The 46,897-nt window shown below is 41.9% G+C and carries 46 protein-coding genes (1 of these 46 running past the window's edge); 17 read left to right on the forward strand and 29 right to left on the reverse strand.

The window, feature by feature from the left end; all coding sequences use genetic code 11:
- On the forward strand, positions 1-1,260 hold the 3' portion of the coding sequence (locus FTV13_RS08140; protein WP_159123232.1) for an aspartate kinase. It extends 21 nt beyond the left edge of the window; the window shows 1,260 of its 1,281 coding nt (coding positions 22-1,281); its start codon lies off the left edge, out of view; it ends in the stop codon at positions 1,258-1,260.
- Positions 1,261-1,508: 248 nt separating this feature from the next.
- Positions 1,509-1,766 carry a carbon storage regulator CsrA gene (gene csrA / locus FTV13_RS08145; RefSeq protein WP_004784202.1) on the forward strand — a complete coding sequence of 86 codons (258 nt, stop codon included), beginning with the start codon at positions 1,509-1,511 and terminating at the stop codon, positions 1,764-1,766.
- Between the two features lie 79 nt (positions 1,767-1,845).
- On the opposite strand, the gene rnhB is transcribed toward csrA, so the two are convergent.
- From rnhB to yaaA, 7 genes are all read right to left on the reverse strand, one after another.
- Complete coding sequence (rnhB, locus tag FTV13_RS08150; protein WP_004784204.1) at positions 1,846-2,436, reverse strand: ribonuclease HII; 591 nt, start codon at positions 2,434-2,436, stop codon at positions 1,846-1,848.
- Positions 2,437-2,493: 57 nt separating this feature from the next.
- Complete coding sequence (locus FTV13_RS08155) at positions 2,494-2,874, reverse strand: hypothetical protein (protein ID WP_159123230.1); 381 nt, start codon at positions 2,872-2,874, stop codon at positions 2,494-2,496.
- Between the two features lie 183 nt (positions 2,875-3,057).
- The gene (locus tag FTV13_RS08160; RefSeq protein WP_180011669.1) at positions 3,058-3,402 is read right to left on the reverse strand and encodes a hypothetical protein; all 345 of its coding nucleotides are present in this window, start codon (positions 3,400-3,402) and stop codon (positions 3,058-3,060) included.
- Between the two features lie 82 nt (positions 3,403-3,484).
- Entirely contained in the window at positions 3,485-4,486 is a 1,002-nt protein-coding gene (locus FTV13_RS08165; RefSeq protein ID WP_180011671.1) for an adenosine deaminase, read from the reverse strand.
- A 77-nt stretch (positions 4,487-4,563) separates the two neighbouring features.
- Positions 4,564-5,886: an NCS2 family permease gene (locus FTV13_RS08170; protein ID WP_004815389.1), complete on the reverse strand. Its 1,323-nt coding sequence runs from the start codon at positions 5,884-5,886 to the stop codon at positions 4,564-4,566.
- A 441-nt stretch (positions 5,887-6,327) separates the two neighbouring features.
- On the reverse strand, positions 6,328-6,516 hold the full coding sequence (locus FTV13_RS08175) for a hypothetical protein (RefSeq protein WP_004784216.1): 189 nt from the start codon (positions 6,514-6,516) through the stop codon (positions 6,328-6,330).
- A 471-nt stretch (positions 6,517-6,987) separates the two neighbouring features.
- On the reverse strand, positions 6,988-7,770 hold the full coding sequence (gene yaaA, locus FTV13_RS08180; RefSeq protein ID WP_180011673.1) for a peroxide stress protein YaaA: 783 nt from the start codon (positions 7,768-7,770) through the stop codon (positions 6,988-6,990).
- A gap of 122 nt (positions 7,771-7,892) precedes the next feature.
- Here yaaA and FTV13_RS08185 point away from each other — a divergent pair, with 122 nt between their 5' ends.
- Positions 7,893-8,525: an alpha/beta hydrolase gene (locus tag FTV13_RS08185; protein WP_159123226.1), complete on the forward strand. Its 633-nt coding sequence runs from the start codon at positions 7,893-7,895 to the stop codon at positions 8,523-8,525.
- 33 nt (positions 8,526-8,558) lie between these two features.
- Here the strand turns inward: FTV13_RS08185 and FTV13_RS08190 are convergent, their stop codons facing one another.
- The 5 genes from FTV13_RS08190 to pheA form a co-directional block, all read right to left on the reverse strand.
- Positions 8,559-9,104, reverse strand: coding sequence for a GNAT family N-acetyltransferase (locus tag FTV13_RS08190; RefSeq protein WP_180004051.1), 546 nt, complete (start codon positions 9,102-9,104; stop codon positions 8,559-8,561).
- Positions 9,092-9,457, reverse strand: a complete 366-nt coding sequence (locus FTV13_RS08195; protein ID WP_166136040.1) for a hypothetical protein — start codon at positions 9,455-9,457, stop codon at positions 9,092-9,094. The genes FTV13_RS08190 and FTV13_RS08195 overlap by 13 nt, the downstream gene beginning before the upstream one ends.
- Before the next feature lie 100 nt (positions 9,458-9,557).
- Positions 9,558-11,804 carry a bifunctional prephenate dehydrogenase/3-phosphoshikimate 1-carboxyvinyltransferase gene (locus FTV13_RS08200; RefSeq protein ID WP_180011675.1) on the reverse strand — a complete coding sequence of 749 codons (2,247 nt, stop codon included), beginning with the start codon at positions 11,802-11,804 and terminating at the stop codon, positions 9,558-9,560.
- A gap of 3 nt (positions 11,805-11,807) precedes the next feature.
- Positions 11,808-12,899 (reverse strand): histidinol-phosphate transaminase, encoded by a 1,092-nt coding sequence (gene hisC / locus FTV13_RS08205; RefSeq protein ID WP_179993203.1) that lies wholly within the window; start codon positions 12,897-12,899, stop codon positions 11,808-11,810.
- Between the two features lie 66 nt (positions 12,900-12,965).
- Positions 12,966-14,075: a prephenate dehydratase gene (gene pheA / locus FTV13_RS08210; protein ID WP_125279073.1), complete on the reverse strand. Its 1,110-nt coding sequence runs from the start codon at positions 14,073-14,075 to the stop codon at positions 12,966-12,968.
- A gap of 487 nt (positions 14,076-14,562) precedes the next feature.
- On the opposite strand from pheA, the gene FTV13_RS08215 reads away from it, so the two are divergent.
- Entirely contained in the window at positions 14,563-15,081 is a 519-nt protein-coding gene (locus tag FTV13_RS08215) for a DJ-1/PfpI family protein (RefSeq protein ID WP_180004045.1), read from the forward strand.
- Between the two features lie 82 nt (positions 15,082-15,163).
- Here FTV13_RS08215 and FTV13_RS08220 read toward each other — a convergent pair whose 3' ends face one another.
- Together FTV13_RS08220 and FTV13_RS08225 are read right to left on the reverse strand one after the other, a co-directional pair.
- Positions 15,164-16,306, reverse strand: a complete 1,143-nt coding sequence (locus FTV13_RS08220; protein ID WP_180011677.1) for an acyl-CoA dehydrogenase family protein — start codon at positions 16,304-16,306, stop codon at positions 15,164-15,166.
- A gap of 167 nt (positions 16,307-16,473) precedes the next feature.
- Entirely contained in the window at positions 16,474-17,817 is a 1,344-nt protein-coding gene (locus FTV13_RS08225; RefSeq protein WP_005236469.1) for a dicarboxylate/amino acid:cation symporter, read from the reverse strand.
- A gap of 414 nt (positions 17,818-18,231) precedes the next feature.
- On the opposite strand from FTV13_RS08225, the gene FTV13_RS08230 reads away from it, so the two are divergent.
- Positions 18,232-19,233 (forward strand): glycosyl transferase family protein, encoded by a 1,002-nt coding sequence (locus tag FTV13_RS08230; protein WP_180011679.1) that lies wholly within the window; start codon positions 18,232-18,234, stop codon positions 19,231-19,233.
- A gap of 59 nt (positions 19,234-19,292) precedes the next feature.
- Here FTV13_RS08230 and FTV13_RS08235 read toward each other — a convergent pair whose 3' ends face one another.
- Both FTV13_RS08235 and FTV13_RS08240 read right to left on the reverse strand, forming a co-directional pair.
- Positions 19,293-19,565: a YeaC family protein gene (locus FTV13_RS08235; protein WP_180011681.1), complete on the reverse strand. Its 273-nt coding sequence runs from the start codon at positions 19,563-19,565 to the stop codon at positions 19,293-19,295.
- A 2-nt stretch (positions 19,566-19,567) separates the two neighbouring features.
- Positions 19,568-20,506, reverse strand: a complete 939-nt coding sequence (locus tag FTV13_RS08240; RefSeq protein ID WP_125279078.1) for an NAD(+) kinase — start codon at positions 20,504-20,506, stop codon at positions 19,568-19,570.
- A gap of 191 nt (positions 20,507-20,697) precedes the next feature.
- On the opposite strand from FTV13_RS08240, the gene mrcB reads away from it, so the two are divergent.
- Together mrcB and FTV13_RS08250 are read left to right on the forward strand one after the other, a co-directional pair.
- Entirely contained in the window at positions 20,698-23,088 is a 2,391-nt protein-coding gene (gene mrcB, locus FTV13_RS08245) for a penicillin-binding protein 1B (RefSeq protein ID WP_180011682.1), read from the forward strand.
- 14 nt (positions 23,089-23,102) lie between these two features.
- Entirely contained in the window at positions 23,103-23,651 is a 549-nt protein-coding gene (locus tag FTV13_RS08250; RefSeq protein ID WP_125279080.1) for a tetratricopeptide repeat protein, read from the forward strand.
- Positions 23,652-23,692: 41 nt separating this feature from the next.
- On the opposite strand, the gene FTV13_RS08255 is transcribed toward FTV13_RS08250, so the two are convergent.
- Complete coding sequence (locus FTV13_RS08255) at positions 23,693-24,592, reverse strand: NUDIX domain-containing protein (protein ID WP_125279081.1); 900 nt, start codon at positions 24,590-24,592, stop codon at positions 23,693-23,695.
- Positions 24,593-24,730: 138 nt separating this feature from the next.
- Between FTV13_RS08255 and hemP the strand changes: the two genes are divergently transcribed.
- Positions 24,731-24,901, forward strand: a complete 171-nt coding sequence (hemP, locus tag FTV13_RS08260) for a hemin uptake protein HemP (RefSeq protein ID WP_004784247.1) — start codon at positions 24,731-24,733, stop codon at positions 24,899-24,901.
- Positions 24,902-24,987: 86 nt separating this feature from the next.
- Here the strand turns inward: hemP and FTV13_RS08265 are convergent, their stop codons facing one another.
- The 4 genes from FTV13_RS08265 to FTV13_RS08280 all read right to left on the reverse strand — a co-directional run bounded on the left by FTV13_RS08265 (position 24,988) and on the right by FTV13_RS08280 (position 29,338).
- Complete coding sequence (locus tag FTV13_RS08265; RefSeq protein ID WP_180011684.1) at positions 24,988-26,313, reverse strand: HAMP domain-containing sensor histidine kinase; 1,326 nt, start codon at positions 26,311-26,313, stop codon at positions 24,988-24,990.
- Positions 26,310-26,981 carry a response regulator transcription factor gene (locus FTV13_RS08270; protein WP_180011686.1) on the reverse strand — a complete coding sequence of 224 codons (672 nt, stop codon included), beginning with the start codon at positions 26,979-26,981 and terminating at the stop codon, positions 26,310-26,312. Before FTV13_RS08270 ends, FTV13_RS08265 begins: the two co-directional genes overlap by 4 nt.
- A gap of 138 nt (positions 26,982-27,119) precedes the next feature.
- Positions 27,120-27,485, reverse strand: coding sequence for a NirD/YgiW/YdeI family stress tolerance protein (locus FTV13_RS08275; protein ID WP_034170733.1), 366 nt, complete (start codon positions 27,483-27,485; stop codon positions 27,120-27,122).
- A 95-nt stretch (positions 27,486-27,580) separates the two neighbouring features.
- Complete coding sequence (locus FTV13_RS08280) at positions 27,581-29,338, reverse strand: GspE/PulE family protein (RefSeq protein ID WP_180011689.1); 1,758 nt, start codon at positions 29,336-29,338, stop codon at positions 27,581-27,583.
- Positions 29,339-29,550: 212 nt separating this feature from the next.
- On the opposite strand from FTV13_RS08280, the gene FTV13_RS08285 reads away from it, so the two are divergent.
- A complete protein-coding gene (locus FTV13_RS08285) occupies positions 29,551-30,816 on the forward strand; it encodes an MgtC/SapB family protein (RefSeq protein ID WP_179993303.1) in 1,266 nt (421 codons plus the stop codon).
- 130 nt (positions 30,817-30,946) lie between these two features.
- Positions 30,947-31,939 carry a hypothetical protein gene (locus FTV13_RS08290; RefSeq protein ID WP_179993302.1) on the forward strand — a complete coding sequence of 331 codons (993 nt, stop codon included), beginning with the start codon at positions 30,947-30,949 and terminating at the stop codon, positions 31,937-31,939.
- Between the two features lie 102 nt (positions 31,940-32,041).
- Here the strand turns inward: FTV13_RS08290 and tsaA are convergent, their stop codons facing one another.
- Positions 32,042-32,752, reverse strand: coding sequence for a tRNA (N6-threonylcarbamoyladenosine(37)-N6)-methyltransferase TrmO (tsaA, locus tag FTV13_RS08295; RefSeq protein ID WP_179993301.1), 711 nt, complete (start codon positions 32,750-32,752; stop codon positions 32,042-32,044).
- 105 nt (positions 32,753-32,857) lie between these two features.
- Between tsaA and FTV13_RS08300 the strand changes: the two genes are divergently transcribed.
- The 3 genes from FTV13_RS08300 to FTV13_RS08310 all read left to right on the forward strand — a co-directional run bounded on the left by FTV13_RS08300 (position 32,858) and on the right by FTV13_RS08310 (position 37,283).
- A complete protein-coding gene (locus FTV13_RS08300; protein WP_005236496.1) occupies positions 32,858-33,637 on the forward strand; it encodes a ferredoxin--NADP reductase in 780 nt (259 codons plus the stop codon).
- Between the two features lie 265 nt (positions 33,638-33,902).
- Positions 33,903-34,649 (forward strand): IS5 family transposase, encoded by a 747-nt coding sequence (locus FTV13_RS08305; protein ID WP_180011691.1) that lies wholly within the window; start codon positions 33,903-33,905, stop codon positions 34,647-34,649.
- A 219-nt stretch (positions 34,650-34,868) separates the two neighbouring features.
- Positions 34,869-37,283, forward strand: coding sequence for a membrane-bound PQQ-dependent dehydrogenase, glucose/quinate/shikimate family (locus FTV13_RS08310; RefSeq protein WP_180011693.1), 2,415 nt, complete (start codon positions 34,869-34,871; stop codon positions 37,281-37,283).
- A gap of 68 nt (positions 37,284-37,351) precedes the next feature.
- On the opposite strand, the gene FTV13_RS08315 is transcribed toward FTV13_RS08310, so the two are convergent.
- From FTV13_RS08315 to FTV13_RS08325, 3 genes are all read right to left on the reverse strand, one after another.
- Positions 37,352-37,534 (reverse strand): hypothetical protein, encoded by a 183-nt coding sequence (locus tag FTV13_RS08315; protein ID WP_166136002.1) that lies wholly within the window; start codon positions 37,532-37,534, stop codon positions 37,352-37,354.
- 18 nt (positions 37,535-37,552) lie between these two features.
- The gene (locus FTV13_RS08320; RefSeq protein ID WP_227607384.1) at positions 37,553-37,744 is read right to left on the reverse strand and encodes a hypothetical protein; all 192 of its coding nucleotides are present in this window, start codon (positions 37,742-37,744) and stop codon (positions 37,553-37,555) included.
- 249 nt (positions 37,745-37,993) lie between these two features.
- Entirely contained in the window at positions 37,994-38,617 is a 624-nt protein-coding gene (locus tag FTV13_RS08325; RefSeq protein WP_166135996.1) for a cation transporter, read from the reverse strand.
- 85 nt (positions 38,618-38,702) lie between these two features.
- Here FTV13_RS08325 and FTV13_RS08330 point away from each other — a divergent pair, with 85 nt between their 5' ends.
- The 3 genes from FTV13_RS08330 (at position 38,703) to FTV13_RS08340 (ending at position 40,914) form a co-directional block, all read left to right on the forward strand.
- The gene (locus FTV13_RS08330) at positions 38,703-39,113 is read left to right on the forward strand and encodes a Cd(II)/Pb(II)-responsive transcriptional regulator (protein WP_180011695.1); all 411 of its coding nucleotides are present in this window, start codon (positions 38,703-38,705) and stop codon (positions 39,111-39,113) included.
- A gap of 133 nt (positions 39,114-39,246) precedes the next feature.
- On the forward strand, positions 39,247-40,656 hold the full coding sequence (gene yegQ, locus FTV13_RS08335) for a tRNA 5-hydroxyuridine modification protein YegQ (protein ID WP_180011697.1): 1,410 nt from the start codon (positions 39,247-39,249) through the stop codon (positions 40,654-40,656).
- A gap of 3 nt (positions 40,657-40,659) precedes the next feature.
- Positions 40,660-40,914, forward strand: coding sequence for a YfhL family 4Fe-4S dicluster ferredoxin (locus FTV13_RS08340; RefSeq protein ID WP_159123203.1), 255 nt, complete (start codon positions 40,660-40,662; stop codon positions 40,912-40,914).
- 248 nt (positions 40,915-41,162) lie between these two features.
- Here the strand turns inward: FTV13_RS08340 and ahpF are convergent, their stop codons facing one another.
- The 4 genes from ahpF to FTV13_RS08360 all read right to left on the reverse strand — a co-directional run bounded on the left by ahpF (position 41,163) and on the right by FTV13_RS08360 (position 45,851).
- Entirely contained in the window at positions 41,163-42,728 is a 1,566-nt protein-coding gene (gene ahpF / locus FTV13_RS08345) for an alkyl hydroperoxide reductase subunit F (protein WP_180011699.1), read from the reverse strand.
- Between the two features lie 226 nt (positions 42,729-42,954).
- Positions 42,955-43,872 (reverse strand): hypothetical protein, encoded by a 918-nt coding sequence (locus tag FTV13_RS08350; RefSeq protein ID WP_166135984.1) that lies wholly within the window; start codon positions 43,870-43,872, stop codon positions 42,955-42,957.
- A 37-nt stretch (positions 43,873-43,909) separates the two neighbouring features.
- Positions 43,910-45,043: a toxic anion resistance protein gene (locus FTV13_RS08355; RefSeq protein ID WP_179993421.1), complete on the reverse strand. Its 1,134-nt coding sequence runs from the start codon at positions 45,041-45,043 to the stop codon at positions 43,910-43,912.
- A gap of 16 nt (positions 45,044-45,059) precedes the next feature.
- Positions 45,060-45,851, reverse strand: a complete 792-nt coding sequence (locus tag FTV13_RS08360; RefSeq protein ID WP_159124512.1) for a tellurium resistance protein — start codon at positions 45,849-45,851, stop codon at positions 45,060-45,062.
- Positions 45,852-46,250: 399 nt separating this feature from the next.
- On the opposite strand from FTV13_RS08360, the gene FTV13_RS08365 reads away from it, so the two are divergent.
- Positions 46,251-46,739: a TIGR00645 family protein gene (locus tag FTV13_RS08365; RefSeq protein WP_005236522.1), complete on the forward strand. Its 489-nt coding sequence runs from the start codon at positions 46,251-46,253 to the stop codon at positions 46,737-46,739.
- The last annotated feature ends 158 nt before the right edge of the window (positions 46,740-46,897 follow it).

Here is a 46,897-nt window from a genome sequence, read left to right on the forward strand (position 1 = left end):
TATGGCGGTACCTCAATGGGTACTCCCGAGCGCATTCTCAATGTTGCTCGTCGTGTGAAGCGCTGGCATGACCATGGCCACAAGATGGTTGTAGTCGTATCTGCTATGAGTGGTGAAACCAACCGCTTGCTTGCTCTCGCGAAAGCCATTACCGAAACCCCTGACCCACGTGAACTTGACCAAATGGTTTCTACGGGTGAACAGGTAACGATTTCCATGTTAGCTATGGCGCTGAATTCAATTGGCGTTGAAGCTAAATCTTTAACTGGTCGCCAGGTTGGTATTAAAACTGACAGTGCATTCACCAAAGCACGTATCGAATCTATTGATACCGATGTATTGACTGAAAACCTGGATGCAGGCCGCGTGATCGTGGTGGCTGGTTTCCAGGGCTTTGATGCTGATGGCAATACCACAACTTTAGGCCGTGGTGGTTCTGATACTTCAGGTGTCGCACTTGCTGCAGCGCTTAAAGCGGATGAATGTCAGATTTACACAGACGTTGATGGCGTATATACGACTGACCCTCGTGTTGCGCCTAAAGCGAAAAAAGTAGACCGTATCTCTTTCGAAGAAATGCTGGAAATGGCATCTTTAGGTTCTAAAGTTCTTCAAATTCGCTCTGTAGAATTTGCAGGCAAGTACCAAGTGCCTTTACGCGTACTCTCAAGCTTCGATAATGACAATGATGGCGCATTTGACGAAGACTTCAAAAACAACGTCGGAACTCTTATTACTACTGAACTGGAAGACAACATGGAACAGCCAATTATCTCTGGTATCGCGTTCAACCGCGACGAAGCTAAACTGACTATTCTGGGTGTTCCAGATGAGCCAGGTATTGCATCTAAAATTCTTAAACCAATTGGTGATGCCAATATCGAAGTGGATATGATTATCCAGAACGTTGAAGAAGATGGTACAACTGATTTCACGTTTACTGTAAACCGCGGTGAACTTGCTAAAGCCAAAAAAATCCTTGAAGAAACTGCTCAAGCGATTGGCGCACGTGAAGTTGCAACTCGTGATGACATCGTAAAAGTGTCTATCGTAGGTGTAGGTATGCGTTCTCACGCTGGTGTAGCGAGCAAAATGTTCACTGCCCTTGCTGATGAAGGCATCAATATCCTGATGATCTCTACTTCTGAAATCAAGATTTCAGTAATTATCGAAGAGAATTATCTTGAGCTTGCAGTTCGCTCACTTCACACTGCGTTCGGTTTAGACCGTGAACATGGTGAATCTAGCGCACGCGCTTAAGAGAACTACAAAATACCGTCATTGTCTGACAGTATTTCATTAAATCTCTACAAAAATGCAGGGCCACTATAGTTTTTTTTATAGTGGCTCTGTTATATTAAGCCTAAGGATTTTCAACAGCCTGGATAGTTAACCTCTTCATTTCATGGACAGGACTTTCTATTCAAACTTTAATTATATAATTTTAGGTTGTGTTTTTTTATTACATTCAATAGATTGCAGGTTTTGCATTTTGCAAGGAGAGAAACATGCTGATTTTGACTCGACGCGTCGGGGAAACTTTAATGATCGGAGACCAAGTCAGCGTGACTGTACTTGGTGTAAAAGGCAACCAGGTTCGTATTGGGGTAAATGCTCCGAAAGAAGTCTCTGTACACCGTGAAGAGATTTACCAGCGTATCCAGCATGAACGTGCAATGCATGAACATCTTCAGCATATTGACCAGGATTATCAGCCTTCTTCTTATGAAGATGATAACCAGACACAAAATAACTTTAACCGTTAATTTTGTATGAATATAAAAGCGGCGTTTAAGCCGCTTTTAATTTGCCTAATTTTCAACTGCATAGCAAAATAATCAGACTTTATCCCGCCTGCTGCTGATCAAGTAACGCTGCCAGCACTTTTTTCACCGGTCCAAAACTACGACGGTGCTCATCAATTACCCCATGTAACGCTATCGCTTCAAAATGTGCTTTGGTCGGATAACCCTTATGCTTGGCAAAGCCAAATTGCGGATACTTCTGATCCATCTCCACCATCTGGCGATCCCGGGTCACTTTTGCCAGAATACTGGCTGCCGAGATTTCAGGATGCAAGGCATCCCCACCTACGACGGCATCACAGCTCATCGCAAGGCCTTGAGGAATCTTGTTGCCATCGACCAGTACATGTTCCGGCTGAATGCTTAATGCTTCCACAGCGCGGCGCATTGCCAGCAAAGAGGCCTGCAAAATATTATGCTCGTCGATTTCTGCCGCAGAGGCTTCAGCGATGGCCCAAGCCAGTGCTTTTTCCTGAATCTCAATAAAAAGTTTTTCGCGCTTCTTCTCGCTTAGCTTCTTGGAATCATTTAAGCCCTCAATCGGGTTATTCGGATCCAATATCACAGCCGCAGCGACCACCGATCCTACTAATGGCCCACGCCCTGCTTCATCTACACCAGCAATATTCATTTTATTTCCCATAAAAAATAGGCTGAACCAGTCAGCCTATTCAAATTTGATTTTGACTTAGTTTACCGCTTCAGCCACGCAAGCGTTAATAGTATTTGCAACGACATTGCCTACAATAGTTGCACGTGCTGCTGGGTCAATTGCTGCAGTCGCCAAATCTACCGCAGTCACGTTTTGTGGTGCCTTTTCACTCACGCAACCACAAATTTCAGACTGGATATTCTGTTTTTGTGTTTCTGTCATTAAACGTGTTGCAGTTTGCCAAGCCGGAATATTATTTAGTTCAGTAACACATTTTGCATTGATGGCAATTTTAATGGCTGCAGAACCGAGTTGCTGACCTGTACTTGCTTGAGTTGGGGTGCCTGTACCTTGGGGTGCTACGCAGGCAGAAAGAACAAGTGCTAATGGAGCAACAACAGCCAATAATTTTTTCACGGATTTTATCCTTTTTTCAACTTTTAAAATATGCAGCTATTGTGCCGAAGTTTATCGCAATAAGAAATCTAAAAATGCGCCATGATGTCTAATCTGCGCACAGCCAGATTCACAGCCATCACAGAAAGAAGACTCACTATTAATTTAAGGGTAAGGCCTGAATAAGCCAGCACCCAAAAATCCTTAATTGATAAACTCGCCCATACAGCCTTTTAAGCTATTGGCAATTGCTTTACGGGTCAGCTCTTTTTTAGTTTCTTCATCAACGGTTGCTTTTAACAGGGTTTTAGCCGGAACACCTTCCAAGGCATGCTCACCTACACAGCCACATACTTTTTGCTGTAAATGCTGTTTATTGGCTTCAGCCATGAAATAAGTACCCATTTTCCAGACTTTGGAATCTTTCAGCTCTTGGCCACACTGATATTCAATCACAGGTTTCAGGGCTTTCTGAGTCATTGAGGTATCTGCACAAGCAGGATTGATTAAGCTAACAGCCAGAACAGGCCACAGGAATTTTAATTTCATCTTTGGTTCACAGATCAGATTAAATAAAAAGGCAGAGCGAACTCCACCCTCTTTGGGCTAACAAATTTACTGGAATGATATTTTAAACGAGTGCCTGAATCAGGCTGATCCATTTCTGTTTTTCAGCATCAGAAATAAATGAAGCTTCAAAAGAATTGATCGCCAGCTGTTTTAGCTCATCATTGCTTAGGTCCAAAGCTTCAGCAATGGCAATGAAATTGTCATTCATATAACCACCGAAATACGATGGATCATCTGAATTCACCGTGACATGCACGCCCTGCTGCAACAGGCGACGGATATTATGCTGCTGCATATCATCTACCACACACAGTTTCAGGTTTGAAAGTGGACATACTGTAAGCGGCATCTTCTCTGCAATCAAACGCTGCATCAATTCTGGATCTTCCTCAGAACGTACCCCATGATCAATACGGTTTACTTTTAATAAATCCAAAGCTTCCCAGACATATTCTGCCGGACCTTCTTCACCCGCATGTGCAACCACCAGAAAACCGGCTTCACGCGCTTTGGCAAAGACACGTTCAAACTTAGATGGTGGATGCCCGACTTCACTTGAATCCAGCCCTACTCCAATGATTTGATCTTTATAAGGCAGTGCTTGCTCTAATGTCTCAAATGCCGCTTCTTCACTAAGATGACGCAGGAAACACATGATCAGATGTGAAGTAATGCCTAATTTAGCTTTCGCATCATCGCAGGCTTTCTGCAAGCCATTAATCACGGTTTCAAAGGCAATGCCACGATCAGTATGCGTTTGCGGATCAAAGAACATTTCAGTATGCACGACATTGTCATCTGCGCATTTTTCAAAATACGCCCAGGCCAGATCATAAAAGTCCTGTTCATGAATCAGAACATTGGCGCCCGCGTAGTAGATATCTAGGAAAGATTGCAGATTATGGAAATTATAAGCCTGCTTTACTTCCTCAACCGATTTATAAGGAATGCTAATTTCATTACGCTGTGCAATTGCAAACATTAACTCAGGTTCAAAGGTACCTTCGATATGCACATGCAGCTCAGCCTTTGGCAAGGCCTGAATCAATTCAAGACGGTTCATCGCTACTCCTGATTAAACCTGAGAAAAATAAAAAAGGGTGCAAACTGAGTTTACACCCTTTTGATATTCGACAAAAATTAGCCGCCAAACATCCAGAACTTCAATGCCCACAGTACTGCGATGATCCATACCATGTATGGAACAGTTTTCGCTTTACCTGTCAACAGTTTAATCAGCGCATAGCTGATAAAACCCATTGCGATACCATCTGCAATTGAATACGTAAATGGCATGAATACAATGGTCAGGAATGCCGGAACCGCTTCAGTAATATCATCCCATTCAATATGGACAATACCCTGAATCATCAATACACCGACAAATAGCAATGCTGGTGCAGTTGCAAAGCCTGGTACAGATTGAGCCAATGGAGCCAGGAACAGGCAGGCAATGAACAGCAAGCCAACCACAACTGCAGTCAGACCGGTACGACCACCTGCTGCAACACCCGCTGATGACTCAATATAAGGTGTAGTTGAAGAAGTACCCAAAGCAGCACCTGCAACAATCGCAGAAGAATCGGCAAATAATGCTTTTTTCAGACGCGGCAATTTACCATCTTTTAACAAACCTGCACGATGTGAAACACCTACTAGCGTACCAGTAGAGTCAAACAGATCGACCAAGAAGAATACGAAGATCACACCGATCAGGCTGGCTGTAAACAGACCTTGAAAGTCCATTTGCAGGAAGGTTGGTGCCAGTGAAGGAATTTGACCCACTACACCTTGGAACTGGTTATAACCTAAAGCAGTAGAAATCGCAGTGATTACCAAAATACTGATAATGATCGCACCACGTACTTTGAAGTGATGCATTACCACCACTAACAGGAAGCCAAGTAGCGCAAGCATAACAGTTGGCTGTTTCAAATCACCCAGACCCACCAAGGTCGCTTGATTATCAACAATGATGCCAGCATTTTTCAGTGCAACCAGGGCCAGGAACAGGCCAATACCACCGCCAATCGCCAGTTTGAGTGACATTGGAATGGCATTGACAATCGCCTCACGTATTTTGAACATACTGATGGCAATGAAGACCAGACCAGATACAAATACTGCACCTAATGCAGTTTGCCAAGGCACACCCATTCCCAGACAGACTGAGTAGGTAAAGAAGGCATTCAGGCCCATACCCGGTGCAAGTGCGATTGGATAATTGGCAATTAGCCCCATCACCAGACAGCCAATTGCGGCTGCAAGACAGGTGGCTACAAAGACAGCCCCATGATCCATCCCGGTTTCGGATAAAATCATCGGATTAACAATAATGATGTAACACATTGTCAGGAACGTGGTTACACCTGCCAGAACTTCTGTACGGAAACTGGTTTTGTTTTCACTCAGTTTGAACAGACGTTCCAGCATATTTTCTGAAGATGGATTAGGAGTCGTCATGACCTAGCCCCTATTGAGTAAACTTTATGCTTTAAGCATGCCGCCGAATCCAGGAAATTTTATAGAAAACTTCATGAATTTTAAGGATCTGTTAGCAACGAATATGCCAGCTTCGCCATTTAGCGGGTCAAAATGTTTCAATAGCGAACAGTAAGAAAACTGCGCTAGAAAAACTCAAAAAACAATCTAAACAAAAAAGCTGCATAACCCCTATGCAGCTTTTTTCATCATTAGAATCAAATACTTAATTTAAGTAAATTTGATCTAACTTTATCTTTTGCAAATTATAACACATTGATTTCTGATTGCTTCTTAGAATTTATATTTTATTAAAAATTAATATAATCTAGTTCTACTATTATTAAATTTTCTTTTATTTATTATAATTTTATTTTTATCTTTTTACCTGTTTCCCTAATCAAAGAGCTTAGTACAAATCTATTAAGGTCGGGGCCGATTTGCATTCAGCAATTTAGTTGAATGTTGTACTTCTTTCAGAATCTGATGAAGCTCTTCATGTTTTCTTGTTTCGGCCTGTTGGTGAACACAATAACCGAGTAAACCCACCATCAGCACAAAAATAGGAATTGTATAAATTTTCATTTTTGTAGTTGAGTTATGTAACAGCATTGAAATTATGCTAACAAAATAACAATAAAATTGTGACATAGTTTACAAATAACCCGATAAAATGCAGTTTTTTCAAATATTTAGGGTCTTTTCATTCTTCGTTTTTTTATACTTCTTATTCAATTAATCATAATTTTCTGAGCCATATTTTTTTATTTTTTAGTCATTTTTTGAATATTAAAAGAAATTAATTGATTGATTCTATTTTTTATTTTTTTAGAAATTTGTCTTTACTATATAAATTTATCGAGTGAAAAATATCTTTTAAAGCTCCCTATAGCTTTCATTATTTTATTTAGCTTTTCTTCTAAAAAATTTATCCATTTCCTGTTAAAAATTCTTCTAAATAAATGATATTTTGGAAGTTCCTTCCTTTTTTTTAATTTTTATTCAATTCAATATTGCTAAACTTAAATTCACCCAAGACTTTTAAGAAAATTTCTTCATTCAGCCTTGGGTAAATCTTTTACCTTAAGCAGCTAGCTGCTCATCACGTCTAAATACCAACTCACCTTTTAATGAACTTTCAGCATCAAAATAATACCCATCGGTATTAAAGGCTTTTAAGTCTTCAGTTCGTTTGATCTTGTTTTCAATGATAAAGCGCGCCATTAATCCACGAGCTTTCTTGGCATAGAAGCTGATGACTTTATATTTGCCATTTTTCTGATCTAAAAATACCGGCTTGATGATTTCAGCCTGAATTTTGCTTTCTTTCACTGCCTTGTAATATTCATCAGAGGCAATATTGACCAGAATTTCAGACTCTGCTGCTGCCAGATCATGATTGATCAGGTCAGTAATGGTTTGTCCCCAGAACTCATAGAGATGAGCACCACGTGGGTTAGTCAATTTGGTTCCCATCTCCAGACGGTAAGGCATCATCAGATCCAGCGGACGCAATAAGCCATATAGGCCGGATAACATACGCAGATGGTTCTGTGCGTAATGAATCTGATCCTGCTTTAACTGGTAAGCATCCAGACCGGTATAAACGTCCCCTTTAAAGGCAAAGATTGCCTGACGAGCATTGGAAAAATCAAAATCTGGCTGCCAGTCTCTAAAGCGTTCCGCATTCAGATTGGCAATTTTTTCACTGACGCTCATTAAGCTGGCAATTTCAGTTGCGGATAACTGGCGGGCAACTTCTATCAATTCCTGGGAATGTTCCAGCAATCTTGCCTGAGTAAATTGATCGGTAGGTAAAGGTGTTTCGTAATCTAAAGTCTTGGCTGGTGAAATTAAAGCAAGCATAGCAACCTGGTTAAAAAATGATTAATCAAACTATATCAGTAGACTTATTTTAATTCCAATTCATGTTTTTATTTATCATAATCGTTAAAATAGAAAATTCTCCTGCAATTTATCGGTTTTCTATGTCCGAACCAATCTTCCTCCAAGGCCCTGCTGGCCAACTTGAGGTTTTTGTGGATTATCCTCAGGGTGAAGTGAAAGGATTCGCGATTGTTTGTCATCCCCATCCATTACAAGGTGGCACACCACAACATAAGGTTCCGGTGTTACTGGCACAAATGTTTTTAGAGCGTGGTTGTGTTGTCTATCGTCCAAGTTTCCGTGGTTCTGGTCAAAGTGCCGGTCTGCATGATGAAGGCTTTGGTGAAACGGATGATATACTTGAAGTCATTAAATATGCGCGTCGCCAACATATTGGCCTGCCTTTCTTTGCAGGCGGTTTCAGTTTTGGCGCACATGTCATGGCCAAGTGTTACGCTGCCCTGCCCGTTGAACTGCAACCTTCAAAAGTGATTTTGTGTGGCCTACCGACTGCGACCGTAGCTGGCCTACGTCACTATGTTACTCCACAGATCAAAGGTGATATTTTATTTATCCATGGTGAAGCGGATGATGTCACGCTTTTATCCGACATGATTGAATGGGCCAAGCCTCAACGTCATCTGGTCACGATCTTGCCTGGCGCAAATCATTTCTTTACCGGTTATTTAAAACAGCTTCGGATTGCGATGAGCCGTTTCCTCGCATTAAGCTGATCAAAAAAAACCTCATCGAATGATGAGGTTTTTTTATTCAGAAATAAAATCTTTAGCATGAATTTCATAAATTACAGCCCGATATTTAGGTTTATCTAGGTGGTTGGTAATTTTTCCACCTACACGTTCTGCAATTTTTCGGCTAGCCCAGTTTTCTTCGGCTACCGGATAGCTCAAAGCTTTGATCCCTAATGTATTGAAAGCATAGGCCACAATGCAACGTACTGCCTCATGTCCATAATGATGACCATGCGCCTTTTCACGAATCCAGATACCCACTTCAGGTATTTCATCATGCAGTCGATGTAAACCACATAGTCCGATAAATTCATGTCTTTCAATATGACGGATCACAAAGATATATTCTTTATGATCAGCCATATTGTTTAGCCAGTTTTGCCAGACTGTTGCAAATACCTGTTCAGATTCCGGTGCATCCCATGCCATAAAACGGGTCAGACTCGGGGTAATCGAGGCATAGGCTTCCGCAGCATCAGATGGCTTAAAATAATCTAAAACAAGACGTTCACTTTGTAGTATGGGCAAAACCCTTTGCATTTGTTGAACTAGTTCTTCCACTCAAACTCACTAAAACTTTCTTGTTCTTTCAATGATGCTTCAACGGCTTGTGCCAACTGATTTAATAAACTTTGTTCTGTAATCCGGTCCAGCCAGTCCTGTTCTTCATCCGGATAAGAAGCAATTTCACAAATCAGGTGCCCTTCCTGGTCTCGTGTCTCACAGCTCACTGATAATGGCAACTCATGTTCATCGACACTTACGGCCACTTGTGCACCACTTTGCGCCAAAGTCTTAAAGCCATATTTACCGAGCTCTTCCGTCAGCAGATGTGCCACATATTCCTGAGTCTGCTGACTGCCCTGTAATTGTTGCTGGCTCTGAGGATTGGCCATAAATTTTAATTTTCGCATTGCTACATCCAAATGGCTTTTTTGTTGTATGGTTTTAGCATAAGCCAATATAAACAAAACAGCCAAGCAAAAGCTTGGCTGTTTCATGTAAATTTTAGAATTATTCTGTCACTTCAATCGCCAGACCAGCTTGAGAAGTCAGTTCAGTGAAGGTTGGGAAACTGGTTGCGACAGTTTCAGTCCCAACAATCTTAATTTCACCTGAGTTACGCAGACCTGCGATTGAGAAGCTCATGGCAATACGATGATCATGATGCGATTCAATTTCACCACCGGTAAAGATTGGTGACCAGTCACCTGCCTTGCCCTTACCTTCAATGATAATGCCATCATCAGTTGGCGTACAATCAATGCCCATGGTTTTCAGACCATCTGCCATCACCTGAATACGATCCGATTCTTTGACACGCAGCTCAGCAGCACCAGTTAGAATCGTTTGGCCTTCAGCACAAGCTGCCGCGATAAACAATGCCGGGAATTCATCAATTGCTAGTGGCACTTGGTCTTCCGGCATATGAATGCCTTTTAAGGTACGTGTACCGCGAATACGAATATCTGCAATCGGTTCACCGCCCGCAATACGTTCATTTTCAACAGCGATGTCGGCTCCCATCTGTTTTAGGATTTCGACGACACCAGTACGAGTTGGGTTAATCCCCACAGCTTCCAAAGTCACATCTGAATTTTCAGTAATCGCTGCACCGACCATAAAGAAAGCAGCAGATGAAATATCCGATGGTACTTGGATATTGGTTCCGACCAGCTTACCACCACCTTGCAGGGAAATACGGTTAGCTTCAGTTTTTACGTCATAACCAAAAGCACGCAACATACGTTCAGTATGGTCACGGGTTGGTTCAGGTTCAGTCACTGAAGTTTCACCTTCTGCCCACAAACCTGCCAACAAAATCCCAGATTTCACCTGAGCAGATGCCATTGGCAAGTCGTATTGAATACCTTTCAGGTTTTGATTACCGGTAATTGATACTGGTGGTGTACCACGTTCACCCGTAGTTTGAATCTGTGCACCCATCAAACGTAACGGCTTAGCAATACGCTCCATTGGACGTTTAGACAGTGAAGCATCACCCGTCATGACAGAATCAAATTTTTGTGCTGACAGCATGCCAGACAGCAGACGCATCGAAGTACCCGAGTTGCCCATATACAGTGCAGACTTCGGTGCTTTCAGGCCGTGCATACCCACGCCATGAATGGTCACTTCACCATTTTTAGGACCTTCAATGCTTACACCCATATCACGGAACGCCTGTAAAGTTGCAAGGGCATCTTCCCCCTCAAGGAACCCGGTCACATGCGTTGTGCCTTCAGCGATGGCACCAAACATGATGGAACGGTGTGACACAGATTTGTCACCTGGCACGGTAAATTTACCCTGGAACGTCTTGGCACCTGGTTGAATGGTAAATTGTTGTGTCACTTTATTTTTCTCCATGAGAGGTTTCTTGGCGAGCATATGATTGAAGTGCTGACGCGCAGCCTGCGCATGCCCCAATAAGCCCATTAAGGCTTGTGAATCTTCATCTTCAATCAGCTTGCGGATAATCGCGAGTTGAGCTTCAAAGCCGTCCACGGCATTGAGAATCGCCTTTTTATTGGCAAAAAAGATGTCATGCCACATTTGTGGATCACTGGCAGCAATACGCGAGAAGTCGCGGAAGCCACCGGCAGCATAACGAAAAATATCCAGATTGTCTTCGCGCTTGGCCAGTTGTTCGACCAAGTTGAAGGCCATCAGGTGCGGAAGATGACTAGTATGTGCCAGCACTTCATCGTGCTTTTCCACATCCATACAAATCACTTCCGCCTTTGCCGCCTGCCACAGTTGAATCAGTTTCTCGACCGCCCATTGTCCGCTGCTTGGCAACGGTGTCAAAATCACCTTGTGATTAGCGAACAGATCCACCTTACCCGCATGTACACCAGTATGTTCTGCACCCGCAATTGGATGCCCCGGCACAAAACCGGCTGGTAGATTTTCACCAAATACGGCTTTGGCTGCTTCTACCACATTACCTTTGGTACTACCCACATCGGTGATAATGGCGCCCTCAGCCAGATATGGCTTGACGGTTTCCAATACCTTTTGCGTTGCACGAACAGGTAAAGCCAGCACCACCAGGTCTGCACCTTGAACAGCTTCTACAGGATCTGCATAGCCGTCTGAAATCAGACCAAGTGCCTTGGCATCTTCCAAGGTTTTTTGTGAGCGGGTCGATGCCACGATGTCATTGGCTAAATGCTCGGCCTTAATGACACGCGCCAGGCTTGAACCAATCAGTCCAAGTCCGATAAAGGCAACTTTTTCAAACAGTGGCTGCGACATAACTTAAGCTTTCGCCTCTAAGCCAAGTACTTTACCTAATGCAGCAAGAAATTTGGCATTTTCAGCTTCAGTACCAATCGATACACGCAGGTGATTTGGAATACCCACTGGACGTACGATCACACCTTCTTTCAATAACTTGTTAAATGTTTCAGCTGGATCAGCCTGTACATCAACCAAGATGAAGTTTGCGCGTGAAGGTACATAGTTCAGGCCTAAAGCTTTGAAGCCGGCTTCTAGCTGTGCCATACCTGCTTTATTTACTTCACGAGATTTCTCGATGAATGCTTCGTCTTTCAGTGCAGCCACTGCAGCAACCATCGCCAAGTGGTTCACGTTAAATGGCTGACGGATACGGTTCAGGTAATCAGTCACTTCAACAGAAGCCAGGGCAAAACCAACACGCAGTGCAGCCAAACCATAGCACTTAGACAGCGTACGGCTGACAATCAGGTTTGGATACTGTTTCAGGAATTTTAGGCTATTGAAGTTCTCTGGGAAATATTCCACATAGGCTTCATCTAGCACCACGATCACGTTCGCAGGAACTTTCTGCATGAATGCTTCAAATTCAGCTTCTTCAAACCAGGTCCCTGTCGGGTTATTCGGGTTTGCAATAAAGATCAGCTTGGTGTTGTCTTTTACCGCAGCCGCCATCGCTTCAAGGTCATGTGAGAAACCTTTAGCAGGTACTTCGATCGCTTCAGCGTTAATCGCTTGAGTCACCAGTGCATATACCGCAAACGCATGCTGGCTATAAATCACTGAATCTTTTTCAGAAACAAATGCACGGGCGAATATTTCCAGTAAGTCGTTTGAACCATTACCTAAAGTAATCTGGTTATGATCAAAACCGAATTGTGTCTTGATCTGATCTTTCAGGATAAAGCCACCGCCATCAGGATAACGACCAATTTCCGCCAGTTCCGCAGCCACTGCTTCTTTGACTTTATCTGAACAGCCCAGCGGGTTTTCATTTGAAGCCAGTTTTACGATATCAGTGATGCCCAACTCACGCTCAAGTTCACTGATCGGTTTACCTGGTTGATATGGCTTTAATTTAGAGATGCCTTCATTGGCTGGGACAAACGACATTTTATACTTCCGATTTACAGATGAAACAGTGGTTAGCACCCTCGCACTAACCACGAAAGGCTGCTTTTATAAAACAGCTGCAGGATATGAACCAAGCACGCGGACTTCTTTCACAAACGGACGAATTTCTTCGATCGCAGCTTTAACATTTTCCTGCTCAATATGACCTTCAAGATCGATAAAGAATACATAAGCCCATTTTTCAGGAAGTGCAGGTCGAGTTTCAATACTGGTTAGACTAATGTTGTGTTTGGCAAATGGAGCTAAAATTTCCAGCAATGCACCGGCACGGTCATGCGCAGACACCAATAATGAAGTTTTATCATTACCGCTTTGTGGCACTTTCTCGCGACCAATCACCAGGAAGCGTGTTGTGTTCTCTGGATTGTCCTCAATATTGCTGTGCATAATCTCAAGATTATAAATATTCGCAGCAATTTCAGAAGCGATCGCAGCAGAATGCCATTCATTCTGAATACGGCGCGCAGCTTCAGCATTTGAACTGAGTGCCACACGTTCTACACCTGGATAATGGGCATCCAGCCATTTACGGCACTGAGCCAGAGTTTGCTGATGTGCATAGATCTGCTTAATACTGTCTTTACGGGTATTTTCAGAGATCAGGAACTGGTGATGAATGGGTAATTCTACTTCGCCAATCACATTCAGATGCGAAGTCTTGAAACAGTCTAAAGTGTGGTTCACTACCCCTTCAGAGGAGTTTTCAACAGGCACCAGACCATAATGTGCACTGCCCGCTTCTACTTCACGGAATACTTCATCAATGGTGGGTAATGGACGAACCACAGCATCATGACCAAAATGTTTCAATACTGCTGAGTGTGTGTAGGTACCAACAGGTCCCAAGAACGCAATACTTTGCGGTGCTTCAAGCGCCAAACAAGCCGACATGATCTCGCGGAACAGACGTGCCATCGTCGTATCTGACAATGGTCCTTCATTGCGCTCCATAACATTGCGCAAAACCTGTGCTTCACGTTCCGGACGGTAAAACAGCGGATTTTCTTCAGATGCGAATTTCGCTTTTGCTACAGCCTCAGCCAAACGTGCACGACGGTTAATCAATTGCTGGATTTGTTGATCAACTGAATCGATATCTTCACGAATTTTAGCCAAATCTAAAGAAGCCGTTGTGTTTTGATCGTCGTTGATCATCGTGATGTCGCCCTTCATAAACCTTATCTGTGCAGTATAACAATTAGTGCGCTGCAAATGTTACACAATATAACTTTAGTAGATTAATTCTTAAAAACAGGGATTTGATTTTAACCGTTCATCGCTTTAGTCATATCTGGTAACATTTCTTTCAGCATTTTCGCATCTTTTACATTATCAAATTGTAAACTTTGCCCGCCCATCTTAACTGATTTTTATCAAGATGAAATATCACTATTTCTTAATCTACATAACGATTTTAAGCATAAGAAAATAAAAATAAAGCCATCTCGATTCCTCTAGTTTAACTACTTAAAATCTGAGTGACAGTTCACAATAAAATGCACATAGAAAACTGTTTTTTTGATCATTTTCCTTTGATTTAATTGGATTTTTTACACTAAATCACTATTTGGTTACAAAGCAGAGACGTTTTTTAAACCTTAAATCGCTAGTCTAATTTAAAACTATATTGGGGGTGCCTATAATGCCAAAAAGAATAGCGGTACTTGTAACGAATAATTTTGAAGATCTTGAATATACTGAACCTGTTGCAGCCTTACTTGCTGCAGAGCACAGTGTCTGTAATATTGAACTGCATGCCGGAAAAGTCGTACATGGACTACATGGCCAGTCGAGTGTGACCATTGATCGGGGAATTGATCATATCAGTATTGATGATTTTGATGCCCTGCTCATTCCGGGCGGTGAATCACCAGTGTCCCTCGCCAACGATACGCGAGTCTTACATTTCATTCAGGCTTTTAATGAGGCCAAAAAGACCATTTTTAGTCTTTGTGATGCCTCCTTACTCCTGAGTGAAGCCGATGTTTTAAAGAACCGCATCATTACCAGTATCCGTGCGCATGCACCTAGGGTACAACATGCGGGTGCGACGTATTATGATGTTGAACTGGTCAATGACAATAATCAGCTGATTTCATCTCGAGTGCCAAATGATTTGCCAATTTTTATTCATGAATGTCTGGATGTACTAAAATCTTAAAATACTAAAATATCTAGATTTCAAGAATATTCTTTCTATAAAAAAAGAGTCCATTTCGGACTCTTTTTTTATCTGTTGATTTTTAACGTCCAAGCAGACCACGTGCAACAATTTCTTTCATGATTTCATTGGTACCGCCATAGATCCGTTGAATGCGGGCATCAACAAAGAAACGCGAAATCGGATATTCCGTCATATAGCCATAACCACCAAAGAGCTGAAGCAGATTGTCAGCAACTTTCATCTGCATATCAGTAGAGAAACTCTTTAGCGCTGCTGCAGTTTCAACATCCAGCTTGCCTTGCATATACAACTCAACATTCTGGTTATAGAAAGCTGCTGTTGCCAGCTCGTCAATCTTGGCCTGTGCCAGTACAAAACGGGTATTCTGGAACTGGCCAATCGCCTGACCAAAGGCCTGACGCTCTTTGACATATTGAGTCGTTACATCAATCGAGCCACGAATGGCGCCCAGTGCAGTAGCAGCAATAGCGGTACGTTCACGTGGGAGTTCCTGCATCAGATAGACGAAGCCCTGACCTGGCTGACCCAGCAATTGATCTTTCGGTACTTTGACATTATCGAAGAACAGCTCTGAAGTATCCTGTGAATGCAGACCAATTTTGTCCAAGTTCTTGCCTTTTTTAAAGCCTTCCAGATGCGTATCCACCAGCATCAAAGACACACCTTTGGCGCGTGCTTGTGGATCTGTTTTCACGGCTAATACGACTAAGTCAGCATGCTGACCATTGGAGATAAAAGTTTTAGAACCATTCAACAGATAATGGTCACCCTGCAAGATGGCATTGGTTCGCATGGCTTGCAGATCAGAACCTGCACCCGGCTCAGTCATGCCAATCGCACCGACCACTTCACCAGACACCATTTTCGGTAACCAGTATTTTTTCTGCTCTTCTGTACCGATATGCAAGATATACGGCGCTGCGATATCCGAGTGACAAGACAGGCCGGTTGAGATGGCACTATAGCCTGCTCGAGCTGACTCTTCAATCAACATCAGGGAATAGTGAGTCGGAACACCGTAGCCACCATATTCTTCCGGGACATCGACACACAAGAAGCCATTTTCACCCATCGCATTCCAGACTGAACGCGGCATCATGCCTTCATGCTCCCACTGTTCATAGTAAGGCGCTACATGTTCATTCATAAAGCGTTTGAAATTGTCGCGGAAAAGTTCCAGGTCAGCATCGTAAGCCAGCATTCTTTTATCCTTATCGTGTTTATCGTTTTATTTCCTGTGCACAGGCTAACTATTTTTAGAAAGGCTGTCATGTACCTGACTTATTTTTTTGCTAACTTCACAGTCAGATAAAAATAAAAAAGGAAGCCGAAGCTTCCTTTTTTATGACCTATAAGACAAACTCAAACTTAATGAGCATTGTTGCCTTCTTGCGCCATTTTTTCATCAATTTCAGCCGGATTTGCTAATGCATAGTTCAGCTTGTCCATATCTAACTGACCGACCCATTTTGCTACAACCAGAGTTGCCAAAGAGTTACCGACCAGATTGGTCAAGGCACGGGCTTCAGACATAAAGCGATCAATACCGAGAATCAAAGCCAGACCTGCAACCGGAATATTACCTACAGCCGCTAAGGTTGCTGCCATCACGATAAAGCCTGAACCAGTTACACCCGCTGCACCTTTAGAAGAAATGAGCAATACGAGAAGCAAGGTAATCTGGTGAGACAAATCAAGTTGCGTATTGGTCGCCTGTGCAATGAAGATTGCCGCCATTGTCAGGTAAATCGAAGTACCATCCAGGTTAAACGAATAACCTGTTGGAATGACCAGACCCACCACTGACTTTTCAGCACCTGCCAGCTCCAGTTTTTTCAGCATACGTGGCAATACAGATTCAGACGATGAAGTACCGAGTACAATCAACAGCTCTTCACGAATCAGGCGAATCATCTTGACAATGCTAAAGCCGGTAAAGCGTGCAATTGAACCCAGCACAATAAAGATAAACAGCAAACAGGTGATATAGAAACAGATGATCAACTGGGCCAATTGCGCCAGAGAACCGATCCCATATTTACCGATCGTGAAAGCCATCGCACCGAACGCACCAATAGGTGCAAGTTTCATGATCATGTTCACGATGTTAAAGAACACATGTGAAATCTGATCTACCAGTTTAAGAACTGGCTTACCTTGTGCACCCAGTTTGTGTAATGCAAAACCGAACAGGATCGCAAATAAAAGGACTTGCAGGATTTCACCTTCAGCAAATGCACCAACCACCGTATTTGGAATGATATTCATAAAGAAATCAACGGTAGACTGAGAAGCACCCGACTCTACATATTTAGAAATCCCGGCCGTGTCCAGCGATGCCGGATCAACATTCATCCCAACGCCTGGCTTGGCAATATTAATCACCAGAAGACCAATGATCAGCGCCATTGTTGATACGATTTCGAAGTAAAGTAGCGCGACACCACCAGTTTTACCGACTGATTTCATGCTCTCCATACCTGCGATACCGCTAACCACGGTACAGAAAATCACAGGTGCGATGATCATTTTAATTAAACGGATAAATGCATCACCCAGCGGCTTTAGTTGTTCGCCCAGACCTGGAACATATTGTTCTGCACCATTAATGATTTGTGTACCACTTGGCGAGAAATGTCCGACGAGGATACCCGCAATAATGGCTACAATCACTTGAAAATAAAGCGACTTATAAATTGGTTTTTTAGCCATAACCTTACTTCACGATATACTTCTAACCAGAAGCAATATTCAGTTTTCACTTATTTTTAAAAAACAAGCGTCCAATACTTCATTGTCTGAAACAAAAAAGTGCCTATGTATCAAAAAATTAATCTGATACTGAAATTAGAATGTGTATGTACATTTAACAATCACAGGAACACCGATCTTTAAGAAAAGTCAGTGCATTGATCAGGAGATAAAGCAAACACAAGAATTGCGTGAAATTTTAACCGCTTTTTAGACTTTTGTTTAACCCGAAATGTTAAATTTGCCTAAATACTAAACAATACCTCTTAGACTATAGTCTTATAAAACTATAATAATTCTGCAAAATAAGAAGGTGAAATACCAATATCAGCGTAAAATATGCCAATACTTGATGAACATGATTGATCTATGCCCATGACCACAAAGCGAAATATTTATAAAGATGCCGAACATCCTTTTGCCCAGTTTATTCGTATTATTGGCAAGGGAAAAAATGGTGCACGTTCTTTAAGCTATGAAGAAGCCTATCAGGCTTTTAGCATGATCCTGAAAAATCAAGTACTGGACGTACAACTGGGCGCTTTTCTGATGCTATTACGTGTCAAGGAAGAATCTGTTGATGAACTCGCAGGCTTTGTGCAGGCGACCCGTGACCAACTGAATTTTAAGGCTCTTGATGTTGATCTGGACTGGTCATCTTATGCAGGTAAACGCAAACATTATCCCTGGTTCATTCTGGCTGCGCTTACCCTTGCTAAGCATGGCTATAATATCGTGATGCATGGTGCTTCAGGTCATACCTTGAATCGGGTCTATACCGAACAGGTACTTAACTACTTAGGCTATCCGATCTGCCAAAATGATGTTGAGGTGGAACAGCAGCTTAAAGACAAACATTTTGCTTACCTGCCATTGGAGGTGATCTCTCCAATTCTGGCTGAGTTGATCGGGCTACGTAATGTCATGGGCTTACGCTCTCCGATTCATACGCTGGCACGCCTAATTAATCCATTTAATGCCAAAGCGACTTTACAAGCCATTTTCCACCCTGCTTATCGTAGTTCACATCAGCAGTCCGCTTATAAGTTAGGCTATCAAAATAGTGCAGTCATTAAAGGTGAAGGTGGTGAGTTCGAACGTAACCCGGATGCCAAAACTTTAATCTGTGGAATTAAGAATGGCGAACTTTATGAGCACGAATTACCAAAACTGACTGACAACCGTAGTCCGATTGAAGAAGAGCTGGATCTAGCTGTGTTTAAGCAAGTATGGGAAGGTCAACGCTCACATGAATATGGGGAAATCGCAGTGGTTGAAACTATGGGCATTGCACTGTATACCATGGGCGAATATGACAGCTATGAAGCGGCGATGCAAAAAGCCAGAGAACTCTGGAATAGCCGTCTTTCAGTTTGATCAAACCAAAAAACAGACATTAAAAAAGACCACATTTGTGGTCTTTTTTTCGGTTTCAATTAAACAAAACGGATCGGCTTGAATTCCGGCTCATTTTTGTGATGATCATCATCACATTGTTCGCCTTCTTCTTTAGTGCCACGATCGATATAACCGCTACGTTCGGTTTCTGGCAGATTTTTCATTTCCCAGGCATAGACAGCCTGCATACAGGTATGACGCTGCTCCTGAGTCAGCACTACACCATTTGGCCACTTGCCAATTTCAATGGCTGTTCTTAAGCGTTCTACAATCTCAGGATTGAGTACGGCAAGCATTTGTTCAATATTCATATTTAATCCTGCTTAAGATAGTCGAAGTCCTGATTCCAGCCCAGTTTGGTTCGACATGCATTATAGAAGTCATAACCCGGCGGATGCAGAAGATTCAGTTTAAAGGGATGCTTACGAATATGGACGCTATCGCCAACATTCAAAGACACACTGTGTTGTCCATCCGCACTCACCATCGGCAGTACGCGATTTTCACGAATCATCAGTTTAATTTCACTATGCCCTCCGACCACAATCGGACGTGAAGACAAGGTATGCGGATGCATCGGCACCAGCACAATTGCATCCATACTTGGATGCACAATCGGCCCACCACCGGACAGTGCATAGGCTGTTGAACCGGTCGGTGTAGATACAATCAGACCATCACTATGCTGGCGATAGACATATTGTCCATCAATATTCAGTTCGAAATCAATCATGTGTACCGATTTGCCCGAGTGCAAGACCACATCATTCAGGGCAATCGCATCATAGATGATTTCACCTTTGGAGCGAACTTCCATTTCCAGCAGGAAACGGCGTTCTGCCTGAAAATCACCTTTTAATACCTGATCCAGTTTAAAGATGACTTCAGTTGGCTTGATATCGGTCAGGAAGCCCAAACGACCACGGTTCACCCCGATCACTGGCGTATTGTATTTTACCAATGCCCGCGCTGCATGTAACAGTGAACCATCCCCACCTACCACAATCACCAGATCAACCACTTCGCCCAACAAGGCGCGGCTAACTGTTTGGGTATTCTGATAAGGAACCAGTTCAGCTGTATCTGCATCAAAAACAGGATGTAGACCTAAATTGAGCAGATGATCGTGGATCAGGCATAAGGTTTCAACCACTGAAGATTTATCCGGGCGTCCAATCAACCCGATATTTCGAAATGTCTTGTGGGAAATTTGCACCAGTGTCGTCGCTCCGCTTCGAATCCTGCTTATCATAACATTAAGCTTGAATAGGATGACAATTTATAACATGACAAAGCTGTGCAGGATTGAATTGAAATAGATTGAAATTAAGGAGAAAATGTGAAGTTTAATTTTAATTTTAATCTCAATAATTGATTAAATATTGCAAAATAATGAAAAGCTTCGCATGATTAGCACAATTTCACAGGGTCTTATCGTCATTTATGAAATCTGAACGAGGTATGGGGTTCATTGCCTTAATCTTCTCCATTCTAGTCATTTCTGCATTTGTAGCATTTAGTATCTATTTGATTAAATTAGATAATATTGTGCGTGAAAAATTTGAAGGTCAACGCTGGGATATTCCGGCCAAGGTTTTCGCACGCCCGATGGAAGTGTATGTAAATGCCCCGGTCAGCCAGCAGGATTTCCAACAAGAATTAAAATTACTGGGTTATAAAGGTTCAGACAGCTATACCAAATCGGGCAGCTTTGTCAGCACTGGCAATACCATGTATGTGCATACCCGTGGCTTTGATTTTGGCGATCGCGTTGAACCTGAACAGGTATTGAAAGTCAGCTTTAATGGCGATCAGATTGCTGAAGTAAGTGCGACCAAGCCCTCTTCTAGCGGGATCGCCCGTCTGGAACCTTTATTGATTGGCGGTATTTACCCGCAGCATAATGAAGACCGTGTGCTGATTAAGCTCAATAAAGTGCCTAAACCGTTAATTGACGCTTTAATTGCTACCGAAGACCGTAATTTCTACAATCACCATGGTGTATCTCCACGCGGGATTGCACGTGCAGTGGTAAGTAATATTACTGGTGGTAAACGTCAAGGTGGTTCAACCCTCACCCAGCAGCTGGTCAAGAATTTCTACTTAACACCAGAACGCACCTTAAAACGTAAGGTGAATGAAGCCTTTATGGCAATGCTGATTGAATTGCATTATGGCAAAGATGAGATTCTGGAAGCCTATTTAAATGAAGTGAATCTGGGCCAAAATGGCAACTATTCCGTAAATGGTTATGGTCTGGCTTCACAATTTTATTTTGGCTTGCCGTTACGTGAACTGAATATTTCTCAACAGGCCTTTTTAGTCGGTCTGGTACAAGGTCCAAGCCTGTATAACCCATGGCGTAATCCTGAACTTGCGAAAAAACGTCGTGATGTGGTTCTAAATAATATGCTGGTAATGGGTAATCTGACCCAAGATCAGTATGAAACAGAAACTGCCCGTCCGCTGAACGTCATTTCCAAACCAACTTTAGGCCCTGCTCGCTTCCCGGATTTTCTGGATATCGTTCGCCGTCAGTTGCGTACCGAATATCAGGAAACTGATTTAACCAACCAGGGTCTGCGTATTTTCACAACCTTAGATCCATTGGCACAAACCCGAATTCAAGACAGCTTTAAGGAAAGTGTAGCCCGTTTAAGCAAAGCCAATCCAGGCCGTCTAAAAGATTTGCAGGGCGCTGTTCTGGTCGCACACCCTGAAAATGGCGAACTGGTTGCAGCGGTAGGTTCTACCCAGGACTTTACCGGTTTTAACCGTGCTTTAGATGCCAAGCGTCAGGTGGGTTCATTACTCAAACCGGTGATTTATCTGACAGCGCTAGAATCGAATCGTTATCACTGGGCCAGTCCAATTGAAGACAGTCAGATCACCATTCAAAGTGATGGCAAACCCTGGACACCGAAAAACTATAGTGGTAGCGCACATGGTGTAGTACCGATGTCTCTTGCCCTGTCACAATCCTATAACCTGTCTGCGGTACGTTTGGCACAGGAATTTGGCCTGTCGACCTTTATTAACCATCTGCAAAAATTCGGTGTGACTTCTGACATTCCTTCTTATCCATCTATTTATTTAGGTGCAGTAGACATGTCACCGATGGAAGTGATGAATATTTACGGTAACTTCGCAACAGGTGGCTTTAAATATCCGGTGAAATCGATTCGTTCTGTAGTCGATGCGAATGGCCGCTCGCTTGAACGTTACAGCTTAAGTGTTCAGCCGACGATTGATCCAGCATCAGCCTATGCTCTGAATTATGGTTTACAACAGGTCATGTCGAGTGGTACTGGTCGTTCTGCCTATAACAGTTTGCCACGCAACCTGAATCTGGCGGGTAAATCGGGTACGACAAACGATACCCGTGATTCATGGTTTGCAGGTTATTCTGGCAACTATATGACAGTGGTCTGGTTAGGTCTGGATGACAACAAAGTCACTGGATTAACCGGTTCTTCAGGTGCACTTCCGGTCTGGACCAATGTCATGAAACAGCTGCATCAGAAGCCGGTGAATCTGGCTCAGCCTAATGAAATTGAATGGCACTGGCTGGACCGTTATACAGGTAAACTGACTGCCCAAGGCTGTGATGGTGCCATGTATATTCCGATTTCACGTCATGCCTTGCCTAATCAGGCAACTGCTTGTGGCATCTCGCATTACGCCACTGAACCTTATACGATTGATTCAGAACCTTCACCAGAAGATGAGGAAGATGATGATCTCAGTCGTTATATACAAGAAAGTGAAACAGAAATAGAACGCGAAGTTGCTAAACAAACCCGTATTATCGCGAGTGGAAGTTATAGCCAATAATTGAGTCTATGTTTATGTTAAGAAAATTGATTCCTGGTCTGCTCATCCTCGGTCTGGTGGGCTGCCAAAGCATGTCGGAGCCAGAACAGCCTGCGGCTCCTACTAAACCTCCGGTTCAGCAGAAACCAAAATCCTCTACACCTGATGGTGTAGTGATTACGCCCTATGATCGACCGGAGATTAAACGTCAGAAGATTGTGATCCCTGAGCAAAAGCCTCAGGCACAAAAGTTTGATGATGGACGTAACTTACCTGCATTTAAAAAATTGATGCAGCAAACTCAGCAGGCCTATAGCAAGCAGCAATATAATCAAGCTGAAACTTCTGCAGTACAAGCTCAGCGTTTGGCGCCCCAAGCTTCAGAAACTTATCTGTATCTTGGCTTGATCGCAAACCGTAAAAACCAGCCGGCCCGTGCAGATGCTTTCGCCTTACGTGGTTTGAGCTATGCGCAGACCAATGCAATGAAAAAGCAGCTCTGGCAGGTGCGCCTGAAAGCAGCTCAACTGCAAAAAAACACCAAAGCCATTCAGCAAGCTCAGCAGGCCTTAAAGAAATTTTAAGGCCCTGGCGTGAGCCCGGTTATTTATAATAAGTTTCTGACTTAAACATAACGGATCCCTGCAATCCCATAAGCATGCTGGTTTTGAGCATGGTCTAGATCTTCAGCTTTTATACCGCCTAAGGCAAATACAGGAATCTGTACCTGTTCAGCCATCTGTTTAAATTTTTCCCAGCCTAAAGCTGCGGTATCAGGATGTGTTTCTGTTGCCAGTACCGGGCTGAGTAAAGCTGCTTCACAGCCTATGTTTTCTGCATGTTTTAATGCTTCCAGATCGTGACAGGCTGCAAGATAACGATAGCCACCAGCTAACTCCCCTTTTTGCAGTTGCATCAATTGAGACTGTTTCAGGTGAAGCGTACGAATGGTTTGCTGCTGCAATTCATTCAATTGTGACCAAAGTTCCTGATTAATGATCAATCTGGATAACTGATCGACTGGAATCTGCTGTAACTGGCTAATGTGTTCAGGGCTGGCCATTACTCGCCAATACAGCATCTGGTCTGTTTCCAGATTATTCAGGTGACTCAAGTCTTCAGAAATTTTGATCTTTCTCGGCCATTGCAGCTTTTGAATCATGGCCTGATTGGCTTTAGGAAAATTTAGTTCACTGAGTTCATCCCGGCTATACCAGCGCCAAGGCTGCTTGATTCCAGCTAATTGTTCTGGCTGAACCGAAGCATGGAAAATATGCAGATTGACGATGACATCTTCATATTCATGCGAAATAAAATCAAAAGCCTGCCATTGTTCGATGTCAATTCCGACTTCTTCAATCACTTCACGTCGACATGCCTCTATAGGCAATTCGCCCTGTTCTACTTTTCCGCCTGGAAACTCATATTTATTGCCCTGATGCTGTTTAGCTTCACGCCAACCGACCAGAACCTGATTGTGATGAAATAAAATAGCGATTGCGACATGAATTGTGGCTTTAGACATAATGTTCTGAACTATTGAAGTTTTACAGATTGTAAGCAAATTAGAGTTTTTTATAAATGCAGCAATTATTCGTTGACAGATCCATTCGATAATGATTATCATTTAAATCAATCCAAAACACACCACGGAGTCGACGGAATGAACGCACCATTTAGCCTATTTACCCGCAATAATGATACTCAGCATGCGCTACCGATGTTGCATTCGAACAATTTATTTGCGCTAGGACGAGAAATCCGGATCATGCATGCGGGTGAAGAATACCGTCTACGTTTGACTCGTAACAATCGTCTCATCCTGACTAAGTAATTTAAATACTCCAAAAATAATAAACGTGGGAACAGGCAGTATGAATCAGCGCATACTGCTTTTTTTAATTGCTATATCTAATATCTTTATTCTTCAGATTGAAAAATTAATGAAACTTTAAGCCCACCCAAAACTGACGGCGCATAATCAATCTTGGCCGTATGTAACTGCATAATCTTTTGACAAATCGACAATCCCAAACCTGAACCTTGTGTTCGCGTGCCCAAGGCGCGGTAAAAACGCTCACCTAAACGTTGAACAACTTCTTCCTGAATTCCCTCTCCCGAATTTTCAATCATAAGTTGTAGATTCTGACCTTCAACTATCGTCCTGATTTCGACCTGTCCCTGCATCGGCGTATAACGAATGGCATTATCAACCAGATTGCGGATACAGCTAAAAATCAGCTCTGCATTTGCTTCAATCACTGCATCTTCAAGTTTTAAGTTCCAGTGGATCTCTTTTTCCTGAGCAAAAGGTTGTAAAGCTTGTAAGACCTCCTGAACCAATACTTTAAGATTCACCTGCTGTTTGGGCAACTGCTCTGCATGTTCTGGATCAAGCCGAGCCAATAGCAGTAAGTTTTCCAGAATCTGCGTTCCGCGGTTGACGTCATTCTGGATCATCTGTAACGCTTGCCTAAGTTGGGCATCTTCCTGATATTTACGTTTAAGCACCTGTAAACGCATTTGAATGGCAGACAATGGGGAACGCAACTCATGCGAAGCATCGGCAGTAAAACGTTGCTCGGCAGCCAATGATTTTTCTAAACGGCTCAGCATTGCATTCAGCTGACGGACAATCGGTTGCAGTTCAGTAATTTCAGGATCAGGACTTTGAACCGGACTAAGATCCAGTGCAGATTTAGAACCAATTTCTCGGGAAATTTTATTTAAAGGTTTTAATTGCCGCTTAATGGCAAAACGTAAAATCAGCCACTGTAATATCCATAGGATAAATAAAATCCCGCCGAAACCTAAAGTTGTTTGCCAAAGCTCATCAAAGCGTACCGAAAGCGGTTGTACCACTTTCACTTTCAAGTCTTGATCTTCAGCAATCAGAATTCGAATAAAATGACCTTTTTCATAATCAAAGTGAAACCCGTTTTTTTGTGCAAGTGGTATCTCATTAATCAGTTCATCATCAATTGAAGTGGTCAGTACCCGCTGATTCAGCAATAAGGCATATTGAATATCAAACTGCTCACTGATTTCATCAACCTGCGTATTTTTGGCCTGGTTCACATCTCCTAAAAGTAACTCTGAAATTTCCTCCATCAGGTCATCATGCAGATCAATCGCCTGATAGCTGGAAATTCCCAATAACAGCAGCCACGCCAGAAATCCTGCCAGTATGGAACTGAACATGGCATGTTGAATCAGCCGACTTTGCAGGGAAATGGGTGCCTTCATATGGAGGCCTCGGGTTTATGCATCCGGTAGCCCAAGCCACGAATGGTTTTAATCATCTGACTGCCAATTTTTTTACGTAGCTGATAAATAAAGACTTCAATCGCATTGCTTTCGATTTCATCTCCCCAGGCATAGAGTGATTCTTCCAGCTGTTCTCGGGTAATGATATGTTCTGGTTTTTGCATCAGCTTATATAAAATCTGGAATTCTTTTGCAGTCAGATTAATGCTCTGTCCCGCCTTCATTACGGTCTTGGCCTGAGTATCCAGACTAAGATCCTGCCATTGCAGGATATGATTTGGCGTTTGCTGTTTTTGTCTGAGCTGGGCACGTACGCGAGCGGAAAGTTCTTCCAGACTGAAAGGTTTTACCAGATAATCATTGGCCCCCAGATCGAGTCCTGCAACCCGATCATGAATACTGTCCTTGGCGGTGATAAATATAACGGGCGTATCTTTCTGTTTATTGCGCAAGCTTTTAAGAATGTCATCTCCAGTTGCATTCGGCAGGCCACGATCCAGCAAAATACAGTCATACTGATGCTGTTGAATCGCCAGAATGGCATGATCCCCACGATCAACCCGATCAATCACATAACCGTCCATTTCCAGCCAGGTTTGAATACTTTCCGCCTGAGATTCATCATCCTCTGCCAAAAGAATACGCATGCTATGCTCCGCTTATTTTATCTTTCTATCTTGCCTTGAAAAAGTTCCAGACTCAAAAAAAAACCACATGCTTTTTGGTAACTTGCATGTGGTTTTTTGTTGCTGTCTTCAGATTCAGTTCAGGAAATCCTGCTGAAATTAGAACTGAACTTGGTCGACATCAATTTCAACACGTTTCGCAGGTTTATAGTCAATGTCCACTTCACCAATGATTACCACAGGTGTTTTAGCTGATACTGGTTTACCTTGCCAAAGTTCATCATCAATTTCGACAGTGATGGTGCCAGTATTGTCACGGAACTGGTATTTTTCATCACCGACAGCTTTTACTACATACCCTTTCAGCTGAACCTTGCTGTCATCTTTCATGGTCAATGCTTGCTTAACTGTAGTCGTTTTAGCAAATGCAGCCTGATTCACCGCAGTTTCACTACTCGCAACTGCGACAGTCCCAATTGAACCCATTAATGCTGCTGCTAAAACAGTATTCATCATCATTTTCATTGCAGTTACCTCTTTTTAAAGTCTTGCCCTGTTTCGATAATGCTATTAAAACAGCCGAAGATGAATTGAATCTTAAGATCGCTTCATCTTTAGAATTAATTTAATGGCACAACTCTTAAGACCTCTTCAAGCGTGGTGACCCCTTCCAGAATCTTGCGAGCACCGGCAATCCGTAAAGGTTCTACCCCTTCTTTTTTTGCCTGCTGACGTAACTGATTCAGGTTAGCATCCGCTCCGATCAATTGCTTGGTGGTCAGGCTAAGCGGCATAAACTCATAAATCCCGATTCGGCCTTTATAACCGGTATGGCGACACTCTTCACAACCGACTGCTTTAAAAACAAATTCCGGACGTGGTAAAGGATAGTCCACTGCCAGATGTTGCCATTCCTGCTCATCCAGAAAACTCTCCTGCTTGCAGTGTGGGCATAGCTTACGCACCAGACGTTGGGCCAGAACCCCCAGGATAGTCGCTGCTGTTAAAAATGGTTGTACGCCCAGATCATGCAAACGGGTCAGACTCGACGGCGCATCATTGGTATGCAAGGTAGAAAGTACCAAGTGACCGGTTAATGCTGCCTGAATCGCCATATTGGCCGTATCTTGGTCACGAATCTCGCCGACCATAATAATGTCAGGATCCTGACGCATCAGTGCACGTACACCATCTGCAAAGCCCAGTTCAATTCCGTTATTGACCTGCATCTGGTTAAAGCTTGGTTCCAGCATCTCGATCGGATCTTCAATCGTGCAGACATTCACCTGCTCAGTCGCAAGCTGCTTTAAAGTGGAATACAGTGTGGTGGTTTTACCAGAACCGGTCGGTCCGGTGACCAGAATAATACCGTGACTATGGCTGGTCAGATTATTCCAGTCATTGAGCAGATGCCCTTCGAAACCGAGCTGCTGAAAACTTCTGACCAGAACTTCTGGGTCAAAGATACGCATTACCAGCTTTTCACCAAATGCGGTGGGTAAGGTCGATAAACGCAGTTCTGTTTCCTGCCCTTTTGGAGTCCGAGTTTTTAAACGACCATCCTGTGGTTTACGTTTTTCTGCCACATTCATCCGGCCCAGAATCTTGATTCGGGAAATAACTGCGGTCAAGGTATTGGCTGGCATGTTATAGATGGTATGCAATACTCCATCAATCCGGAAACGGATCTTGCCGGTGTCTTTGCGCGGTTCCATATGAATATCACTGGCACCCTGCTCAAAGGCAAATTGCAGCACCCAGTCTACCAGTTTCACGATATGCTGGTCATTGGCATCCGGATTCTGTGAATCACCCAGTTGCAGTAAGGCTTCTACGCCTTTATTTTCCCGGTCATAAGCAGATGATTTTTGTGAGCCACTGACTGCACGACTCACCTGATAATATTCAACAATATAACGCTGGAGCTGTTCCGGATTGAGCAATACCCGTTCAATTTTTTTTGGTGCAATATTCTGTTCGAGGTTTGAGACCCATTCAGTTTTATAAGGCTGATCTGTAGCAATCAGAACTTTATCTGGTTGAATTTCTACTGCCAGAATACGGTTACGCAATGCATATTCCTGTGACATAACATTGGTCAAGGCCTGCACATCAGCTTTGAGCGGATCAATAATATAGAATATTAAACCGGTTTTTTCTGCCAGCCACTGGCATAAGCGGTTGAGTGTCAAAGTACTTTGAGGATGGGACTGATCAACCAGACTAAAGTGCGCGATCCATTGCAAGGGATGCCATTTTATTTGTTCACGTTGACGATGTGTGGTCTGAACTCGCATCCGGTCACGTTCAGTTATTTTTCCGTCTTTTAAAAGCTGATCCAAACACCAGCCTGTATCAATTTCAAAATCAAATTTCATGATCGATGGTCCCCAAAACTGCCTCCACTATAACAAGTTTTTCCTGTTTTTCGCATTCCATCGCGACTTCCAAACTTAAAAGCAATATTGTTTCTCATAAATGATAAACACATCACATGGGTTTTAGGTCATAACCTTTTTCTGCTTGTCGATGTGTCAATTTTTCGCCTATATTTCAATCAGGATATCTTATTCAATCGCTGAGACCGGGTATGGATTTAAACGTAGTTCCCTTAAATGAAAGTAGTTCCTTTCATGAGCTGCTTACCCTCCTGACCGCCGCCTTAGGATGTGGCTTATTGATTGGTCTGGAACGTGAACGGCATAAACAGCGTGAAGAACAGGCCAGTTTTGCCGGGCTACGCTCTTTTGCGATCTGTGCTTTATTAGGCGCATTGTGCTTTTTATTCGGAATGGCAATGGGTCTGGCCGGTGCACTCATTATTGGCGGTATTGTCATTTTTTCTATTAGAAACCAGATAGAAGATCCGGGGATTACCACCGAATTGGCCTTTATCATGACCTATTTTATTGGGGCGATTTGTCTGTGGAATATTCCTCTGGCTGCAGGACTAGCAGTTCTGATCACGATAATTTTAATGGCCAAACACTCTATGCATAATATTGCCGGACAGTGGATTACTGAGGCTGAATTTAGGGATGGATTACTATTATTAGCCTTGATTCTGATTGGTTTACCGCTAACCCCTGACCGGCCTTTATGGGGTGAAGTGCTGAACCCTTATCTGATTTTAAAATTAGTAACTCTGATTCTGGTAGTTCAAGCTTTGGCACATATCGCTAAACGTTTCTTCTCGACTAAAAATGCCTTGATATTGTCTTCAATTGCCTCGGGTTTTGTTTCCAGTACAGCCACTATTGCTCAATTAGGGATACAGGTCCGTAAAGGTGAAATGGATGCAAAATCCAATGCTGGTGCTGCCCTGATGTCCTGCATTTCGACATTAGTTCTATTGTTTATTGTAGTGGGAGGCGTTTCTTGGGACTGGCTAAAAATTCTGCTCTTACCGTCGTTGGTCGCTATGCTTATTCTGGCTGCATGTGCATTTATATTATTACATAAAGCTGAACCTACTAAAAATCAGGAGTCTCCTGAATCTTCTGACAGTAAGATGTTTAGCCTCAAGGAAGCTGTGATTATCTCTGCCGCATTAACCCTTATTCAGGCTGGAGTTTACGGACTGGAAATATTACTGGGCAATGCTGGTCTCCTGGCTGGTACTATATTTGCGTCCTTATTTGAAATTCATGCCGCAATGGCCAGTGTGGTCATTCAAGGAGATCCCTCCAATACCCGTTTGATCTATGCCTTACTCTTAGGTTTAGGCGCACATGCTTTGGCTAAGTCGGTCAATGCAGCCTTAACAGGTGGTTTTAAATTCGCGTTATATTTTGCACCGATACAGATTTTACATATGGCTGTGTTGATCGGTATTTTTTGGTGGATGTATTTTTGACTATTAAATTTATTCAAATAATTAATTTTTATATATTTTACAAGTTTAATTCTAATATTTTCTCGCTATAATCAGTTTGCTTCAATTAAGAAAAGCAATATTTAAATTAATTATTTTAATAAGGACTATTATGAAATTAAAAAATTTATCGCTCGCTATTTTCAGTGGATTAATGCTAAGTGCGTGTGGTGGGGGTTCATCTTCTGATTCAAATGGCGGTAATACTGGAACTGGAAATACTACCCTTACAAAACCTGACTTCCAACAATGGTCATCATTCTATATTGATGAATATTCCGACTCGGATCTAAATTATGAAATTGAACAGCTAACCTTTGATCAAGGGAATGTCTATATTAAAGTTGATGAGACAACAGGCTGGGATGAAAGTGAAACTTTCTATCTAACTGAAAATGGATTATATGATCACGGTTCTACACATGCGACCTATGGCAAATTGCAAGGGACTATTACGGCTAATGCAACCACTTGGAAGCAAGTTCCATATTCTCCAATTAATTCCACAGGATTAAGCAGTACACTTACATTCAAGGTCTTTGATATTAGTGGTAAAAATATTGCTCAAGTCCTCAGTCCAGAGCATTATGTCAATTTAAAATATAATTTACTCGATACCTACCCTATGGGAGAAAAAGGGGAAGATTTTTATCGAGTACTTTCTAATTCAATATTCCCTACCGGATCTACTTGTATTCAATTTCAAACTATTGATAACTCACAAAAATATATTGAGCTATATAAATATTCACTTGAAGATTATGTACAAGATTATTTGAAACTTGAATGGGCTGATATTTCAAAAGATAGTAAATATGCCAAACATACTTTCAAGGATGCTATAGCATATCTAGATCTTAGAGAAGATCAGCAATGGGGACTAGCTGAATATAAGAGCAAATATTATGAAGTTGATTATCATCCAGCTGGAGAAGAATATAATATTAAAAATATTTTAGCCGCATCTAAAGCACTGGTTAATTCAGCATCTGCTCAGGACAAACCAGCTCTACAGGAGTATGCAACTTTACAAGAGAATGCATGCACTTTATTTAATAATATTGCATCTGAAGAATTAAGAAAGCAAATTAAAAAATACTCATAATAACGTGATATAAAGTACTTCGAGTGCTTTATATTCATATTAAATAGGGACTCCAATTTAGTTGAGGTTCCTATTTTTAAATCAGTATTTCATTTTAAAAATTCAAAAAATTAACTGATCGACTACAATATCAGCTAAAGTAACTTTAAATTTCACATCCAAGTCCGCAAACTTCATTCCATAAACCCGGTTCTCATCATCCTGATATGCCGGTCTAGGATCGAGAGATAAAACGGCTTCAAGTTCTTCTAGCAATTGAGCAGATATTGTTCCTTTTTCTAATAATAAATTTTTTTGCTGTTCAGCGTCCTTACTCCACCTCACGGACTTACGTGCCGGCTCCTCCTGTGCATAGCCACTTTGTGCATCAATCACTGCATCCGAATATTGAATATAAGGTTTAATATCGACAATCGGAGTACCATCTAATAAATCACTGCCATTCACATATACACGTATCGATTTCCCTACTTTTCTAACTTCTTTAAGCTTTACCACAGATAAACCAATGGGTGCAGGACGGTACATACTACGTGTCGCAAACACCCCGATTTTCTGGTTTCCGCCTAAACGGGGTGGACGAACCTGCGGACGAAATTGCTGGCTCTGCTGATTTTTATTGTCATGAAACTGCCAGACTAACCAGAGATGACTAAACTCTTCGATGCCTTCAAATGCGAGTAAATCATTATATGAACCGGTCATTTCAATATAGCTTTCAACCTGTACCAAATTAGGCTGACGCGGGATGCCAAACTTTTCTTTATAGGGAGAATGCATATAGCCAATAATCGGCAGAGTGAGTTCGGTCATAATCACTTTTTTTGATAAGCTCAATTAAATATATTCAGTTTATAGAGAATGAATTTAGATTAGAATAGCAACCTGTTCTAATTTGATAACTTATTGAGACCTTTAATGGCTGCTTTTAACGTCGAAAAGATTACTCACGTCCACCATTGGAATGACACTTTATTCTCTTTTAAAACGACTCGTGATACTGCATTACGTTTTAAAAACGGTCAGTTTGTGATGATCGGTCTTGAAGTCAATGGCAAGCCTTTAATGCGTGCATATTCAATTGCAAGTGCAAACTATGAAGAAGAGCTAGAGTTTTTCTCTATTAAAGTGCCAGATGGTCCTCTTACTTCTATTTTGCAAAAAGTAAAAGTTGGCGACGAAATCTTGGTTTCTAAAAAGCCTACAGGCACGCTGGTTCTTGATGACTTAAACCCAGGTAAAAACTTGTACCTGCTTTCTTCGGGTACTGGTCTTGCACCTTTCCTTTCTGTAATCCGTGATCCAGAAACTTATGAACGTTTTGAAAAAATCATCGTGGTTCACGGTACACGTTTCATTTCAGAACTGGCTTATCAAGATTTGATTCTTAACGAAATTCCAAACCACGAATTCTTTGGTGAATTGGGTGCTAAAGAAAAATTAGTGTATTACCCAACTGTTACTCGTGAAGAGTTCCATACGCAAGGTCGTGTAACCACTGCGATTGAATCTGGTCAATTATTCGAGAAAATCGGACTACCACGTTTCAACCCTGAAACTGACCGTGCAATGCTCTGTGGTTCTCCTGCATTCCTGGACGATGTTGCTGCACTGCTAGATCAACACGGTCTGAAAGAATCTCCACGTATGGGTGTTTTGGGTGACTACGTAATTGAACGTGCATTCGTAGAAAAATAATCTGCAAAAAAACCTTTTGCAACCTAAAACGCATGCTTTAAGCATGCGTTTTTTATATCCAGTAAGTCTTAATCTGAAAGAATTAACTCAACCTACTCTCTACTTAAAATTTCTTATAATTAGCGTATTTATAAAAATGTAATTACTTAAAAAAGTAAAATAAATGATAAATATCAATATTCACATTAGGGTGTGTTGACACTTTTAGCTTAAAAAATAGCGAAGTAGCAAAATCAAATCGCCAAACCCAATTTTACTATTCGCTATGCCTCGTACCATGCTGACAGATCAACACTGGCAAAAGTTGAAAACTATTTTGCGTAATTTATCTATTCATCACAACTCAAACTTACGTAATTTTATTGAAGCTATTCTCTATAGAATTAGAACAGGTTGTCCGTGGCGAGATATTCCTTCTTGTTTTGGTCATTCAAACTCTATTTTCAAACGTTTTAATCGTTGGTCAAGCAGCGGTAAGTTACTTAGATTATTCAAATTACTAGCCTCATGCCCCGATATGGAATGGATTTTTATTGATGGCTCTCATGTACGTGCTCATCAACATTCTGCCGGCATAGCGAATCAATCTATTTCTAAAAGTGCAGGAGGAAACTCCTCAAAAATACATTTGATTGTTGATGCAAATGGCAATCCTGTTGATTTCATGATTACCGATGGAACCACACATGACGTCAAAGTTGCACCTGATTTAATATCAACATTAGACTTAAAAGAGACAAAAGTGGTCTGCGCAGATAAAGGCTATGATTCAGAACCACTGCGTGAACAGATCAGAAAAACAGGGACAAAAGCGAATATACCAAAGAAAATAAATAGCCAATCGAACAATGATCATATGGACTGGTATTTATATAAAATCAGGCATTTAGTTGAAAATATGTTTTGTAGATTAAAGCAATTTAGAGGAATAGCTACTCGATATGACAAGCTCAAAAGAAATTATCAAAGTGCTGTTGCCTTAGCCTGTATATTTTTATGGCTACCTTTATAGGTTTAATTATGAACAGTAAATGTCAACAGACCCTATATTTTTTAGTCAAAAATTCATTCTTAAATGTTAGAATATGTAACTGTAATTGATTTCTCATGAGGATTTATCCTCGCTAAAGACTTAGTTACATAAACTCTGTAAACTTTTAATTCGATCTATTTAGATCCCATTCTCCTGTTTCACCGTTTATGCAACCAAGCCGTTTTCTATAGGCAAGGTATGAGCACTGAACAACCCTCCTCTATCGAGCGTACAGGGTCTAAAGTCTATCGCTATTTTGTAGTGGTATTAACTTTACTCGTTGCGCTGTACTTGATCATTCAAGGCGCTAAATTACTCAGCCTCGGTGGTACAAGTTATTATCTCATCGCAGGGATTGCCTATGTTGCAATCGCCATTTTATATGCGATGAAAAAAGCCTTTGGTTTCTGGCTTTCTATTGTTACTTTTATTGCAACCCTCCTCTGGTCTATTGCTGAAGTTCAAGGTTTGAGCTTCTGGCAATATATCCCACGTCTGGTGGTTCCAACTATTCTGTTTGTCCTCAGCATGTGGGCAAGCAAAAGCCTGCCAGCACTCAATGCTGCAAAAATCAAAGCTGCCAATCTTGTTGGCTTTGCCGGTTTCTTTGCCTGTGTCGCAGCCCTGATTGCTGCGTTCTTCCCACACGGCAAAATCCTCAATCCTGTTGATATCGTACAAGACCCTGCACTGGCTAAACCGAATGCAGAAAACCCAGACAACTGGGAATATTTCGGTCGTAATGGTAACGGTACCCGCTTTGCACCGTACACTGACATTACCCCTGAAAATGTCAAAGATCTAAAAGTGGCTTGGACTTATCACACTGGTCGTGATACTTCTGCCGGTGTCGATGAAAATACACCAATTCAAATTGGTAGTACTTTATATTCATGTACACCGACTAACATCATTTCAGCAATTGATGGTGACAGTGGTAAAGCACTTTGGAAATATGATCCACATGCAAAAACTGCAGAGCATATCACTTGCCGTGGTGTTGGTTACTATGATGCAACTAAAGACAAATCTTTAACTGCAGCAGACTTACAAGCACCAGGTATTAAAGCTTGTCCACAACGTATCCTGACTTCTACTGTTGATGGCCGTTTAATTGCCTTAAATGCCAAAACTGGTGCTTTATGTCCAGAATTTGGTACTAACGGTCAAGTCGATGTTCTGCATGACATGGGTCCTACTGAACAAAGTAAACGTTACCATCCAACGTCTACTCCACTGATTGCGGGTCATGTTGCCGTATTAGGTGGCTGGGTACGTGATATTGTGCATGGCGAACCGTCTGGTGTCGTACGTGCCTATGACGTTCGTACTGGTAAATTGGCCTGGGCTTGGGATGTCGGTAATCCTGAACTGGTTGGTGAACCTAAAGATGGCAAAGGCTTTACTTTAGAAACACCAAACATGTGGACCATCCCGACTTATGACAAAGACCTGAATCTGGTTTACTTGCCTACAGGTAATGGTCCTCCTGACTACTGGGGCGGCGACCGTAACGGAGCCAAAGAAAAATTTGGTTCTGCAATTGTTGCGGTAAATGCTTTGACTGGTAAAACTGTTTGGTCTTATCAAACTGTTCACCATGATGTCTGGGATTATGACTTGCCGTCACAACCTGTGCTTTACGACATGACTGATGATCATGGCAAAAAAGTGCCTGCGTTGATTCAAACTACCAAAATGGGTCAAATCTTCGTTCTTGACCGCCGTACTGGTAAACCAGTCACTAAAGTTGAAGAACGTCCAGTCGACACCAATGGTGCTGAAGGTGAAAAACTTTCTCCTACCCAACCATTCTCTGTTGGCATGCCACAAATTGGTAATGCAACATTGACTGAGCAGGATATGTGGGGCATCTCAACCTTTGACCAACTGGCTTGTCGTATCGACTTTAAAGATTCTGTCTATAACGGTCTATACACTGCACCTGGTGAAAAACCATATATCGAATGGCCTAGTCTGCTTGGTGGTTTCAACTGGGGTGGGATCTCCATTGATGAATCGACTGGCATGATGTACGTCAACGATATGCGTATGCCACTTCGTATGTCATTGGTTCGTAAAGAAGATATGCACAAATACCATATCTCAACTGACGAAGTCCCTGGCTTTATGGGTACAGTACGTCCTCAATTGGCAGGTCCTTATGCGGGTGTAAAAATCGACATCATGCAATCTAAATTGGGTGTACCTTGTAATAAACCACCATTTGGTACGATGACTGCCATCGACTTAAAATCTAAAAAAGTCGTTTGGGAAGTACCAATGGGTACAGCCAAAGAATTGGGTCCATTAGGTGTGAAAACCCATATGCCAATTCCTTTAGGTATGCCGACATTAGGTGGTCCTACTTCAACCGCTTCTGGTCTGGTGTTCTTCGCAGGTACTCAGGATTATTACCTACGTGCGCTGGATTCAAAAACTGGTAAAGAAGTGTGGAAAGCTGAGCTTCCTGTTGCTGCTGTTGCTGCACCGCTGATTTATAAATCTCCAAAAACTGGCAAACAATATGTTGTGATTTCTGCAGGTGGTGCAAGCCATTCTAAAGATGTTGGCGACTATATTATTGCCTTTGCTTTACCTGATCAAAAATAATTTTTTGATGGATAAAGAAAAAACCGAAGCTTAGGCTTCGGTTTTTTTATTGCAATCATCATTAAAAATTAACGATCGCGACCTTCCTGGTTTGCAGAACCTGAACAGCCTGCACCACCACCGATAATAAAACCGCTTTCTGCTTTGCATGAACCAATCATACGGCCATGTGAGTCAAATGTAGTCACTGTTGATGCACAACCAGTTAGTACAATAGTCGCTGCTAATGCAATAAGTGTTGATAATTTCATGATATTCCCCTCTAAGATTTATGGTGCTAAATGAATCTGATTTTGACTTGGTGGTACTGGCAATAAACCTGTCTTGGCATCCACCGTATTGTAGTTCACGCCAATTGCATTGCCTGATCCATTACAATGAGCACTAGCAGTTGAAAGCAGACCACGTGTAGCTTTACATGATCCAATCACCTGACCCGATGCATCATAAGTGACGACCATAGAACTACACCCAGTCATCAGTATAATAGTTGAAAGTGAAAGTAGTTTTATGAAGCTCATTGCTCCCCCTCAAAAACACTAAAAAATTTAAATTGTTTAGTTATATGAATCTTTTCTAAATTTCGCGCATGATTCTTCCTAAATTTATCGCATTTGTAAAGCTTTATTTTTCATCTATTTTTTAGACTTAAGGCTAATAAAAAGCTGCCTGATCAGCAGCTTTTTCATAATTAAATTTAATATTAAGGATCAGGCTGACTCATGCTTCAATACTCGTTCAGCTAGAGCCTGTTTCACCACATGATATCCAGCGCTTAAGCCTAGACTTGCCATAATGAATGCAACAATAACATCTGGCCATAGACTGCCAGTGCCAAAGACTCCCACTGCTGCAAAAATGACGGCCACATTGCCGATTGCATCATTACGGCTGCACAACCAGACTGATTTCATATTGGCATCGCCATCCCGGAAAGCATATAAAATTATGGCTGTGACAACGTTTGCGATTAAGGCCAATACCCCGATGATCCCCATCGTAATGGCTTCAGGTGGAATACCTTGCATAAAGGCATAAATTACTTTGCCAATGACGACCAGACCAAATACTGCCATGGTCAATCCTTTAATCAGAGCAACTGTTGCACGCCAATACAGACTTGCACCAATCACCGCCAGAGAAATACCATAATTCACAGCATCTCCAAAGAAATCTAGCGCATCTGCCCATAACGCTGATGAATGTGCATAAGCACCGCCGATCAGCTCCACACCAAATAAGGTCAGGTTAATCAATAATGCAATCCATAAAGCTGTTCTAAATTTGCTATTAGATTTGGGCGGCGCGGGTTCATGACTACAACTACAGGCCATATTATTCTCCGATGATTTTTTATCCTGAATGCGATAAAGTCATTAGAAACTATAGAGTCACTCCAAGGTCAAGCCTGAGGTATTTATGTCACATTATTTGATTTCTGATATAGCCAAGAAAGCTGATTTAAGCACTGATACCATTCGATTTTATGAGAAAAGAGGTTTGATTCAGCCGAATTTTCGAGCAAGTAACCAGTATCGTTATTATGGCGACGAGACCTTAAAACGCTTGATTTTTATCAAACGCTGTCGTGCTTTAGGCATGTCTTTAAAAGAAATCGAATACCTGATTCAGCTGGAACAGAATCCTGAACAGGATTGCTGTGAAGTTAACCAGATGATTGATCAGCACCTTATAGATATTTCAAATAAAATTAAAGAATTACAATTATTTAAACAGCAGTTAATGGCGCTTCGCGAAAGCTGTAATACCCCAACCACGATTAATCATTGCCAGATTTTAAAAACACTGGAATCTATTGAAAATAGCTGAAATATTTATGGATATTTTAAATCGTTTACTGTTTATCTTTTAACTTGAAATTGAGTTAAATTATGCCAATTCCGAGTTATTTACTAGGTTGAATCCTGATTTCAGATGACTAGAATAAAGACGTACTTTTTATATGTCTTTCGATTTCATCATGAGCATTTCTCACGTTACCGAACTTCTCTCACCTGCTGGCTCCCTAAAAAACATGCGTTATGCCTTTGCTTATGGTGCAGATGCAGTCTATGCCGGCCAGCCGCGTTATAGCTTGCGTGTTCGTAATAATGAATTTGACCATGACAATCTGGCGATTGGTATCAAAGAAGCGCATAAGCTTGGCAAAAAATTCTATGTCGTGGTGAATATTCAGCCACATAACTCCAAACTGAAAAATTTTATTCGTGACCTTGAACCCGTCGTAGCAATGCAGCCAGATGCGCTGATCATGTCCGATCCTGGTCTGATCATGCTGGTGCGTGAGCATTTCCCGCACATGGACATTCACCTGTCTGTACAGGCCAATGCTGTGAACTGGGCAACTGTAAAGTTCTGGAAGAATATGGGACTTACTCGCGTAATTTTGTCACGTGAACTGTCCATCGAAGAAATTGAAGAAATCAAACAGCAAGTTCCAGATATGGAGATTGAAGTCTTTGTTCATGGCGCACTGTGTATGGCCTACTCTGGCCGCTGCATGCTATCTGGCTATATGAACAAACGCGATGCCAACCAGGGCGCCTGCACCAATGCCTGCCGCTGGGAATACCAAGTACTGGATGCCAAGGAAGATGAAACGGGCGATGTGATCCCGGTTGAAAATATTGATTCCGGCTGTTGTTCAAAAGATGCTGATGAGTCACATATGCAAGTACAACATCAGTTTGATGAACCCGTGTTATTGCAACGTAATGACGAAGATATGTTTGCTGCTGAAGAAGATGAGCACGGCACTTATTTTATGAATTCCAAAGACCTGCGTGCTGTACAGCATGTGGAACGCCTGACCAAGATTGGCGTGCACTCCCTGAAAATTGAAGGCCGTACCAAATCTTATTTTTATTGCGCGCGTACTGCCCAGATTTATCGTAAAGCCATTGATGATGCGCTTGCTGGTAAACCATTCGACCCTTCATTGATGACTCAACTGGAAGGCTTGGCAAACCGTGGCTATACCGAAGGGTTCCTACGCCGTCATGTACATAGTGAATATCAAAACTATGAAAATGGTTCATCGAGTTTCGATCATCAGCAGTTCTGTGGGGAAGTGTTAGAGCGTAATGGTGACTATATCAAGATTGATGTGAAAAACCGTTTTGTCGTTGGTGATTCACTAGAGCTGATGACCACCAAAGGCAATATCACCTTTACCCTGACTGAGATCAAAGACCGTAAAGGCAATCTGATTGAAGATGCCAAAGGTTCGGGTCATATCGTTGAAATTCCAGTTCCAGCAGATGTCGATATGCAGTATGCCCTGCTGATCCGTAATCTGCCATCATCATCTGTAGACATTTCAGCCTCTTCATTGGCTTATCAGGCGAGTTAAAAAATGGCGCTCTTGATTACCGATAAATGTATCAACTGTGATATGTGCTTACCGGAATGCCCAAATGAAGCAATTTATGAGGGCGAGAAGTTTTATGAAATTGATGTCAATCGTTGTACCGAGTGTGTGGGTTTCTATGATCATCAAACCTGTATTGCCGTCTGTCCGATTGAATGCATTGTGCCGCATCCCGAGCATCGGGAAACGCAAGAACAGTTAATGGAGAAATTTAAAGGTTTGAATCTGTTCAAAGCTTGAATGATGCATGAAGTCTGATGACTTCATCTAAGAACAACCTTGGGGAAAGATAAAAATAAGGGTTGAAAACAAAAACTGTCCAGAGGAAAGGAACAGCTAAAAGCGATTGGGGACGCTTTTGGCTGATCTTACAATAACTAAAAAAAGGAACCCGGGTGTTAGCATCCTGAGTTCCTATAAAGCGAAAATAATAATAGGTGTTTGAGATTAAGCACCTGGAATGTGGGGATTCCAGGTGCTCTTTTTTTTTACTGACCAGAGCGAATGATGTAATCAAAGGCAGATAATGATGCTTTGGCACCTTCACCAGTCGCGATGATGATCTGTTTGTAAGGAACAGTGGTACAGTCACCTGCAGCAAACACACCTTTGACATTGGTTTCATTGCGCTCGTTAATCACAATCTCACCACGGTTAGTTAGCTCAACATCGGTTCCATTCAGGAAGTCAGTGTTCGGCAACAAACCGATCTGAACGAAGATACCTGCCAATTCAACAGTGTGCTCTTCATCAGTTGCACGGTCTTTGTATTTCAACGCTGTGACTTGTGAACCATCACCGATCACTTCGGTAGAAAGTGCATTTTTGATCACAGTCGTATTTGGCAAGCTGTTCAGTTTGTCCTGCAATACCTGATCCGCACGAAGTTTAGTATCGAACTCAACCAGCGTTACATGCTCAACAATACCTGCAAGGTCAATCGCAGCTTCTACACCGGAGTTACCACCACCAATTACCGCTACACGTTTACCTTTGAACAATGGACCGTCACAGTGTGGGCAGTACGCTACACCACGAGTTTTGTATTCTGCTTCACCCGGAACGTTCATCTCTCTCCAGCGTGCACCGGTAGACAGAATGACTGTTTTAGATTCAAGTTTCGCACCATTTTCTAAAGTCACTTCTACCAGACCATTGGCTGTACTATCTGCACCTTTGATGTCAGAAACACGTTGCAGGTTCATGATGTCAACACCGTATTCACGAACGTGTGCTTCCATTTCAGCGGCAAATTTCGGACCTTGGGTTTTTTGCACTGACGTATAGTTTTCGATGTCCATGGTATCCATCACCTGACCGCCCATGCGTTCAGCCACGATGCCAGTTTTGATGCCTTTACGTGCTGCATAGATCGCTGCAGTATTCCCTGCAGGTCCACCACCAATCACCAACACATCAAATGCATCTTTGGCATTTAGTTTTTCAGCATCTTTGGCTGCGGCATTGGTATCCAGTTTGGCAATGATTTCTTCCAGTGTCATACGACCCTGACCGATATGTTCATTGTCCTGGAAGACCATTGGTACGGCCATGATTTTGCGTTCTTCCACTTCGTCCTGGAAGAAAGCCCCATCAATCATGGTTGCTGTTGTACCCGGGTTATAGATAGCAATCAGGTTCAATGCCTGCACCACATCAGGACAGTTATGGCAGCTTAAAGAGACAAATACATCAAAGTCAGATTTAATGCCTAAACCTTTAATCGATTCCAGAACTTCGGCAGAGACTTTTGGTGCATAGCCTGAAGTTTGCAGCAATGCCAGAATCAGGGAAGTAAACTCATGGCCCATCGGCAAGCCTGCAAAGAACACACGAGGCTGTTCACCGGCTTTTGCCACACCAAAGCTTGGTGCACGTTTGTTGGTACCATCAAAACGCGCAGTGACTAAATCAGAAAGTTGCGCGATTTCCTCAACCAGTTCTTTGATTTTGGCTGATTTGTCAGAGCCATCCAGAGTTGCCACTAATTCAATCGGGCCTTCCAAACGTTCAAGTAGTGTTTTTAATTGAGCTGAAGTATTTTGATCTAACATTGCTAACGTCTCCAAGGGAGTAAATATTTATTCGATGAAGCTATATTAAGTGAATAAAAAAAATAGGTAAAACAGTTTGTTTTTATCTTAATGATCGTTTTTATAGATCAAAAACCATCTCCTCATTTTATTTTTTATTATCGCTAGAATTTATGCCTTTTATCCCAAAGAAACCGAATATAGATTGGAAAATAAAAATGCTCCTTTTAAAGGAGCATTTTTAAGTTTAGAAGATTCGCTGTTCAATACGTAGCGAACGCCCCTTAATTGAATTAGCTAGTACAAATATGATTAAGCTAAGCAAGGCAAATAAGATGGCAATGCCAATAATGATGACATTGGTAATCTTGCTGACTTGTTCGGCTTGCTGGGCTTGACGATCTACACTTTGTGCCACAGGCGTTAGACTTTTGCCATAGACCTGTTGCTGCATGGTCCAGATCTGTTCCGGTTTAAATCCGTATTGTTCAAACTTGTTATCCTGCCGCTCTGCTTCAACTACTTGTGCGACATAAGGTCTGGCTGCGGATAGATCCACAGGCTTATGCAAGAGTGCAGTTTGGGCAAGTAAATAAGATTTCACCGGTGAAGCAATATCGGAATCAACCAGATAACGAGCCACTTCACTATCATTGATATTACTATCGTAATAGACCACTTGCTGATAAGCGTCTTCACGGTCATTTCTCAGGTCATATTGCCAATAAGTCAGTCCTGACCAGATCACGATAAAGGAAATCAGCCAGCCTACAAACTTCAATATGAAAGACTGAAAGCGCACATAGAAGAAGCGAAACTTCTTCAGCAATCCAACCAGAAAAAATGCACCAATAAAAGAGGCAAAGATTTTCAGAATCAGCCAGCCAAACCAGCTTAATAGAGCAAAGAAATAATCCGGACTATCCCCAATACTGGCCAGATTAGCATCGACACTGACTGGTAAATGCAGCTGTTGAAGCTGAGTACTCAGGCCAAAAAAGCCATAAACCATTTCCTGCTGAAAGAATAGACCTATCACGGATGCAATACAGACCGTAGAGGTGGTCAGTCCCAAAAGCATCAAATTACGTTGACGCTTTTTGAGTGCGACGACCCCTTGCTTGATTTCCTGAGGATTTACAGCATATTCATCTAAGGGCGGCAATCTCTACTCCTTTTTTTAGATCTTGGCCCTACTGCATTTAGTTGGGTTTAGATCCACTGGTACTTGATTCAATCACCAAATGATTCAGATTATCTTGTAAGGCTCTTAAACGTACCGTTGCTTCAGTACGTTTCTGTACACCTTCTTTCTGGATCTGAATCACATCATTAACAGTTTTAATGAGGGTATTTTGCACATGTTCAAGCGTTTCAATATCAATAACGGAACGCTGGTTGGCTTTTGCCGTATCGACCGAGTTCTGATGCAATAAATCTGCATTACGGCGTAAAAGCTCATTGGTCGCATCATCAATGGTATTGGCCAGCTGTACGCTGTTCTTCTGTTCATTCAGTGAAATGGCCAGACTGATCTGGTTTTTCCATGCTGGCAATGTGATATTTTTAATGGCATAGAATTTATCCACCAGCATCAGGTTATTGGACTGAATAATCCGGATCATAGGCAAAGTCTGCATCGCAGATTGCTGCAATACCTGTAAATCACTGATGCGTTTTTCCAGATTATTGGCTAGATGATTTAGGTCATAGATTTTTTGCGTGGTGCTCTGATCTTGTGGCAAAGCTGTGAGCGCAGCAATTTCCTGCTGTAATTCCTGTTCACGTAAACGTCCAGCTGCAATATGAATACCCAGCTGTTTATATTCTTCCTGTACCCCATCGAACATTTTATCCAGCGTATCAACGCGGGCTTTTAATCCGGATTGCGATGTTTCAATTTCCTTGACCAGCACATCAATCTGTTCTTTGGTGGTATTGAAATGCGAGTCAAAGTTATCTTTAACCCCTTTAAACTTGCTGATGATATTGCCCAGAAATCCTGAACTTTTTTTCTTGTTCAAGATACTGCTGGTATTCAGTTGCTGTGCCACCTGCACCACCTGATTCAGCTTTTGACCGGTTGCATCCAGATCTTTATTTTGTACCAGATTCAGCAATTCATCGGTATAGCTTGAAGTTTTGGTGGCTATATTTTTGCCATATTCGGCCACACTATTATGACTCATATTCTGCAGTTCTTTACGTGCTGCCAAGACCCCCTGAAAATCGGCAGGCTGCAAGCCCAGCTCTTTGAGATCCATTTGCTGAAACTTCTGTTCAGTCAGTTCAGTTGAGCTTTCGACAGGTAAATTTACTACATCAGATTTGGTCATGTTTCACCTTATATTGTTATGTATTCGAGGGTTTCTCGAGTGACTTTTTTAACGTTTTAATCAAATTGTCCCGGCTATTATCAAGTTTTTCCAGATCACTTGTCGAGTGTTTCGTCTGGCTTTGTTTGACATGATATTGCCAGGCCGGAATCAGCACCTGTTGCGCTTCTTTAAACCGATCCAGTAGGCTATAAGACAGTTGCTGGGATAATTGCATCTGGGTAATGGCAATGTCATTACTGCTTTGCAAGGTTCTTAAGGTATGCACCTTTTTTGACAGCCGCTCAGAAAAATTATCCAGTGGATGCTGATTCCTGACAAACTGCGGATATTCAGATAAAAATTCTTCTGCTGCCACAATATGCTTGGCCATTTGCTCACGTAAACCGATCAGCTGCTGGAATCGCGATTGGGATTTCTGGATTTCAATTTGCAACTTACGGCTAAGGTGATCTGCCTGATCCAGTAAATAGTCCAGTTTTTTATAGTATTCAACCTGACTTGAGCCATAGTCCAGATCAATACCCAGCCATTTCTGCAAGGCATTAAATTTACGTTTTTTAAAATATTTTTTTGATTGAGCCAGCATGTGAATCAGCTGTTCAATAGTATGGCTCAGTTGTTGGGTCAGATGGGGATCTACCCCATTTAATAGTACTGCCTGCGCCTGAATAAGTGAGTCCGCATAATGATTCAGCTTGTATTGATCGTGGAGTAAAGGCACAAGTTCGTTGCGCTTGATACTTAGAATCTCGCTCTGCTCTACTGCAATGTCTTGGATTGGAATCAAAACATCTATCTGTGACATGGCCCTTTAAACTCAATGAATTCGATTTTTATAGTACGTCTTTTCATTCAACATAACATGTAGCATTTTGCAAAGGAATGCTTCAAGCCATAGAATTTTCTTTATATACGTTGAAGATATTGTTGGAATTAAGTTTGGCCTACAGTCATTTCTTGTATGAATCATTTTGCTTCTAGCCTGCTGTTGCTCTATAACCTTTCCCATCAGCCTCAAATAGGCTAATAATCAACCAAATAAGGATAAGTACAATAAATGCCAAATTAATTTATGGTCTTAATTAAGCTTTTTTTAAACTTAAGAATACTTATAAGGCATTATAAAACATAAATAATTCTCGAATTTTAAGCATGAATTATTTATGATCAAGATCAACAATAAAGTAGGTAACCTGAGAATAAAATGGAACGTTTTTTTCATAATACGATGTATGCCGCACGCTGGATCTTGGCACCTGTCTATTTTGGTTTATCATTCGCTTTATTATTGCTGGCCTTAAAATTCTTTCAGGAAGTCATTCATGTCCTGCCGCATATCTTTGAATATACTGAAGCTGACCTGATCTTGGTAATTCTCTCCCTGGTTGATATGACCATGGTTGGTGGACTTATTGTGATGGTGATGTTTTCAGGTTATGAAAATTTTGTTTCACAACTCAAAATTGATGAAAATAAAACCCGCCTGAACTGGCTCGGCACTATGGATGCCAATTCGCTTAAACTCAAAGTTGCGGCTTCCATCGTAGCTATTTCTTCGATTCATTTACTGCGTATTTTTATGGATGCCCGCAACGTCGAGAATGACAAAATCATGTGGTACATCATTATGCATCTGACTTTTGTGATTTCTGCATTTATTATGGGTTATCTGGATAAACTCACAAAGCATTAAAACATGGATATTAAAAAGCCCCGATTATAGGGTAATGCCAGTCAGTTAAGCAAATATTAGTAAAATGTAGTAAAAATGAGTGTATGTAAATACGCTCATTTTTTTATGACTTTATCTGAAAATTTAGATTGCACCCTTCAACATTCTTTACCTTCACT

Source organism: Acinetobacter sp. YH12235 (genome assembly GCF_013417705.1).
GTDB lineage: Bacteria > Pseudomonadota > Gammaproteobacteria > Pseudomonadales > Moraxellaceae > Acinetobacter.

What these genes read in the sequence shown, in the direction of transcription:
- FTV13_RS08225 (WP_005236469.1), bottom strand. Translation starts at nt 17,817, where the DNA reads ATGGCTAAAAAACCAATTTATAAGTCGCTTTATTTTCAAGTGATTGTA.
- yaaA (WP_180011673.1), bottom strand. Translation starts at nt 7,770, where the DNA reads ATGCTTGCTTTAATTTCACCAGCCAAGACTTTAGATTACGAAACACCT.
- FTV13_RS08365 (WP_005236522.1), top strand. Translation starts at nt 46,251, where the DNA reads ATGGAACGTTTTTTTCATAATACGATGTATGCCGCACGCTGGATCTTG.
- ahpF (WP_180011699.1), bottom strand. Translation starts at nt 42,728, where the DNA reads ATGTTAGATCAAAATACTTCAGCTCAATTAAAAACACTACTTGAACGT.
- FTV13_RS08250 (WP_125279080.1), top strand. Translation starts at nt 23,103, where the DNA reads ATGTTAAGAAAATTGATTCCTGGTCTGCTCATCCTCGGTCTGGTGGGC.
- FTV13_RS08220 (WP_180011677.1), bottom strand. Translation starts at nt 16,306, where the DNA reads ATGCTGGCTTACGATGCTGACCTGGAACTTTTCCGCGACAATTTCAAA.
- FTV13_RS08305 (WP_180011691.1), top strand. Translation starts at nt 33,903, where the DNA reads ATGCCTCGTACCATGCTGACAGATCAACACTGGCAAAAGTTGAAAACT.
- FTV13_RS08265 (WP_180011684.1), bottom strand. Translation starts at nt 26,313, where the DNA reads ATGAAGGCACCCATTTCCCTGCAAAGTCGGCTGATTCAACATGCCATG.
- FTV13_RS08185 (WP_159123226.1), top strand. Translation starts at nt 7,893, where the DNA reads ATGTCCGAACCAATCTTCCTCCAAGGCCCTGCTGGCCAACTTGAGGTT.
- csrA (WP_004784202.1), top strand. Translation starts at nt 1,509, where the DNA reads ATGCTGATTTTGACTCGACGCGTCGGGGAAACTTTAATGATCGGAGAC.
- rnhB (WP_004784204.1), bottom strand. Translation starts at nt 2,436, where the DNA reads ATGAATATTGCTGGTGTAGATGAAGCAGGGCGTGGGCCATTAGTAGGA.
- FTV13_RS08290 (WP_179993302.1), top strand. Translation starts at nt 30,947, where the DNA reads ATGAAATTAAAAAATTTATCGCTCGCTATTTTCAGTGGATTAATGCTA.
- FTV13_RS08325 (WP_166135996.1), bottom strand. Translation starts at nt 38,617, where the DNA reads ATGGCCTGTAGTTGTAGTCATGAACCCGCGCCGCCCAAATCTAATAGC.
- FTV13_RS08195 (WP_166136040.1), bottom strand. Translation starts at nt 9,457, where the DNA reads ATGCGAAAATTAAAATTTATGGCCAATCCTCAGAGCCAGCAACAATTA.
- FTV13_RS08175 (WP_004784216.1), bottom strand. Translation starts at nt 6,516, where the DNA reads ATGCTGTTACATAACTCAACTACAAAAATGAAAATTTATACAATTCCT.
- pheA (WP_125279073.1), bottom strand. Translation starts at nt 14,075, where the DNA reads ATGATCAACGACGATCAAAACACAACGGCTTCTTTAGATTTGGCTAAA.
- FTV13_RS08240 (WP_125279078.1), bottom strand. Translation starts at nt 20,506, where the DNA reads ATGATAAGCAGGATTCGAAGCGGAGCGACGACACTGGTGCAAATTTCC.
- FTV13_RS08255 (WP_125279081.1), bottom strand. Translation starts at nt 24,592, where the DNA reads ATGTCTAAAGCCACAATTCATGTCGCAATCGCTATTTTATTTCATCAC.
- FTV13_RS08165 (WP_180011671.1), bottom strand. Translation starts at nt 4,486, where the DNA reads ATGAACCGTCTTGAATTGATTCAGGCCTTGCCAAAGGCTGAGCTGCAT.
- FTV13_RS08330 (WP_180011695.1), top strand. Translation starts at nt 38,703, where the DNA reads ATGTCACATTATTTGATTTCTGATATAGCCAAGAAAGCTGATTTAAGC.
- FTV13_RS08285 (WP_179993303.1), top strand. Translation starts at nt 29,551, where the DNA reads ATGGATTTAAACGTAGTTCCCTTAAATGAAAGTAGTTCCTTTCATGAG.
- FTV13_RS08270 (WP_180011686.1), bottom strand. Translation starts at nt 26,981, where the DNA reads ATGCGTATTCTTTTGGCAGAGGATGATGAATCTCAGGCGGAAAGTATT.
- FTV13_RS08315 (WP_166136002.1), bottom strand. Translation starts at nt 37,534, where the DNA reads ATGAAATTATCAACACTTATTGCATTAGCAGCGACTATTGTACTAACT.
- hisC (WP_179993203.1), bottom strand. Translation starts at nt 12,899, where the DNA reads ATGTCGTTTGTCCCAGCCAATGAAGGCATCTCTAAATTAAAGCCATAT.
- FTV13_RS08340 (WP_159123203.1), top strand. Translation starts at nt 40,660, where the DNA reads ATGGCGCTCTTGATTACCGATAAATGTATCAACTGTGATATGTGCTTA.
- FTV13_RS08360 (WP_159124512.1), bottom strand. Translation starts at nt 45,851, where the DNA reads ATGTCACAGATAGATGTTTTGATTCCAATCCAAGACATTGCAGTAGAG.
- FTV13_RS08280 (WP_180011689.1), bottom strand. Translation starts at nt 29,338, where the DNA reads ATGAAATTTGATTTTGAAATTGATACAGGCTGGTGTTTGGATCAGCTT.
- FTV13_RS08235 (WP_180011681.1), bottom strand. Translation starts at nt 19,565, where the DNA reads ATGAATATTGAACAAATGCTTGCCGTACTCAATCCTGAGATTGTAGAA.
- FTV13_RS08310 (WP_180011693.1), top strand. Translation starts at nt 34,869, where the DNA reads ATGAGCACTGAACAACCCTCCTCTATCGAGCGTACAGGGTCTAAAGTC.
- FTV13_RS08275 (WP_034170733.1), bottom strand. Translation starts at nt 27,485, where the DNA reads ATGAAAATGATGATGAATACTGTTTTAGCAGCAGCATTAATGGGTTCA.
- tsaA (WP_179993301.1), bottom strand. Translation starts at nt 32,752, where the DNA reads ATGACCGAACTCACTCTGCCGATTATTGGCTATATGCATTCTCCCTAT.
- FTV13_RS08215 (WP_180004045.1), top strand. Translation starts at nt 14,563, where the DNA reads ATGCCAAAAAGAATAGCGGTACTTGTAACGAATAATTTTGAAGATCTT.
- hemP (WP_004784247.1), top strand. Translation starts at nt 24,731, where the DNA reads ATGAACGCACCATTTAGCCTATTTACCCGCAATAATGATACTCAGCAT.
- FTV13_RS08170 (WP_004815389.1), bottom strand. Translation starts at nt 5,886, where the DNA reads ATGACGACTCCTAATCCATCTTCAGAAAATATGCTGGAACGTCTGTTC.
- FTV13_RS08320 (WP_227607384.1), bottom strand. Translation starts at nt 37,744, where the DNA reads ATGGTCGTCACTTATGATGCATCGGGTCAGGTGATTGGATCATGTAAA.
- FTV13_RS08200 (WP_180011675.1), bottom strand. Translation starts at nt 11,804, where the DNA reads ATGTCGCAGCCACTGTTTGAAAAAGTTGCCTTTATCGGACTTGGACTG.
- yegQ (WP_180011697.1), top strand. Translation starts at nt 39,247, where the DNA reads ATGTCTTTCGATTTCATCATGAGCATTTCTCACGTTACCGAACTTCTC.
- FTV13_RS08300 (WP_005236496.1), top strand. Translation starts at nt 32,858, where the DNA reads ATGGCTGCTTTTAACGTCGAAAAGATTACTCACGTCCACCATTGGAAT.
- FTV13_RS08160 (WP_180011669.1), bottom strand. Translation starts at nt 3,402, where the DNA reads ATGAAATTAAAATTCCTGTGGCCTGTTCTGGCTGTTAGCTTAATCAAT.
- FTV13_RS08230 (WP_180011679.1), top strand. Translation starts at nt 18,232, where the DNA reads ATGACCACAAAGCGAAATATTTATAAAGATGCCGAACATCCTTTTGCC.
- mrcB (WP_180011682.1), top strand. Translation starts at nt 20,698, where the DNA reads ATGAAATCTGAACGAGGTATGGGGTTCATTGCCTTAATCTTCTCCATT.
- FTV13_RS08355 (WP_179993421.1), bottom strand. Translation starts at nt 45,043, where the DNA reads ATGACCAAATCTGATGTAGTAAATTTACCTGTCGAAAGCTCAACTGAA.